47 protein-coding genes and 3 other annotated features are annotated in these 57,671 nt (G+C 30.6%); of the genes, 33 read left to right on the forward strand and 14 right to left on the reverse strand.

The genetic code is table 11. From position 1 onward, the window contains the following. Positions 1-387: 387 nt before the first annotated feature. Positions 388-1,575 (reverse strand): cation diffusion facilitator family transporter, encoded by a 1,188-nt coding sequence (locus tag ACREWB_RS05915; RefSeq protein WP_431546560.1) that lies wholly within the window; start codon positions 1,573-1,575, stop codon positions 388-390. 174 nt (positions 1,576-1,749) lie between these two features. On the opposite strand from ACREWB_RS05915, the gene ACREWB_RS05920 reads away from it, so the two are divergent. After that, positions 1,750-3,051, forward strand: a complete 1,302-nt coding sequence (locus ACREWB_RS05920; RefSeq protein WP_431546561.1) for a M18 family aminopeptidase — start codon at positions 1,750-1,752, stop codon at positions 3,049-3,051. 200 nt (positions 3,052-3,251) lie between these two features. Continuing rightward, on the forward strand, positions 3,252-11,831 hold the full coding sequence (locus ACREWB_RS05925) for a glycoside hydrolase family 94 protein (protein ID WP_431546562.1): 8,580 nt from the start codon (positions 3,252-3,254) through the stop codon (positions 11,829-11,831). Positions 11,832-11,878: 47 nt separating this feature from the next. Here ACREWB_RS05925 and ACREWB_RS05930 read toward each other — a convergent pair whose 3' ends face one another. Next, the gene (locus ACREWB_RS05930; protein WP_431546563.1) at positions 11,879-12,091 is read right to left on the reverse strand and encodes a hypothetical protein; all 213 of its coding nucleotides are present in this window, start codon (positions 12,089-12,091) and stop codon (positions 11,879-11,881) included. Positions 12,092-12,374: 283 nt separating this feature from the next. Between ACREWB_RS05930 and ACREWB_RS05935 the strand changes: the two genes are divergently transcribed. From ACREWB_RS05935 to ACREWB_RS05945, 3 genes are all read left to right on the forward strand, one after another. Then, entirely contained in the window at positions 12,375-12,749 is a 375-nt protein-coding gene (locus tag ACREWB_RS05935) for a desulfoferrodoxin (RefSeq protein ID WP_431546564.1), read from the forward strand. 73 nt (positions 12,750-12,822) lie between these two features. After that, positions 12,823-13,058, forward strand: a binding site (T-box leader). 65 nt (positions 13,059-13,123) lie between these two features. Further along, positions 13,124-14,122: a tryptophan--tRNA ligase gene (gene trpS, locus ACREWB_RS05940; protein WP_431546565.1), complete on the forward strand. Its 999-nt coding sequence runs from the start codon at positions 13,124-13,126 to the stop codon at positions 14,120-14,122. A 565-nt stretch (positions 14,123-14,687) separates the two neighbouring features. Further along, positions 14,688-16,283: a peptide chain release factor 3 gene (locus ACREWB_RS05945; RefSeq protein WP_431547151.1), complete on the forward strand. Its 1,596-nt coding sequence runs from the start codon at positions 14,688-14,690 to the stop codon at positions 16,281-16,283. Between the two features lie 71 nt (positions 16,284-16,354). On the opposite strand, the gene ACREWB_RS05950 is transcribed toward ACREWB_RS05945, so the two are convergent. Beyond that, entirely contained in the window at positions 16,355-16,510 is a 156-nt protein-coding gene (locus tag ACREWB_RS05950; protein ID WP_431546566.1) for a DUF5670 family protein, read from the reverse strand. A 247-nt stretch (positions 16,511-16,757) separates the two neighbouring features. On the opposite strand from ACREWB_RS05950, the gene ACREWB_RS05955 reads away from it, so the two are divergent. After that, positions 16,758-17,300 (forward strand): ECF transporter S component, encoded by a 543-nt coding sequence (locus ACREWB_RS05955; protein WP_431546567.1) that lies wholly within the window; start codon positions 16,758-16,760, stop codon positions 17,298-17,300. Between the two features lie 22 nt (positions 17,301-17,322). Here ACREWB_RS05955 and ACREWB_RS05960 read toward each other — a convergent pair whose 3' ends face one another. Further along, the gene (locus ACREWB_RS05960) at positions 17,323-18,432 is read right to left on the reverse strand and encodes a GerAB/ArcD/ProY family transporter (RefSeq protein ID WP_431546568.1); all 1,110 of its coding nucleotides are present in this window, start codon (positions 18,430-18,432) and stop codon (positions 17,323-17,325) included. Between the two features lie 129 nt (positions 18,433-18,561). Here ACREWB_RS05960 and ACREWB_RS05965 point away from each other — a divergent pair, with 129 nt between their 5' ends. From ACREWB_RS05965 to yjbM, 9 genes are all read left to right on the forward strand, one after another. Beyond that, entirely contained in the window at positions 18,562-19,974 is a 1,413-nt protein-coding gene (locus tag ACREWB_RS05965; protein ID WP_431546569.1) for a spore germination protein, read from the forward strand. Beyond that, the gene (locus ACREWB_RS05970; protein ID WP_431546570.1) at positions 19,961-21,079 is read left to right on the forward strand and encodes a Ger(x)C family spore germination protein; all 1,119 of its coding nucleotides are present in this window, start codon (positions 19,961-19,963) and stop codon (positions 21,077-21,079) included. The genes ACREWB_RS05965 and ACREWB_RS05970 overlap by 14 nt, the downstream gene beginning before the upstream one ends. 123 nt (positions 21,080-21,202) lie before the next feature. Further along, positions 21,203-22,348, forward strand: a complete 1,146-nt coding sequence (locus tag ACREWB_RS05975) for an AlbA family DNA-binding domain-containing protein (RefSeq protein ID WP_431546571.1) — start codon at positions 21,203-21,205, stop codon at positions 22,346-22,348. A 168-nt stretch (positions 22,349-22,516) separates the two neighbouring features. After that, positions 22,517-22,879: a hypothetical protein gene (locus ACREWB_RS05980; protein WP_431546572.1), complete on the forward strand. Its 363-nt coding sequence runs from the start codon at positions 22,517-22,519 to the stop codon at positions 22,877-22,879. A 188-nt stretch (positions 22,880-23,067) separates the two neighbouring features. Then, positions 23,068-23,285 (forward strand) — a binding site (T-box leader). A 96-nt stretch (positions 23,286-23,381) separates the two neighbouring features. Beyond that, positions 23,382-24,602, forward strand: coding sequence for a tyrosine--tRNA ligase (gene tyrS / locus ACREWB_RS05985; protein ID WP_431546573.1), 1,221 nt, complete (start codon positions 23,382-23,384; stop codon positions 24,600-24,602). Positions 24,603-24,775: 173 nt separating this feature from the next. Next, a complete protein-coding gene (locus ACREWB_RS05990; RefSeq protein ID WP_431546574.1) occupies positions 24,776-26,380 on the forward strand; it encodes a hypothetical protein in 1,605 nt (534 codons plus the stop codon). A gap of 54 nt (positions 26,381-26,434) precedes the next feature. Then, entirely contained in the window at positions 26,435-26,701 is a 267-nt protein-coding gene (locus tag ACREWB_RS05995; RefSeq protein WP_431546575.1) for an EscU/YscU/HrcU family type III secretion system export apparatus switch protein, read from the forward strand. Positions 26,702-26,724: 23 nt separating this feature from the next. Continuing rightward, positions 26,725-27,414, forward strand: coding sequence for a metallophosphoesterase (locus ACREWB_RS06000; RefSeq protein ID WP_431546576.1), 690 nt, complete (start codon positions 26,725-26,727; stop codon positions 27,412-27,414). 39 nt (positions 27,415-27,453) lie between these two features. Beyond that, entirely contained in the window at positions 27,454-28,245 is a 792-nt protein-coding gene (yjbM, locus tag ACREWB_RS06005; RefSeq protein WP_431546577.1) for a GTP diphosphokinase, read from the forward strand. A gap of 84 nt (positions 28,246-28,329) precedes the next feature. Here the strand turns inward: yjbM and leuS are convergent, their stop codons facing one another. The 5 genes from leuS to ACREWB_RS06030 form a co-directional block, all read right to left on the reverse strand. Further along, complete coding sequence (gene leuS / locus ACREWB_RS06010) at positions 28,330-30,786, reverse strand: leucine--tRNA ligase (RefSeq protein WP_431546578.1); 2,457 nt, start codon at positions 30,784-30,786, stop codon at positions 28,330-28,332. 53 nt (positions 30,787-30,839) lie between these two features. Continuing rightward, positions 30,840-31,074: a binding site (T-box leader), on the reverse strand. A gap of 83 nt (positions 31,075-31,157) precedes the next feature. Further along, positions 31,158-31,652: a hypothetical protein gene (locus ACREWB_RS06015; protein ID WP_431546579.1), complete on the reverse strand. Its 495-nt coding sequence runs from the start codon at positions 31,650-31,652 to the stop codon at positions 31,158-31,160. Between the two features lie 26 nt (positions 31,653-31,678). Further along, on the reverse strand, positions 31,679-32,311 hold the full coding sequence (locus tag ACREWB_RS06020; RefSeq protein WP_431546580.1) for a J domain-containing protein: 633 nt from the start codon (positions 32,309-32,311) through the stop codon (positions 31,679-31,681). Further along, on the reverse strand, positions 32,295-33,221 hold the full coding sequence (locus ACREWB_RS06025) for a DUF5685 family protein (protein WP_431546581.1): 927 nt from the start codon (positions 33,219-33,221) through the stop codon (positions 32,295-32,297). The genes ACREWB_RS06020 and ACREWB_RS06025 overlap by 17 nt, the downstream gene beginning before the upstream one ends. Further along, positions 33,221-33,769 carry a class IV adenylate cyclase gene (locus ACREWB_RS06030; protein WP_431546582.1) on the reverse strand — a complete coding sequence of 183 codons (549 nt, stop codon included), beginning with the start codon at positions 33,767-33,769 and terminating at the stop codon, positions 33,221-33,223. The genes ACREWB_RS06025 and ACREWB_RS06030 overlap by 1 nt, the downstream gene beginning before the upstream one ends. Positions 33,770-33,976: 207 nt before the next feature. Here ACREWB_RS06030 and ACREWB_RS06035 point away from each other — a divergent pair, with 207 nt between their 5' ends. Further along, on the forward strand, positions 33,977-35,014 hold the full coding sequence (locus ACREWB_RS06035; RefSeq protein WP_431546583.1) for a nucleoid-associated protein: 1,038 nt from the start codon (positions 33,977-33,979) through the stop codon (positions 35,012-35,014). A gap of 72 nt (positions 35,015-35,086) precedes the next feature. Here the strand turns inward: ACREWB_RS06035 and ACREWB_RS06040 are convergent, their stop codons facing one another. From ACREWB_RS06040 to ACREWB_RS06050, 3 genes are all read right to left on the reverse strand, one after another. Next, a complete protein-coding gene (locus tag ACREWB_RS06040; protein ID WP_431546584.1) occupies positions 35,087-36,034 on the reverse strand; it encodes a class II fructose-bisphosphate aldolase in 948 nt (315 codons plus the stop codon). 129 nt (positions 36,035-36,163) lie between these two features. Next, positions 36,164-36,544 carry a DUF4363 family protein gene (locus ACREWB_RS06045; RefSeq protein ID WP_431546585.1) on the reverse strand — a complete coding sequence of 127 codons (381 nt, stop codon included), beginning with the start codon at positions 36,542-36,544 and terminating at the stop codon, positions 36,164-36,166. After that, positions 36,541-37,176, reverse strand: a complete 636-nt coding sequence (locus ACREWB_RS06050) for a DUF421 domain-containing protein (protein WP_431546586.1) — start codon at positions 37,174-37,176, stop codon at positions 36,541-36,543. The genes ACREWB_RS06045 and ACREWB_RS06050 overlap by 4 nt, the downstream gene beginning before the upstream one ends. 181 nt (positions 37,177-37,357) lie before the next feature. Here ACREWB_RS06050 and ACREWB_RS06055 point away from each other — a divergent pair, with 181 nt between their 5' ends. The 7 genes from ACREWB_RS06055 (at position 37,358) to ACREWB_RS06085 (ending at position 43,112) form a co-directional block, all read left to right on the forward strand. Continuing rightward, the gene (locus ACREWB_RS06055; RefSeq protein ID WP_431546587.1) at positions 37,358-39,016 is read left to right on the forward strand and encodes a nucleoside kinase; all 1,659 of its coding nucleotides are present in this window, start codon (positions 37,358-37,360) and stop codon (positions 39,014-39,016) included. Between the two features lie 149 nt (positions 39,017-39,165). After that, positions 39,166-39,843, forward strand: a complete 678-nt coding sequence (gene sdaAB / locus ACREWB_RS06060) for an L-serine ammonia-lyase, iron-sulfur-dependent subunit beta (RefSeq protein ID WP_431546588.1) — start codon at positions 39,166-39,168, stop codon at positions 39,841-39,843. Positions 39,844-39,890: 47 nt separating this feature from the next. Further along, a complete protein-coding gene (gene sdaAA, locus ACREWB_RS06065) occupies positions 39,891-40,766 on the forward strand; it encodes an L-serine ammonia-lyase, iron-sulfur-dependent, subunit alpha (RefSeq protein ID WP_431546589.1) in 876 nt (291 codons plus the stop codon). Positions 40,767-40,900: 134 nt separating this feature from the next. Next, positions 40,901-41,440, forward strand: a complete 540-nt coding sequence (gene rbr, locus ACREWB_RS06070) for a rubrerythrin (RefSeq protein WP_431546590.1) — start codon at positions 40,901-40,903, stop codon at positions 41,438-41,440. A gap of 11 nt (positions 41,441-41,451) precedes the next feature. Next, positions 41,452-41,613, forward strand: a complete 162-nt coding sequence (locus ACREWB_RS06075) for a hypothetical protein (RefSeq protein ID WP_431546591.1) — start codon at positions 41,452-41,454, stop codon at positions 41,611-41,613. Positions 41,614-41,632: 19 nt separating this feature from the next. After that, positions 41,633-42,679 (forward strand): calcium/proton exchanger, encoded by a 1,047-nt coding sequence (gene cax / locus ACREWB_RS06080; RefSeq protein ID WP_431546592.1) that lies wholly within the window; start codon positions 41,633-41,635, stop codon positions 42,677-42,679. Between the two features lie 160 nt (positions 42,680-42,839). Then, entirely contained in the window at positions 42,840-43,112 is a 273-nt protein-coding gene (locus tag ACREWB_RS06085; RefSeq protein ID WP_431546593.1) for a hypothetical protein, read from the forward strand. 23 nt (positions 43,113-43,135) lie between these two features. Here the strand turns inward: ACREWB_RS06085 and pssA are convergent, their stop codons facing one another. Then, positions 43,136-43,648: a CDP-diacylglycerol--serine O-phosphatidyltransferase gene (gene pssA, locus ACREWB_RS06090; RefSeq protein WP_431546594.1), complete on the reverse strand. Its 513-nt coding sequence runs from the start codon at positions 43,646-43,648 to the stop codon at positions 43,136-43,138. 190 nt (positions 43,649-43,838) lie between these two features. On the opposite strand from pssA, the gene ACREWB_RS06095 reads away from it, so the two are divergent. The 3 genes from ACREWB_RS06095 (at position 43,839) to ACREWB_RS06105 (ending at position 46,000) form a co-directional block, all read left to right on the forward strand. Further along, positions 43,839-44,267: a CBS domain-containing protein gene (locus ACREWB_RS06095; protein ID WP_431546595.1), complete on the forward strand. Its 429-nt coding sequence runs from the start codon at positions 43,839-43,841 to the stop codon at positions 44,265-44,267. Positions 44,268-44,387: 120 nt separating this feature from the next. Beyond that, positions 44,388-45,272, forward strand: a complete 885-nt coding sequence (locus ACREWB_RS06100; RefSeq protein ID WP_431546596.1) for a YegS/Rv2252/BmrU family lipid kinase — start codon at positions 44,388-44,390, stop codon at positions 45,270-45,272. 92 nt (positions 45,273-45,364) lie between these two features. Further along, a complete protein-coding gene (locus tag ACREWB_RS06105) occupies positions 45,365-46,000 on the forward strand; it encodes a hypothetical protein (protein WP_431546597.1) in 636 nt (211 codons plus the stop codon). 59 nt (positions 46,001-46,059) lie between these two features. On the opposite strand, the gene ACREWB_RS06110 is transcribed toward ACREWB_RS06105, so the two are convergent. Further along, a complete protein-coding gene (locus ACREWB_RS06110) occupies positions 46,060-47,928 on the reverse strand; it encodes a YgiQ family radical SAM protein (protein WP_431547152.1) in 1,869 nt (622 codons plus the stop codon). A 408-nt stretch (positions 47,929-48,336) separates the two neighbouring features. Between ACREWB_RS06110 and ACREWB_RS06115 the strand changes: the two genes are divergently transcribed. From ACREWB_RS06115 to ACREWB_RS06145, 7 genes are all read left to right on the forward strand, one after another. After that, on the forward strand, positions 48,337-49,599 hold the full coding sequence (locus ACREWB_RS06115; protein ID WP_431546598.1) for a magnesium transporter: 1,263 nt from the start codon (positions 48,337-48,339) through the stop codon (positions 49,597-49,599). Between the two features lie 158 nt (positions 49,600-49,757). Then, positions 49,758-50,429: a spore cortex-lytic enzyme gene (gene sleB / locus ACREWB_RS06120; RefSeq protein WP_431547153.1), complete on the forward strand. Its 672-nt coding sequence runs from the start codon at positions 49,758-49,760 to the stop codon at positions 50,427-50,429. Positions 50,430-50,642: 213 nt separating this feature from the next. After that, complete coding sequence (locus tag ACREWB_RS06125) at positions 50,643-52,067, forward strand: VanW family protein (RefSeq protein WP_431546599.1); 1,425 nt, start codon at positions 50,643-50,645, stop codon at positions 52,065-52,067. A gap of 203 nt (positions 52,068-52,270) precedes the next feature. Beyond that, positions 52,271-53,212: an AAA family ATPase gene (locus ACREWB_RS06130; protein ID WP_431546600.1), complete on the forward strand. Its 942-nt coding sequence runs from the start codon at positions 52,271-52,273 to the stop codon at positions 53,210-53,212. A gap of 76 nt (positions 53,213-53,288) precedes the next feature. After that, a complete protein-coding gene (locus ACREWB_RS06135) occupies positions 53,289-54,395 on the forward strand; it encodes a DUF58 domain-containing protein (RefSeq protein WP_431546601.1) in 1,107 nt (368 codons plus the stop codon). Positions 54,396-54,809: 414 nt separating this feature from the next. Then, positions 54,810-56,759 carry a transglutaminase-like domain-containing protein gene (locus tag ACREWB_RS06140; protein WP_431546602.1) on the forward strand — a complete coding sequence of 650 codons (1,950 nt, stop codon included), beginning with the start codon at positions 54,810-54,812 and terminating at the stop codon, positions 56,757-56,759. A gap of 35 nt (positions 56,760-56,794) precedes the next feature. Next, positions 56,795-57,622 (forward strand): Cof-type HAD-IIB family hydrolase, encoded by an 828-nt coding sequence (locus tag ACREWB_RS06145; RefSeq protein WP_431546603.1) that lies wholly within the window; start codon positions 56,795-56,797, stop codon positions 57,620-57,622. The last annotated feature ends 49 nt before the right edge of the window (positions 57,623-57,671 follow it).

Here is a 57,671-nt window from a genome sequence, read left to right on the forward strand (position 1 = left end):
CATAATATTTTCATCCTTCATATTGGTGCCCCCTTATTAAATAGATAATATTCATGTAGTGATTTGTACAATTATGTAACGTTGAAATCATGATTTAGCACTCTCTTACTTCAAAATTCCGTATAACTAGTGCAATCCCGATACAAATGTCTGGATATCCCTAAAATATGGCCGGATTCCCGACGTTGGTGTCGTGTATTATAACTGTAACTGAGGATTATCACCTCCATTTTTAAATTATTACATTCTTAGCAAATAAAAAAGTATAAGAATATTATACCATTACTTTAAATTTATGTGTATTGATTAATATTAAGTTTTTATTGTAAAAAAGCAACCTATGTTAACATCCGTTAACATAGGTTGTCTCCTCATATATATTTTTTTTCATTGAACCCCTAGATAATCCCTATCTATAGTCATTAAGGCATTATAACTAGGGTAAGATTTTTTGATTTCAATATTTACATCTTCTTTTAATTTTACTTCATCACTTTCTGTAAAAGCCTTATTAAAGTCAATTACAGCATCAAATATTAAATTTTTATAATCGTCCTCGCCTACAATTCTAAAATCATGAATAGATTTTATTATAGGAAAAGATTCTAATACCTTTAAAAGTTTCAATCGTGAAGCATTAACTTCTTTATCATCTATATTCAGCGGATCCATATGAATAACTAGATATAATTCAAACTCTTTGGAAATTTCTTTTTCAGCTTTATCGATGATTTCATGGATTTTAACTATAGAAATATCACAGGGAACTTCTGCGTGGATAGAGGCCATGCATCTACCAGGTCCATAATTATGTATAACTAAATCATGGGAACCTGTAATATAGTCATAGGATAATAATTTTGATTGAAGTCCTTTAACCAGCTCCATATCAGGAGCCTCACCAAGCAACGGATTCATTGTGTCTTTTATAAGCGAATATCCAGCATATATTATGAAAAGGGATACTAATACTCCTATGTACCCATCTATAGGAAAGTCAATCCAAATAGATAAAAGGAGTGATAGCGCAACACAACTTGAACTAACTACATCACTTAAAGCGTCAAAGGAAGAAGCTTCTAGAGCCGATGATTTTATAGCTTTACCTATAGTCTTATTAAATTTACTAATCCATATTTTAAACCCAATAGATACTAAAATTAATATAAAAGGTATAAGGTTAAAAATTACTTTTGATGGATTAACTATTCTACCATAGGAGGTTTTAATAAATTCAAAACCTACTAGTATTACTAAAAAAGAAACTATAAGTCCAGAAATATACTCAAGCCTTCCATGACCAAAAGGATGCTCTTTGTCGGCAGGTTTTTCAGCTAGCTTAAAACCTAGAATTGTAATAACTGATGATGCTACATCTGATAAATTGTTAAAGGCATCGGCAGTAACGGCTATACTATTTACTAGCATACCTATAGTTAGCTTTGTAACAAAAAGAATTAAGTTTACTATAATTCCAACTAAACCGCCTAGGTAACCATAAGCCACTCTTACTTTTTTATTATTAGTATCCTGGGAGTTTTTTATAAATTTTGTGATTAAGAATTTTGATAACATAATTTCACCTCTAAATATATAGTATAATTAAAACAGTTAAATTTAAACATGTATTTAACAATTAATTATATCATTAATTTAGAATTTATAGAAATAATATCTAAAAATTTGTTATACTAATGAAGAAGATAAGAAATACACTTATTTAAATTAAAATGCATTGGAGGAATATATATGAGTAAAGAATTAGAATTTGCCCAAAATCTTATTGATTATATTTATGATAGTCCAACGGCTTTTCATGCTGTAGCAAAGGTTAAAGAAGATTTATCCGAAACAGGCTTTGTTGAAATAAAAGAAGATGAAAAGTGGAATCTTCAAAAGGGTGGAAAGTATTTTGTAACTAAAAATGATTCCGCAATAACTGCATTTGTAGTTGGAAAGGGAGAGATTGAAGAAAACGGTTTTAAAATTATTGGAGCTCATACAGATTCACCTAGCTTTAGAATTAAACCAGCACCAGAAATGGAAGTGGATAATACATATGTTAGGTTAAACACAGAAGTTTATGGTGGAGCCATATTAAATACTTGGATGGATAGACCCCTAGCAGTAGCAGGTAGGGTAACTCTTAGAAGTGAAAATATCCTATATCCAGAAACAAGACTTTTAAATATTAATAAGCCTATAATGATAATTCCTAATTTAGCTATTCATATGAATAGAGATATAAATAAGGGGATTGAATTAAATAAACAAAAGGATACCTTACCACTGCTCTCAATGGTTAACGGAGAATTGGAAAAAAATAATAATCTTATGAGTGCAATTGCAAGTGAACTAGCTGTAGAGGAAAAAGAAATTATAGATTTCGATTTATTCCTTTATGAATATGAAAAGGGATCAATTATAGGTCTTAATAATGAGTTTATTTCCAGCTCAAGATTAGATGATTTAGCTATGGTACATGCAGGAATAAGAGCACTTTGTAGAGTGGAAGCAGTCGAGGCAACAAATGTAATGGTTTGTTTTGATAATGAAGAAGTAGGGAGTTCGACTAAGCAAGGTGCTAATTCGAATATGCTAGTTGACATCTTAGAGCGTATTACAATATCATTAGATAAAAACCGTGAGGATTTTTTAAGGGCTATTGCAAAATCCTTTATAATATCTGCGGATAATGCACATGCAGTTCATCCTAATAGTCCAGAAAAGAATGATCCAACAAATAAACCTTATTTAAATAAGGGACCAGTTATAAAAATAAGTGCCAGTCAAAGTTATACCACCGATAGTAATTCTGATGCAGTTTATGAATTAGTTTGCGCGAGTGCAGGGGTGCCAGTACAAAAATTTGTTAATCGTTCTGATGCTCGTGGAGGTTCAACTATAGGACCAATATCATCTACTCACTTAAATATACGTTCAGTTGATATGGGAAGCCCAACTTTAGCTATGCATTCTATAAGAGAACTAGGGGGAGTGTTAGACCATACTTATGTAACAAAATCCTTTCAAGAATTTTATAAAATTTAACACAAAGAGTAGAAAAGAACTCACAATTTTAAATTGTGAGTTCTTTTTTATATTTTTATTAATAATTAATGGGTTAATTGGTGATAATAATTAAAGTCAGTTCTGAAATCCATAGATATTATTAACAAAACGTTGAAAGGGTGATTTGAGTGCTATATATTACATTTGGGGCAATAGTTGCAATATGTATTTTAATTTACATGGTGATAAGAAAGAATCTAAATTATTATAAAGAAGAGAATTTGCTAAAAGAAATTCCAACCATAAATGTGAATAGAGAAGATTTAGAAAAACATGCCTATGAAATAGCACGTTATTATTCTGATATCAAGAGTACTAATTGTAAGAAAAAGCTTATTAGTAATTTAGATAGAAGTTATGACAAAATTTTAAAAGGCTATGATAAGATAGATAAACAAGAAAAAAATAAAAAAGAGGTATTGCCCGCTGCAGAATGGCTTTTAGATAACTTATACTTAATAGAGAAGGAGTATAAGAACATAAAATATAATATGCCACAAACGTATTATAATGACTTGCCAGTGATATACAAAGGAGTTATGAAGGGTTACCCGAGAGTTTATCATATTGCCATAGAAATAGTATCTCACACCGATGGTAGGGTGGATGAAAGCGTTATTGCAAATTTTGTAAGGGCTTATCAAAAGAGCGCCGCACTTACGTCTGGTGAACTTTGGGCTATTCCTATAATGCTGAGAATAGCTTTAATCCAAAATATAAGTAATATAACTGAGAAAATTGTTAGTGCGGAGAATAATAAAAAAGAAGCAGAACTGGTTGCGGAGAAATTAATTAATGCTTTTAACGAGGATAAAATTGTTGCAGAAATATCATTATTAAACAGTCAAAAGCTAACGTTTAATTCTCATTTTACAGAAAGATTACTAAAACTATTAAGGGATAGTGGTATTGATTCCAAAGAAGTTTATCATTATATAGATGAGAGACTTGAATCACAAGAAACAAGTTTAGAAAAAACCATATCCCTAGAACATCAAATAGAAGCTGGTTTTCAAATATCCATAGGGAATTCTATTAATAGCATAAGAATTATTGAAGGCTTAAATTGGAAAAAATATTTTGAAAAGTTAAGTTCGGTAGAAAGTGTTTTAAGAGAAGATCCCAGTTGTATTTATAGAGAAATGGATTTTATGTCAAGAGATAAGTATAGACATATAATAGAAAAACTATCTAAACATACGAAAATTCCTGAGTCATATATAGCAAAAAAAGCTATTGAATGTTGTAATGAAAGTGAAGTCTCAGAAAAGAATTTCTATAATAAGCATGTTGGTTTTTATTTGATAGATGAAGGAATAAAAGAATTAAAGGATAAAATAGGATATAAGAACACATTCATAGAAGGGGTTAAAGATAGGATAAAGAAGAATAAAGAAAAATTTTATATAGGTACTATTGTTGTATTTACAATGCTAATAATATGTCTATTTATTGTGTTTAGCTTATTAAATGATAAGTCTATATCACTATGGAGATATGTTTTAGCAACAATTGTAATATTAGTGCCATGTAGTGAAATAACAATATCAATTTTTAACTGGAGTGTAAATGTTTTGGGTTCCCCTTCATTTATACCTAAAATGGCTTTTAAAGAAGCGATACCAGAAAAATATAGTACAGTGGTAGTAATTCCAACCATATTAAATAATCCCTCTAGGGTAAGAGATTTGGTACATGATTTAGAAATTTACTATTTAGCTAATGCGCAAAGCAATATGTATTTTGCATTATTAGGAGACTTTGTGGATAGTGCGGTTAAAGAGGAACTTAGAGATAAGGAAATAGTAAGCGAAGGACTTCTTGCAATAGAAGCATTAAATAAAAAGTATTGCAGTGACGAGCAAAAAATATTTTTCTTTTTTAATAGATATAGGCAGTTTAATAAAAAAGAAAATAAATGGATTGGGTGGGAAAGAAAACGTGGAAAACTTATGGAATTTAATGAGTTTTTAAGGGGGAAAGAAAATACTAGTTACAACATAAAAAGCAGTAATGCAGAGTGCCTTCGAGTAATTAAATATGTTATTACATTAGATGCAGACACAAAGCTGCCAAGGGACTCTGCTAAGAAATTAATAGGGGCTATGGCACACCCACTAAATAATGCTATGCTAAATCATAGCAAAAAGAGTGTAGACAGGGGTTATGGGCTTATGCAACCAAGGGTAGGAGTATCTATTGGTGCTGCAAATAAAACACTATTTTCAAAGATTTTTTCTGGCGAAACAGGAATAGATATGTATACTTCTGCGATTTCTGACGTATATCAGGATTTATTTGGTGAGGGTATTTTTACAGGCAAGGGAATTTATGATGTAGATGTTTTTAATTATATGCTAAAGGATGAAATACCAGAAAACACTGTATTAAGTCACGATTTGTTAGAGGGATCATATGTTAGGGCTGCCTTGGTTACAGATGTGGAATTCATAGATGGATACCCAGCTTATTATAATTCAAGTTCTATGAGATTACACAGATGGACTAGAGGTGATTGGCAGCTGCTTCCATGGCTTAGAAATTCTTCACCTTTAAGTAAAATATCTAAATGGAAGATAATAGATAATTTAAGAAGAAGTTTACTCACACCTTCTATTATGATTTTACTTCTACTTACTTTGTGTGGAGTATTGCCTGATGGAACGGATAAATGGTTTGTTACAGCTTTTGTTGCAATTTTAGCACCTATACTTTTTGATGTAACGGAAGCTGTAGTTTCCCCTGCTAAAGGTATAAGTTTAGTGGGTAAAATTCAGAATAGTAAGATGGCTATAGAACAGGTATTTTTAATTTTTTGTTTTATACCTTATCAAGCATATCTTATGCTAGATGCCATAATTAGAACCTTATATAGGTTAACTATCAGCAAGAAAAATTTGCTGGAATGGCAGACTGCAGCAGATGTTGAAGTGAAACTTGGGAAAAAACTTAAAAATTTTATAGCTTCAATGTGGGTAGGTAGTGCCGTTTCAGTTTTAATTTTATTCCTAGCATTCAATTTAGATGTGAGTATTGGGTTCATTAGTATACCTTCATGTACCCTTTGGTTTTTAAGTCCTATAATTGCTTATGTTATAAGTAAAGACAGAGTAATTGAAAGCTTTGAAATGGTGGAAGAAGAAAAGATTTTCCTTAGAAAATTAAGTAGAAAAACTTGGGCGTATTTTCAGGATTTTATCAATGAGGAAAACAATTTCCTTGGACCAGATAATTACCAAGAAGATCCACCTAATGGAGTAGCACATAGAACTTCTCCAACAGACATGGGTATGGGTTTAACTTCAAATTTAGTTGCCTATGATTTAGGATATATAGGTACTATAGATGTTGCAAGTAGAATAGAAAAAATTATTACTTCAATGGAAGACATGGCCACTTACAAAGGTCATTTTTATAATTGGTACGATACTAGAAGCAAGACACCGCTGTATCCTAGATATGTTTCCACAGTTGACAGTGGGAATTTAGTTGGTTATCTTTGGGTAGTCATAGAGACGCTAGAGGAATATTTGGGGAATCCAATATTTAATCCTCAGCAAGTTAAGGGCTTGCAAGATACAATGAGGCTTGCTAGTGAGGAAATAGAAGCAACTCTGGGAATGAAAGAATCATATAAAGTAGCTATAGGGGATATAGACAATAATAAAATTGACTTTAATTCATGGAAAGCATTGCTTATAGATTTAGAAAGTAAGATTACGGGAATAGAAGAAAATAAATTAGAAAAAGAATTATATTGGAATAAAAAACTACAAGGTGATGTGAATAGATTTTTAGAGGAAATAAATGAAATTTTTCCTTGGTCACATTTTATAAGTCAAAAAAACATAGAGTTAGATCTTAGCAATTCTTTACTTAACATAATAGAAAAAACATCTTTAAATAACATTCCAAATAAAATAACTAAAGTCTTAAACATGTTAAGTGATAAGTCAAAAAAAGATGAGTCAATAGCAAAACTAAAAATTATGTTGCAAAGTACAAAAGAGAAATCTAAGGTAATTATTTTGGACATAGAAAAATTAAAAGAAAGAATAAGTGTTATGGCAGAAGATACAGATTTTAAAATGTTATATGATAAGGACAGAGAACTGTTTAGCATTGGATATGATGTTGAGAATGATAGTTTAGGTAAGAGCTATTATGACTTATTAGCATCGGAATCAAGGCAGGCTAGTTTTATCGCTATAGCAAAGGGTGACGTTCCTAAAAAACATTGGTTTGTGCTTGGTAGATCTATGACTCTTATGGGAAAAGGCAAGGGCTTAGTTTCTTGGAGTGGAACAATGTTCGAATACTTAATGCCCCTTCTTATAATGAAAAATTATCCTGGCACAATGCTCGACGAAACTTATAAAGCTGTAATTGAGGCACAAAAGAAATATTGCGCTGAGAGAGGTGTGCCTTTTGGAATTTCTGAATCGGCTTTTTATAATTTTGATGTAAATTTAAATTATCAGTATAAGGCATTTGGGATAGCGGGAGTAGGACTTAAACAAGGTCTGGCAAACGAATTGGTTGTGGCGCCTTATGCAACAATTATGGCGCTTCAAACTGATTTTGTAGGAGCCTATGATAATCTTAAAAAGCTTACTGATGAAGGATTAGAAGGGATTTATGGGCTTTATGAAGCAGTGGATTATACTGAAAATAGAATACCTAAAGAGGAATCAAAGGCTATTATTAAGTGTTTCATGATTCATCATGAAGGGATGAGCTTAATGGCTTTAGATAATGTATTAAAAAATAATGTCTTCCAAAAAAGATTCCATAGGATTCCAAAGGTTAAAGCTACAGAGCTGCTACTTCAAGAAAGAATTTCTAAAAGAGTGGTATACGATAGAGAACATAAATTTAATGTATCAGACAATATTATGGGCAAACAAAAAATTATAGTAAGGAAATATACTACAGCAAAAACTGAGTCACCAGAGACACATTTAATTTCTAATGGAAGTTATTCACTAATGATTTCTAATAGTGGGTCAGGGTATGCGCAAAGAAATAGAACTATGATTTATAGATGGAAGGAAGATGTGACTAAAGACAATACTGGCATGTTCATATACATAAAAGATGTGCATGAAAAAGAGTACTTTAGTGCAACTTATGAACCATGTAAAAAGGCGGGGGATAGTTATGAAGTAACTTTTGCATTGGATAAAGCTGAATTTAAAAGGAGTGACAGTAATATCACAACTAAAACGGAAATTACTGTGTCTACACAAGATGATTCAGAGGTAAGACGATTATCAATAACAAATCATGGCACCGTCAGTAAAATATTAGAAATAACCAGTTATTTTGAAGTAACGCTAGCTCATTATGATGCAGATATAGTTCATCCAGCTTTTGGTAATCTGTTTGTGAAGACACAGTATATTGATAATCCTAGTTGTATATTGGCAACTAGAAGACCTAGAGCTAAGGGTAAAAAACAACCTTGGCTTATGCAAACAGTTGCTACAGACGGAACTACTGTAGGAACTATTCAGTATGAGACTAGTAGAGTAAATTTCATAGGACGTGGTGAAAATACAACACATCCAGTAAGCATGAAGGAAAACTCGATTTTATCTAATACTGTAGGAGCGGTGTTAGATCCTGTAGTGTGCATAAGAAGAAAAGTTAAGATAAAAGCGGGCGAAACCTGTGTTATAGCTTTCACTACATCAATAGCCAGTAGCAAAGCTGAAGTAATAAGTTTAGCTAAAAAGTATAGTGAACTTCACAATGTAAATAGGGTATTTGAACTGGCTTGGAGCCAAACCCAGGTGGATATGAAATATTATGGACTGAAATCTACCCAAGCAAATTTATATCAAGTAATGGCCTCTAAGATCTTGTTTTTAAATTCTACTTATAAAGAAAGAAGTGGATATATAAAAAATGTAAAGAAAGGGCAATTTGCTCTTTGGTCATATGGAATCTCAGGAGATTTGCCTATAATGTTACTTATAGCAAGAGAGAGTGAAGATAAAGATTTAGTTCGCCAACTTTTGAATGCTCACGAGTACCTTAGCCTTAAAGGGTTAAGAATTGATTTGGTTATAATAAATCTTCAAAAAATCTCATATGATCAACCATTACAAACAGATATTAAGGAGTTGGTTGGAAGTAGTCACTTAAGAGGTAAAGAAAATAAACCAGGTGGACTATTTGTACTCAATAAGGCTACTATCTTAGATGAGGATATAGAACTTTTGATAGCTATATCTCGAATAGTTATAGATTCCTCAAAGGGAATGTTAGTATCTCAAATTCACAATAATAGTAAAAAAATAAGAAAACAACCATTATTAGAAAAGATAGAAAGTACACTCACATTTGTTCCACGCATATTTAATATAGAGCACTTAGAATTCTTTAATGACTTAGGAGGCTTTAATGTAGAAAATGAAAACTATACTATTCTGCTTAAAGATTTTAATAATACTCCAGCACCATGGATTAATGTAATTTCAAACGGTGATTTTGGATTTCATGTGTCAGAATCTGGATCAGCGTACACTTGGCATAAAAATAGTCGTGAAAATAAAATAACTACTTGGTCTAATGACTGGATAAGTGACGAATGCTCAGAAGCCATATATCTTAGAGATGATACTTTTGGGAATGTGTGGAGTATTACACCAAAACCTATAAGAGATGGTGGAGAATACTTAATAGAACATGGGTTTGGACATTCAAGTTTTAAACATGAAGCTTTTGGAATTATGGGTGAAGTTACTATGTTCGTGCCTATGAATCATAACCTTAAGCTGTGTAAAATAAAACTTGTAAATAATAGTGATATAGCTAGAGAACTCTCCATAACCTACTATGCAGAGCTTGTTATGGGGGTTGTACCTCAACATACTGCTGAGCATATTGTTACTTATTTGAATGAAGAAAAGGAATATATATATGCTACAAATTCTTATAGTCAGCATTTTGGAAAATTAAATGCTTTCTTAAAATTATTTGGTGGTGCAGATCAAAGCTTTACTGGTGATAAGGGTGAATTTTTAGGAAGGGGAGGAAGCGTAGAGAGCCCAGCAGCGTTAAAAAGAGTAAGACTTTCAAACAATGTAGGAGTTGGACTCGATCCATGTCTAGCGGTTACTACAAAAATTCATTTAGAGCCTAATATGGATATTGAACTCATAGCTATGCTAGGTGAAGATGAAAATTTAGATGATATTTCTACTACTATTATGGAATTTACAGATCTTAAAAAAGTTGATTCTGAATTAGAAGTGGTGAAGAATTATTGGAATAAGTTACTTCATACTATCCAGGTTGTGACTCCAGATAAGAGCATGGACTTAATGCTCAATGGGTGGCTTATGTATCAAACTATAGTATGCAGATTATGGGCAAGAACGGCCTTTTATCAGTCTGGCGGAGCATATGGATTTAGAGATCAGCTTCAAGATGTTATGCCAGTGTGTTTAATAGAGCCTAGTATGACAAAAAAACAAATTTTGTATAGTGCTTCAAGACAATTTGTTGAAGGTGATGTTCAACATTGGTGGCATCCAGTAGTAGATAGTGGGATAAGAACAAGATTTTCAGATGATCTATTATGGCTACCTTTTGTCACTATGGATTATATAAAAAATACTGGGGATTTTGCTATTCTTGACGAACAGGCTGGATACTTAATGGATACGCCACTAGCCGAAGGTGAGGACGAAAGATATAATATTTCAGGAAAGTCAGATTTTACAGGGAGTATATATGAACATTGTATAAAAGCCATAGATAAGAGTCTTAAATTTGGTCCTCATAACATTCCTCTAATGGGAAGTGGAGATTGGAATGATGGAATGAGCACCGTAGGTAACAAGGGAAAAGGTGAAAGTGTATGGCTAGGATGGTTCTTATATAATATACTAGAAAATTTCACTAAGGCCTGTGAGTATAAAGTGGATGATGAAAGAATTAAGAGGTACAGTGATATGCAAGAGTATATAAGGGTAAATCTAGAGGATAATGCATGGGACGGCGATTGGTATAGGAGAGCATATTTTGATGATGGTACACCGCTAGGTTCATCTGAAAATGAAGAGTGCAAAATAGATTCTCTAGCTCAATCCTGGTCAGTTATATCGGGAGCTGCAAAGAAAGAAAGAGCAGGGTCGGCTATGAAGTCGTTAGAACGTAATCTAATAAAAGAAGACAAGAGCATGATTCTCCTTTTAACTCCACCTTTTAGTAAATCTACTTTAGAACCAGGTTATATCAAAGGCTATGTACCTGGAGTTAGGGAAAATGGTGGCCAATATACACATGCTGCAACTTGGGTAATTCTTGCCTTTGCCAAACTTTCGAAAACGGATAAGGCAGCAAAACTATATAATATGATAAATCCTATCAATCATACAAAAACGTTACTTCAGTGTGAAAAGTATAAAACTGAGCCCTATGTAATGGCTGCTGATGTTTATGGGAAAGAACCTCATGTAGGACGAGGCGGATGGAGTTGGTATACTGGAACATCAGGATGGATGTATACAATTGGTATAGGGTCTATTCTAGGTTTTAAGTTAAAAGAAGGAAAAGGGTTTACCGTTGAACCTTGTGTTCCAGATGAGTGGTCACATTATGAGATTATTTATAAAAAAGATAATTTTGAATATGTGATTGAAGTTAAGCGCCAGGGAGAAAAAGGTATCTGGCTTGATGGTAAATTATGTGATGATGGGCTAGTACCATTTATCGATGGAGTTCATAAGGTAGAGGTTATAATTTAAAAAAAAATGGTACGATTTCTAAGTAGAAGTCGTACCATTTAAAAAAGTTAATCTTCTATATCTGGAAATTCTTGACCTCCATTATAGGTGTAGTCAAACTCAACATAAGAAATATTATTAGAAACTATAGGATCAGTTACTGGATCGGGTAGTATTGTATAATCATCTTTGGTTTCAGAATAAGATCTTATTTCTCTGGGTTCTATATCAAAAAAATCCCTTTCATGAGGTGCATAGGTGTGAACTTTCTTTTTAGGCATATTTATACCTCCCTTTAATTATATTAGTTATATTACAACTTTATATTAAATAGTGTTCCACATAATTGAGAAAAAATGAAGGTAATATTAGCTAAAAGATTATAGTTGTATAGAATGTCTTAGTTTAGCTTAGAATATATAGATAAACAATTAATTTTTATTTAAAAAAGAGGAAACATTTAAGATATGTAGAATATATATAATTGTTATCTATAAATAACTGTTACAGATTAAAAAGATTATAATCAGTATTTATAGAGTTAAATTTAAAGGAGGAATATAAATGACACAATTAAGACAAATTTACAAATGTGAAGTATGTGGTAATATAGTTGAAGTGGTTCATAATGCTGGAGGAATTTTAGTTTGTTGTGGAAAGCCAATGACACTAAAATCAGAAAATACTCAAGATGCAGCGGTTGAAAAACATGTTCCTGTAATTGAAAAAATAGAAGGCGGAATTAGAGTTTTGGTTGGAGCAGTAGAACACCCAATGACTGAAGATCATCATATTGAATTCATTGAAGTACATACAGAAAATAAGGTGTACAGAAAATACCTAAAACCAGGTGAAAAACCAGTAGCAGAATTTAAATTAGAAGAAGAAGTTTTATTTGTTCGAGAATACTGTAATTTACATGGTCTTTGGAAAGCATAAAATCAAGATTTTTATTGACAATTTATATGGATAGGAATATCATAATTTAAAGACAGTTTAAATGTTTATAATGTTATAGTCGTTGATGAGAAGTAAGTAGATTTAAAAACAGATTTACAGAGAGTCGTAGAGAGTGGGATTACGATAATTATGTTTAAATTGAATGGGTCTCTAAGACTCGGGATGAAGTTCAGTAGTCCTTGACGTAGGCCTTACGTTATAAAGGTAGGATATCGTAGTTGTATCTGTTTGAGTAGAAGCTCTATAGCTTCTAAGTATTAGGTGGTACCGTGTATATACGCCCTATGGATTTATCCATAGGGCTTTTTTTCATTTTTAAAAAATTATGAATTTTGTTGTAGGAGATGATTATTTTGGAAGGTAATAAAAAAGTAATATTTAGTGGCATTAAGCCTTCGGGTGACTTAACCCTTGGGAATTATTTAGGAGCTATAAAAAACTGGGTTAAATTACAAGAAGAATATGAATGCTATTTTTGTGTGGTTGATTTGCACGCAATTACTGTAAAGCAAGAACCAAAGGATTTAAGGAAACGGACCTTAGAAATATTAGCTATTTATATAGCTTCAGGTATTGATCCTGAAAAAAATACTCTATTTATTCAATCACATGTTCCCGCACATAGTGAAGCTGGTTGGCTTTTAACTTGTTCCACTTACATGGGAGAATTAAGTAGAATGACGCAATATAAAGATAAATCTCGTAATAGTGGCGAAAGTATATCCGCAGGATTATTTAACTATCCAGTGCTTATGGCAGCAGATATTTTGATATATCAAACAGATTTAGTGCCTGTAGGAAAAGACCAACTTCAACATCTTGAAATTGCTAGAGATATAGGGGAAAGATTCAATAAAACTTATAGCGATACCTTTGTAATACCTGATCCTTATATACCTAAAACAGGTGCTAAGATAATGGACTTACAAGATCCATCTAAAAAGATGTCAAAATCAGAAGAAAATGTTAATGGATATATTTTAATAATGGATCCACCAGAAGTAATTAGAAAAAAAGTTAATAGAGCGGTTACAGATAGTATAGGAGTAGTTAAGTATAATGATGAACAATTAGGTGTTAAAAACTTAATGACAATACTTATGACTATAACTGGAGATTCTGAAGAGAAAATAGAAGAAAAATATGAAGGTTTAGGATATGCAGAGTTTAAAAGTGATGTAGCAGAAGCAATCGTTTCAGAGCTTGAACCTATACAGATTAAGATTAAGGAATATATGGCTGATAAAGCTTACTTAGAGGGTATTTATAAAAAAGGTGCTGAAAAGGCTAATTATGTTGCTAGTAAGACACTAAGGAAAATGCAAAAGAAAATAGGATTCATACCAAGGTAGTATTAATTTTCTCCTGTGTGCCTTGCAAAAGGAGCTTGAAACCTGAAATTTCATTAAGAAATTCTAATCTTTTGCTCATATAAAATTCTCTAACACTCACATTCGCCTTCCTGGCTCAGGTTCGCTAGCCTTCCTCTGGGTAGTTCTCTGGGGGACATAACAATTATTAATTGTTATGCCGTCCTGGCAGGCTTACGAGAATTTTACATTCGCAAAAGAAGAATTTCTAAATGAAATTTCAATGTTTCTGCGCTTCTTATTGCAAGCCGCTGCGGAGAAAATTAATACTTGTATGCAATAGGCCCCTACGGGGCAGGGCAAAAGAGATTTGGACTAAAGTAATTCTAATAAACTACAAGAACCTACAAGAACCTTAATAATTGTTAAGATACTTGTGGTTTATTCTTCGTTAAGTACAAGCGTAGTTGACATATATGCTCATAAAAGCTAAAATCAATAGGTAGAGAATTTAGAAAATAAATTTTTAAATTGCTTTAGTTTAGAGAGTAAATTTAGGAATATATACATAGTAAATAAAAATATTAAAAAAAGGAGAATGATAACTTTGCTGGATTACATAAAAGAGATTCAAAAGAGAAGAACGTTTGCTATAATATCTCATCCCGATGCTGGTAAAACTACACTTACAGAAAAATTATTATTATATGGAGGCGCTATAAGGCTTGCAGGTTCAGTTAAAGCTAGAAAGGCTTCTAAACATGCAGTTTCTGACTGGATGGAAATAGAAAAACAAAGAGGTATTTCAGTTACGTCTTCAGTTATGCAATTTAATTATAAGGATTTTTGCATAAATATACTTGATACACCAGGACATCAAGACTTTAGTGAAGATACTTACAGAACTCTTATGGCAGCAGATAGCGCAGTAATGGTTATTGATGGTGCAAAAGGTATAGAGGAACAGACAAGAAAACTGTTCAACGTATGTAGTATTAGAGAAATACCTATTTTCACATTTGTTAACAAGATGGATAGAGAATCTAAAGAAATTTTTTCACTTATGGAAGAGATAGAAAACGAACTTGGTATTAAATCTTACCCAATGAATTGGCCTATAGGTTGTGGGGTAGATTTTAAAGGTGTTTATGATAGAAGAACAAAGGAGATTATTGTTTTTGATGATGGAAAGCATGGTCAAATACAAGCTAAAGAGACTAAAATTAGTATTGACGATGAAAAGGCAATTGAATTTATTGGTGAGGATTTTTATGAAAAACTTTTAAATGATATCGAACTTTTAGATGTAGCAGGAGATGACTTTGATTTAAATAAAGTTGCTGCTGGAGAACTTACACCAGTATTTTTTGGAAGTGCTGTTACTAATTTTGGGGTTGAACCTTTTTTAAATGATTTTTTAAAACTGACCTCGACACCATTACCAAGAAATTCAAGCATAGGAAAAATAGATGTCTTTAGTGATGATTTTTCAGCTTTTGTATTTAAAATACAGGCTAATATGAATAAAGCTCATAGGGATAGAATGGCTTTTATGAGGATTTGTTCTGGGAAATTTGAGAAAGGCATGGATGTGTATCATATGCAAGGTGGTAATAAAATAAAATTAGCACAACCACAGCAATTTTTAGCACAAGATAGAGAGATAGTTGATACGGCTTATGCAGGAGATATTATTGGGGTTTTTGATCCAGGTATATTTAGCATTGGAGACACAATATGTCCTTCTTCAAATAAATTTAAGTTCGAGGGTATACCAATTTTTGCACCAGAATTTTTTGCAAGGGTTAGAGCTGTTGATACTATGAAAAGAAAGCAATTTATAAAGGGAGTAACGCAAATAGCTCAAGAAGGTGCAATTCAAGTATTTAAGGAACTTCATATTGGAGTTGAACAAATTATAGTTGGGGTTGTAGGAGTGCTTCAGTTTGAAGTATTAGAATTCAGACTTAGGGATGAATATAATGTGGAGATTAAGATGGATAGGTTATCATTTACACAGATAAGATGGATTGAAAATAGTAATATAGATAAAGAAAAGCTTAATATGACTAGTGATACTAGGATAGTTAGAGATTTTAAGGACAGAGACCTACTATTGTTTCAAAATGAATGGGGTATTAGATGGGCACTGGATCATAATAAAGGATTAATTCTATCAGATATGGGTAAGAGTGACGACTAAAAAATTACTATAAAAATATAAAATAAAAATCTCTTGAAATTATTTCAAGAGATTTTTTTATTTGAAAGTTTTTACATTATTTTTCTCCTGTTAGAGATAGCATCAATTACAAATACAATAGCAGCAACTATTAGTAGAATATTAATTAAATTGCCACCTATGCTCAGGAGTATTCCAATTAACCAAAATAATACTACAAATCCACCTAACCAACGTAAAAAAGTCACAGGGTCACCTCCATGTATTGAAAAACAATTTAATAGAGACTGAAAAATGTCCTTTATAGCTTTGATTTGTTATTATGTTTGATGATTAAATACTAGATATAGTATGTATTACTTTAGTGATGTATATGCAAAATAAAAATGGTATTATATTTCATAAAAGTGTATGGATACATTTGAAAAAAAGTTAAGATTGTATATAATGATATTAAGAGAAGTTTTAAAACGATTAAATTTTAGGGGGACAAATATGGAAAATAGAGTATCAAAAACTAAAACAATTGACATAGTACAAATCGGAATTATGGCTGGGATTATTTACATTGCAACATATTTAATTAAGATACCAGTGGGAAATAGTGCTGTATTTCATATAGGCGATAGTATGGTATATTTAGCGGCCATACTATTAGGAAAGAAAAAGGGATTTATAGCTGCTGCACTTGGCATGACTATATTTGATTTAACAACTCCTTATTTTTTCTGGGCTCCTTTTACATTGATAGTAAAAGGAGGAATGGCATATATAACAGCTATGATTGCATACAGAAAAGGCTACAGTGGGGATAATTTTTGGAACAATTTATTTGCCTTTGTAGTAGCAGGTGTATGGATGGTCCTTGGGTATTTAATGTCAGGTCTTCTAGTATATAAATTAATTTCTAATAATGCACTATTAGCCTTTGCAGATATACCTGCTAATATAGGTCAAGTTATAGTAGGAGTTGCCCTTGCATTGCCATTATCCATAGCTTTGGCTAAAAACAATAAAAAACATGAATTTATAAAATAGTAAAAAGGATCAGAATATAATATTATTCTGATCCTTTTTTTATTTTTTTTTGAAAATTACGATCTTTACTTTGTTTTTTTAAATAAAATACACTGAAAATTATCGCTGGTATTAATATAAAACTTATAACAGAGAGATAGACATAAAGGTTTAAAAACTTATCTAATAATAGTATTTTAGAAGAAATGAAATATGAAATTATGAAAACAAATAAAGTAATAAAATATATCCAATATTTATTAAGTAAATGAAGGCTTTTCAATAGAATTAGTATAGCGTTTAGCGCTAATACGTATTTTATAAACCATCCACCTACCATTTGAAGCAATACAAAAAACTCGCCAAACTCTAAAAAATCGAAATAACTAACTAACTGAGTTTGTATAAGCTTTGGGTAGTTAATGTTTAAGGCTCTAACAACGCCGAAGGTGCTTATAATACCAATAGTTGAAAAAATTTCCATTTGAATTACAAATAATATTGCAATTATGCAATGCTTAGTAATTTTTGATTTATTAACTACGTTGGATAAAAATGGTATGCAAATCGCTATACTACCATAGCATCCTAGTGCTTTTATTACAGATAAAATAAAAGAGGGGGTGACGCCATTTGCCATTATAGGAAGCAGGTAACTATATTTTTTATATTTAGCTGTAAGAATCGCTAGGTTTGTACCTGCCACCATAATAAGGCATAAACCAATAATAGTAACTATAGTTATTGCCCTAGTGCCCTTCTTTGTAATATAAATCGCAGGTATTAATATAAATAAAAGAAAAAACCAAGGAGGGGTATCTGTAAGCATATTTACATGCAGGGCATTTGCTTCTACTGAAGCACTTTCTATTAAACTGATAATTAGTGTTATAATAAATAGCATCAAAAAAATATTTCCCGTTGTTTTACCTAAAGCTCTATGGTATATTTCACTCATACTATAGCAATTTGTTTTTTTACAAATAAAAAGTATATAAATAAAATAAAATAATACAATAATTGAGGCAATAATAACGGAAATCCACGAATCCCTACCACCATTTACAATGAATACGTTTGGATATGTTTTCATTGCTACAACTGAAGTTCCCCAAATTATGAATATTAAATGTTTTGTATTTAGCTTATCCATTTTGTATCCTTGCCTCCTTCTTGTTTCAATAATATAAATAATAGAAATAAATTAACAATATATTAGTAGTATTTCCCAATTTGTGAATATTAAACTCAAATACTACAAATAATAAACAGGGTGATTAAAATGGAAAACATAAATATAGATTATATTAAAGAAAAATTAAAAAATAGTTACGATGTTAAATACAGAGAGATAGAATGTGCACTAGGAATAATATTTGGTGTATTTATTGACGATTTGTGTGATTCTAAGTTTATTAGTGAATATATATTTAAGCCTATATTGGAAAATAAGACTTGGACTGTAGATTTAGAGTACATAAAAAAGGATGTATTATCAGCTAATGTCATCGGAGATATTAATAGTAATGATGAGGCTATAGCGCACATTTTAGGTGGGGACTTGGTGCTTATATTTCCTTTTGCAAATAAAGCAATTTATTGTGAGGCAAAAGGGTATGTGAGGCGGGGTGTTGGCATTCCACCTACAGAAAATGTTATTAAGGGCCCAAGAGAAGGATTTACGGAAGCGTTTGTAGATAATGTAGCGCTTATACGACGGAAAATAAAAAATCCGAATTTAAAATTTGAAACCATGATTTTAGGCGGTCAATCTAACACAGTAGTTGTTATATGTTATATAGAAGGTGTGGCGCATAAAAAACTTGTGGATTATATAAGAAAAAAGGTATCTAATATAGAATTAGAATTTATATTAGATGCGAATTATATTGAGACAAAATTAAAGAATAAGAATTCAGCTTTTGATACAATTGGTACAACCGAAAAACCAGATGTGGCAGCATCTAAGCTTTTGGAAGGAAGAATAGCAATAATTGTAGATGGAACTCCTTTTGTTATCACTGCACCATATTTTTTCCTGGATAATTTTCAAGCTCCTGATGATTATTATTCTAATAGATATTTTGCTAATTTATCGAGGCTTACGAGAGTGCTTAGTTTTTTCTCAGCTAGTTTATTGTCAGGGTTATATGTGGCTATTGCTTGTTTTCATTTTTCGCTTATTCCAACGGTATTTGCTGTAAAGTTCACTATTTCTAGGGCAGGTGTACCACTCCCTACAGTTATAGAGTTATTATTAATGACTTTTTTCTTTCAACTACTTAGAGAGGCAGGGATAAGATTGCCACAGTCTATAGGTCAGTCAATGAGCATTGTTGGAGCCTTAATCTTAGGTGATGCTGCAGTGGGAGTAGGAATAGCCTCCCAAAGTACTATAGTAATTGTGGCACTTTCGTCGATCTCTTCATTTTTAGTACCTAAGCTTTATGGTGCCCTAGCCATATGGAATATAATTATTATTTTGTTTTCTTCAGTACTAGGGCTTCCAGGATTTTATATTGGATTTTTTATTTTAATCTCTCATTTGGCGGGACTTGAGAGTTGTGGGTATCCATATTTGTTTCCGTTAGGTACATTAGAAACTTTTAAATTTAAGGATTTGTTATATAGAAGAGAGCTTAGCGAGATATCAAATAGTATTTTTGATAAGGATGACTATAATGAAAAAATATAAAAAAATAATAGTTATAAGCTGCATAATAATGAATTGTTTTACTATGACGTCATGTTTTAGTTATAGGGATGTTAATAAAGTTTTATTTGTTACATCTATAATAATAGATGTAGATGATGTCGGTAATCCACTAATATATGTTGAATCTTTTAAGGGAGCAAGAGGAACTACACCTGAAGGAACTGATGAAAGAATCATATTTAAAGGAAAAGGAAAAACAGTATTTGAAGCTGTAAGAGATTTAAATACTTATTCTAGTTATAAAATAAATTATACTCAAAATAAGGCTATAATATTTACTCAAAAGGCAGCAGAATTTGGTGTTGACGATTTTATAGATTTTTTTGATCGTGATCAAGAGTTACTTATAAGACCATATATTACAGTATATAGAGGAGACCCAGAAAAGCTTATTCAGTTACATATTGTTCAACAGAAGTATATAGGATTCTTCATAACACAGCTTATAGAAAATATTGGTGCTTCTTCAAGAGCTGTAAAACTAACTTTAAATGAATTTTATAATCAAAGAAATATGGGCGATAAAGTCAGTGTAGTTAGTATAATTGATATTCCCAAAGATGCTTTAGCGCCAAGATTAGAAGTGAATGGTGGAGCTGTTATAAAAGATGATAAAATGGTTTGCATATTAGAAAGAGAAGAAGGGCAAGGTTTTAATTTTTTAATGAATACTGTTTCAGGTGGTACTTTAGAAATAACGAACCCATGCGATATTAACAAATTTATAACTTTAGAAATTGAAAAATCTAAAACTAAGACTGAAATTAGTTATTATGATAATATTGTTCATTTAAAAAAGAAAATTAAAGTTAAAGTAGATTTTGGAGAAGCCCAAAAGAGTATAATATTCACAGAAGAAAATGTTGCGAAAATATATGAAAAAGCAGAGGATAATATTGTGAAAGCGTGTAATGTTTTATTTGCAAAATACAAGGAAATAGGGATAGATATATTTGATATAACTGAACAATTTTATCAGAAGTATCCAAACATAAAGATCGATGATATTATTAATAAAACAGAGCTAAAAGTGGAAGTAGAAGTAGAAATGATGAATATAGGGTCTTCTAAGAATTTTGATTAAAAAGACGATGGTAATCCATCGTCTTTTGTTGTAAACTAGAATTATAAAAACTAAATGCAATATCATCGAAACATTGTATAACTATAAACATAGTATATTATTATAGCGGGTTGGGGTGAAAGTATGGATGCAAAAAAAATTAGTTTGCTTTTAAAGAGGGATGAGGGTACAAAATTAGACTTTAAGCAAAAAATAGATATAGTAATTGAGAGTGGTAAAAAAGAACTGGCAAAAGATATATGTGCTATAGCTAACTCTCGTGGAGGAAGAGGATATCTTGTTATTGGAGTAGAAGATAAAACAAAAAAAGTTATAGGTATTGATACTTCTGAATTTAAAGAAGAACAGTTACAGCAAATTATTAGCTCAAGATGTGAACCACCTATCCCAATATCTATAGAGTTTGTAGTATACCAAAGTAAAACCTTAGCAATTCTAACTATTTATGATGGTGGTCAGAAGCCTTATCAGTTAAGGGAAAATGGTGCTTTTTATATAAGACGTGGATCAACTACAGACACCATGAGAAAAGAAGAATTAATTTCTGTCTTACAAGAGAATTTAAGTCTTAATATTGAAACCATGCCCATTATAAGGAGTGATGTAAGTAGCCTTAAATTTGATCTAATTGACAAGTACTTTTTAAATAAGGGTATTTTAGTAAATGAAGAAAATAGGTTGGGGTTTATGGACAATACAGGAATAACCTTTATTGAAAGAGATTACAACAAAAGAGTAGTGACACTTGGAGGTTTATTAGTATTTTCTTCAGTTAATAGTATCTATATACCTCATAACATGATAAAAATAATAAACAAAGTAAATAATAAGTTTGATGAGGTTATGATTATTCAAGGGGATTTATTAGAGATGCTAGATAGTGTAGAAGAATTATTTAAAAATATATTCCCAGTAAAGTATCCTATAGCAGCAGTATATGAAGCTGTAAAAAATGCAATACTTTATAGAGATTATACTATATTTTATAAGGAAATTGAAATAATAATAAACTATAATAGTGTAAGCGTAGTAAGCCCAGGAAATCTATTATTTTCTACGAAAATCAATAATCATAACTCTTTAAAAAGAAATATGTGGATATATGATAAGTTAATAACCTTAGATGATAGAAAGAGATTTGCAAAATCAGGCAGGGGCTTTGCGGGAATGAAAAAAGCTTTTACAAAGTATGGTAAAGTAATATTTGTGGATTCTGAAAAGGATAATAGTTTTAAGGTGATTTTTCCAGGGATTAAAATTTTTATTTAACAAACTATAATATTGCAATAATATTCTGAATATTATATACTGTATATAACTATATTGTGTGTTGTGTAGACCTGTTTGATAATTATCTGGTTATGTTAGATAAAATAGGAGGCGGTTAACATTATTCATGTATTTTGCGGTAGAAAAGGTTCAGGTAAAACTAAAGCTTTGATTAAACTTGCCAACGAAAAAGTTGACGAAGTTAAAGGAAATATAGTGTATATTGATGATGACACTAAAGCTTTACTACAACTGAGTAGTAAAATGAGGTTTGTAGCTACAAATGATTTTAATTTAAAAAACAATAATGATTTTTATGGTTTTTTGTGCGGTATGCTCTCTAAAGATTATGATATTGATACCATTTTTGTTGATGGTGTATTTAATATTATAGATGATAAACTAGAGCATATGGCACAATTGTTTTCTAAAATGGACTCTTTAGCCAAAAAATACAGTGTAGATTTTTTTGTAAATGTTAGTTGTGAAAGCACGAACCCACCAGAGTTTTTAAAGGATTATATCGCATAACTTGACTTAATTATTTTCTATATTGAACATGTGCAAGGCTTTAGCCCTGCACATGTTCAATTATAGATGAAATCAGCGAAAATGAGAGTATAGATAAGCTAAGTTCGTTTAATACGGTAAAACGGCAATTATAACACTTGAAATACTTGAAATACATATATATAATTAGTAACATAAAAATTTATATTTAAAAGGCTATGAAAGAAAAAAGTAACTATAAGAATTATTCAGAGAGCTAGTGGAAGGTGTGAACTAGTTAAGGGTTATAGTGAAATACATTCTGGAGCTTTAAGCTGAAATGAAGGTATCTTTAAATTAAGCTGAGACGGACTTACCTTACGTTATAAGGCATGAGTGGATTGTTAAATCAATTTGGGTGGTACCACGGAATTATTTCGTCCCTTTCTTAGGGGGCTTTTTTTATTTTAACGACATTTTAATTATAACCATCATCAATAATGATTTAATTAATAAATAGCACAAAAATAAGGAGGAATTATTCATGGAAAACGTATATGACATACTTTTAGAGCGAGGGTACATAAAACAAGTTACTCATGAAGATGAAATGAGGAAAATATTTGAAACAGAAAAGGTAACATTTTATATAGGGTTTGATCCAACAGCAGATAGTTTACACATTGGTCATTTTATTGCTATGATGTTTATGGCACATATGCAAAGGGCAGGTCATAGACCTATAGCTCTAGTTGGTGGTGGGACTGCAATGATAGGCGATCCATCAGGAAAAACGGATATGAGAAAAATGCTTTCAAAAGAAGAAATTAATTATAATATATCATGCATTAAAAAACAACTTTCAAAACTTATAGATTTTAGTGATGGTAAAGCTATTCTAGAAAACAATGCAGATTGGCTTTTAAATTTAAACTATGTAGATTTTATAAGAGATATAGGAGTACATTTTTCAGTAAACAGGATGTTAACTGCTGAGTGTTTTAAACAAAGATTAGAAAAAGGACTATCATTCTTTGAATTTAATTATATGCTTATGCAAGGATATGATTTTTTAGTGTTAAATCAAAAACATGGATGTACTATGCAGTTAGGTGGAGATGATCAATGGTCTAATATAATTGCTGGTATGGAGCTTATAAGAAGAAAAGAAAGTAAAGCTGCTTATGGTATGACCTGCAGCTTACTTACTAACAGTGAGGGCAAGAAGATGGGTAAAACGGAAAATGGTGCTCTATGGCTTGATGCAAACAAAACATCCCCTTATGATTTTTACCAATACTTTCGAAATGTTGCAGATTCAGATGTAGAAAGATGTTTATGCTTACTCACTTTTGTATCAATGGACGAAGTTAGAAGGTTATGTGCTTTAAAAGATGAAAAAATTAATGAAGCTAAAAGTGTTTTAGCTTTTGAGGTTACGAAACTTATTCATGGGGAAGAAGAAGCTATGAAAGCTCAGGTAGCAGCAGAAGCATTATTTGGTGGTGGAGCTAACATGAGTGACGTGCCTACAATATCTATACCGGTGGGTATGAAGAGTTCACTATTAATGGATATATTGGTGCATACTAAAGTGGTACCTTCAAAGGCGGAAGCTAGAAGGTTAATTGAGCAAGGTGGTTTAACAATCAATGATAAAAAGATAGAGGATAAAAATGCAACACTTTTAGAAGAAGATTTTAAAGGTGGCAGTATACTTATTAAAAGAGGAAAGAAAAAATACTATTCTTTAATAATAGAATAACAATAAATTCAAGAGAAAAAGCTGAAATTTATTTCGGCTTTTTTCTCTAAAGATAAGGGGACGGGTAATAATTATTTGAACTTTTGAGTTGAAAAAAGATATTTACTAAACCTCCTTTAAAAAAAAAGATTTTGTACGATAATTAAGTATGAAAGTCAAGTGGGAGGTGTCTTATGTCAGTAATTAGCAACATTGCGATTTTACAGAAACCACAAGATAAAAAAGCTTTTAGTAAAATATCATTTGAAGAAGGAGAAAAATTCAATGCAAGAATAGTAAGTATTGATAAGCTAAAGGGAGAAGTTAATTTAAAATTATTAGATGGGTGGCAATTTGCAGCTAAGCTGGATAAGTCACTAGAACAAGATAACAGTGGTGGAGTGCTTAAGTTTGTTGTAGAAGGCTTTGAAGATAATAAGCTTAAAATAAGATTATTATCTGAAAATAAACAGGATGAAATGGTAAAAAGTGATAATTTAGATAATTTCACTAATGAAAAATTTTTAGGAAATGACAAGAGTGATATTTTGATTTTTGAAAAAATGATAAAACATGATATGCCATTAACTAAAGATAATATAATAGATATAAAAAATTTAATTGATTTTAAGGAAAAAATATTTTTAGATGTAGATAAAGAGGATATTTTCATTGCAAAGTATCTTGATAGCAGAAATATTGACACTAGTAGCGAAAAAGCAAATGAAATAACAAAAGTATTAAAGGATTTTTTTGGGGCTTTAAAGAATTTAGACATTGATGAGATATTATTATTTAAAGAAAATAATATAGAACTTACTAAAATGAATTTGGATAGTTTTATAAAGCTATTTAAAGGAGATTCATCTATATACAACAATTTAAAAGATATTAATAAATTTGTTTTGAATAGTGATATAACTGAAAATGCCAATAATTTTACAGAAGCAGATAAAAAAGCTGAAATAAAAGTAAACCAGTCTCAGCCTACAAGTGTGGACTTAAAGATTGCAAAGGAAAGCGAAATTATAAAGCAAGAGGAACAATTACCTTTAAATAAGTTACAAAAAGATATGATTAATGAAGTGGAATTAGTAAGTAAAAGTGCAGTAAGCAATAAAGCAAGTGGATATGGTAAGTCTAATTCTCTTAATGATATTATTAATATGATAAAAGGTGAGTTGAATGTTCAAGACATAGACAGGGTAATTATAAACAATATTGAAAGCGATATAGAGAAGATAACAACAGATTTTCTTATTAAAGAGCAAATTAAACTTAAAACGGATGAGATTAAAGATATAGTTAAGGTTCTTATTGAAAGCAAGCAAAATCTAAAATCTGAGTCGTACCAAAAGGTTATGGATATATTTTCTCAAAAGTTTAATGATATAAAAATGTTTAATACTATTTCAGAACAATACTATTACTTGGACTTGCCTATAAATGTTAAAGAAAATGAATATCAGTGTAAACTTATAATTAAAGATGATAGAAAAAAAGGTAAAAAAATTGATAGTAAAAATGTTAAAATTGCTACTAGAGTAAAAACAATAAATATGGGAACTGTGGATGCATATATTAAAATTAACAATAATAATATGAATATTGATATAAATTGCGATGAATTTTGGATTAGTGTCTTTGAACTTGGTAAAGAAAAATTAATAAAAAATTTATCTACTTTAAATTATAGGGTTAACATTGATGTGAGTAAAAAGGATAATGAGTTTACACTGACTAGTTGCGGAGATTTTTTTGATGATAGGAGTTTTAATACATTAGATATAAAGGTATAATAAGATTGTGGTATTTTAAAAATGTAATTTTGAACACTAATGAGGTGCATTAAAATGAAAAAATTAAAAAAAGCTGCTGCAATAAAATATGCAAAAGGATATGATGTGCCTATAGTAACAGCAGCCGGAATAGGGTATATAGCAGATAAAATTTTGCAGAAGGCTGAAGAGAGTAAAGTGGCTATAGTTCAAAACGATGAATTAGCTAATTTACTTTTAAATGTTGATGTGGGATCAGAAATACCTCTAGAGTTATATGATGCAATAGCAAAGGTTATTGCTTATGTAATGGATATAGATTCGTTAATGAAAAAACACTAAAATGTTAAAAAAGGAGATATAATATGGCGTTATGGGCAATATCTGATCTTCATTTAGCTATAAGTTCAGATAAACCAATGGATATATTTGGAGAAAAATGGAATAACCACCAAGATAAAATTAAAAAAAATTGGCATAGTAAAGTTTCTTCAAAGGATACTGTACTAATTGCAGGTGATATTTCTTGGTCTATGAACATTTCTGAGGGTAATGAGGATTTAGAATGGATTCATAATCTCCCAGGCACAAAAATACTTATTAAAGGAAATCATGACTATTGGTGGAATAGTATTACAAAGCTTAATTCTCTTTTTGATGATATGAATTTCATACAAAATAATTTTTTTAGCTATAAAGAGTATGCTATATGTGGAACTCGTGGATGGAACTGTCCTGGAAGTGCAAAATTTTCTACTCATGATGAAAAAATATATGATAGAGAACTAATAAGGCTTCGAATTTCATTAGATGATGCAGTGAAAAATGGGTATAATAAATTTATCGTAATGCTCCATTATCCACCTACTAATGATAGTTTTGAAGAAACTAAACTTATAAGGTTAATAAAAGAGTATAATGTTGAGAAGGTAATATATGGGCACTTGCATGGAGCATCTTTAAATAGATTGTATGAAGGAAATATAGAGGGGGTAGAGTATATAGTAACCTCTTGTGATTATTTGGATTTTGATCCACTGAAAATATTAGATTAATTTTATTGAAAATTAAATTTTATATAAAGGACTGAGGATATGGCAATAAGAGAGTGGAAGAGATTTTTAATCCCTTATGAACAGGCAGTAGAAGAATTAAAAGTGAAATTTAAAAGCATAAGGAGAGAATATAGACATAAAAATGATTATTCACCTATAGAGTTTGTTACCGGAAGGGTTAAAGAAATATCTAGTATTCTTGAAAAAGCTAGTAAATTTTCTATACCTTTGGATAGAATTGAATTTGAGATGGAAGATATTGCAGGTATAAGAATAATGTGTCAGTTTGTAGATGATATTGATAAGGTAGTAAATTTAATTCGTCAAAGACTTGATATGCAGATAGTTTATGAAAAAGATTATGTTGCAAATGTAAAAGGTAGCGGTTATAGAAGCTATCATATGATTATAAAATATCCTGTGAACTTATCTGATGGTCAAAAGGAAATACTAGCAGAGTTCCAAATTAGAACTTTGGCAATGAATTTTTGGGCTACAGTTGAGCATTCTCTAAATTATAAATACAAGCATGATATACCAGAGAATATAAGAGGAAAACTTAAAAGTGCTGCGGATGCTGCTTTTCAGTTAGATCAGCAGATGTTAGAAATTAAAGACGAAATCAAAGATGCGCAAAAACTGTTTGAGGTAAAATCTAATTTGGTATCGGACATAATGAATAATATTATTATGCTTTCTTCTCTAGGAAAATTAACTGATGCAACTAGATATAGAGATCAATTAAATAAGCTAATAGAAGAAGGAGAAGTTTTTGAGCTTAGTAGTCTGCTTAAAGCAACGCAAAAAACATTAGATATGTATGGAGCTTAATTAGATAAAATAGTCTGAATAGCAAAAATGATAGTAGAGTATTTAATATAAAATACTCTACTATCATTTTTGTAATAAAATTTATTAAACTACTATATTAACTAGTCGCCCTTTAATTACAATAATCTTGCGCACAGTTTTGCCGTTTAGGGCAGCAATTACTGTTTCATCTTTAAGAGAAACTTCTTTTATACCTTCTTCATCTAAATCTGAAGGTACTTTTATTTTAGATTTTATTTTTCCATTTACTTGAAGAGCTATTTCTATTTCATCTTTGATTAGAGCGCTTTCATCAAATTCAGGCCAGCTTTGATTAAATATAGAGTAACCCATACCTAAAGTTTCCCAGTTTTCTTCTGCAAAGTGAGGAGCAAAAGGAGCGAGAAGTTTAAGGTAATCCACAAGTACTTCTTTTAAGAACTTTTTATTTTTAATTTCTTCAGTAGCATACTTTGAAAGGGCATTTGTAAGTTCCATAAGTCTTGCAATAGCTGTATTAAACTGTAGTTTTTCTGCATCTTCCGTAACGCCTTTAATTGCAAAATGCCTCCAATAGTTTAATTCTTTATCTGCCTTGTCAAGCGAGGTTCTATTATTGCACTTTTTTGAAATTTCCTCAATTCCAGTCTCTATAGCTCTTTCGATTCTTTCAATGAATCTTCCCATAGCTTTTATACCGTCATCACTCCATGCGCCGCCATCAGTATAACCAAAACCAAACATTAGGTACATTCTAAAGGCATCAGATCCAAACTCTTTTATATATTGGTCCGGAGATATAGTATTACCTTTGGATTTACTCATTTTAAGTCCATCTTCGCCTAAAATTAAACCTTGGTGTGTAAGAGATAAGAAAGGTTCATCAAAGTTTAAATATCCCATATCCCTAAGGGCTTTGGTTATAAATCTTGAATATAGTAGGTGACCACATGCATGTTCAGGTCCTCCTACATATTTGTCTACAGGAAGCATTTTGTTTACTAAATCTTTATCAAAAGCACGTTCACTATTTTTGTTATCTACATATCTAAATTGATAGAAAGAAGAACAAACGAAGGTGTCTAGAGTATCAGCCTCTCTATGAGATGCAGCGCCGCAAATCGGGCAAGGTACATTCATAAATTCCTCACATTTAGCTAAGGGCGATTCTCCGTCTGGTGCAAATTCTACGTTGTAAGGAAGTTCTACAGGAAGTTGATTCTCAGGAACGGGAACTGTACCACATTTTTCGCAGTGAATTATTGGAATAGGAGCTCCCCAATATCTTTGCCTTGAAACTAACCAATCACGAAGCCTAAAGTTTACTTTTTCTGAACCTAAATTCATACTTTCCAATTTTTTAACTATTGCTTCTTTTCCGTCTTCTGTAGATAAACCATCAAACTCTTCACTATTAACCATTTTTCCATGCTCGGTATAAGGAAGGCTTTCAGGACTTTCAATTACACTTTTAAAACCAATAATTACTCTTTCAATAGGTAAATTGTATTTAGTAGCGAAGGCAAAATCTCTATCATCATGAGCAGGAACAGCCATTACTGCTCCAGTTCCATAAGTGTTTAGGACATAATCAGCAATCCAAATAGGAACTTTGCGTCTATTGATAGGATTAACAGCATAGGAACCTGTAAATACACCGGTTTTATCTCGTGATATAGATTGTCTTTCTATATCGGTTTGTTTTCTAGCTTCATATTTATAAGCTTCAACAGCATCTTTATATTCGTCTTTAGTGTATATATCTACAAGATCATTTTCAGGGGCTATAACAACATACGTAACACCATATAGAGTGTCTACTCTTGTAGTGAATACACTAAAGTCTACCTCTGAATCAATTACCTTAAAAATGACATCAGCGCCGGTAGATTTACCTATCCAATGTTTTTGCATTGATTTTGTTTTTTCAGGCCAATCTAAGGTGTCAAGTTTTTCTAATAGTTCATCAGCATAGTCAGTGATTTTTAAAAACCATTGGGTTAATTTCTTTTTAGTAACTTCAGTACCACATCGTTCGCAGGCCCCGTCTAATACTTGTTCATTTGCAAGCACTGTGTTACAGCTAGGGCACCAATTTACAGGTGCTTTTTTCCTGTAAGCAAGACCCTTTTCAAATAGTTTTAAGAATAACCATTGAGTCCATTTATAATAATCTGGGCGACAAGTTACCACTTCATGATCCCAATTAAACATTGCGCCCATAGCTTTTAATTGCTTTTCCATGTTACTAATGTTTTGATCTGTAGAATCCTTTGGGTGTACGCCTGTTTTTATTGCATAGTTTTCCGCAGGTAGACCAAAAGCATCGAAACCCATTGGCTGGAATACATTGTATCCTTGCATTTTCTTCATTCTAGCCCAAGTATCAACAGGACCATAGTTAAACCAATGCCCAGCATGTAATTGGCTTCCAGATGGATAAGAGAACATTTCAAGTACGTATAGTTTTTTAGAAGGTTTATTTTCATCAAATTTATAAAGATTAGTTTCTTCCCATTTCTGTTGCCATTTTTCATCGATAGTTGTATTGTATTTTGCCATTGTTATTCCTCCTTGTAAAATGTAAATCAAAATAAAAAAAACCTCCATCTCAACAAAGAGACGAAAGTAATATTCCGCGGTACCACTCTAATTAGGCATTACACCTCACTTAAAAATATAACGGTTTTAACCGTACTTGTTTTCACAAGTAAGCTTTTGCCTTTAAGCAAGTGTTTACTTGCAAAGTAAGCTCATAGGTAAGTTCGTATTATATCATTACTGCTTCACAGCCACAGCAGCTCTCTTTGAAATGCTAAAAATACTACTACTCCTAATCAAAGCAATTTATAATAGTTTGTTTCTTTTATACTTTATTATTACCAATTATAATTTAAATAGAATTTTCTGTCAAGACCTCTTATGTAAGTAGCTTATTTGATTTTTTTTATGAGTTTTTTGTTTGCATAGGATATAAAGGCAGTAAGTGTATAGTCATAGACTATAAAGCAAAACTGCAGTGAGAGTATTAATAAATACATATTTATATTAGGAATTTTTAATACTGAATTATATATAGATATAATTATTGCGGAGTTTATATTAAAATATAATAATTTAAGTGTAATTTCTAAAATTATACTGCGTAGTCTTTCTATATAATATTTCATAAAGCCATATGAACCAAAAATCAATATATAGGATATGATAATAAATTTTGATGGTATAATAAATAATCCAAGTAGAGAAACAGCAGAGTATACTACAATGGTATTTTTTATTCCAGTCATTATAATAGAAAGAGGGATAATTGCGGAAGCTATTCCTAATGCAAATAATCTATTTGTAGGGAAAATAGAAGAAAAATATAGTAATATCAAACTAAGGGCTGCCAGAATACCACCCTTAGCAATATTGTTAGATTTCATAAAAATCATCTCCTAAATAAATAAGCTTAACAACAGGAAAATAGATCTCCGCCTAAACATTCGCAAAGACTGTCTGCACACCACAAGTTAATGCATAAATTACCCATATCAGGGTTCTTATTACGCCTGCCATAATAGTTGTCTCTATAATTAGAGTTCCTTTTATTTAGTGAATTAAAACTACTTCTATATTCAACATTATTAGGTTCTTGATTGCAAGCTATGCTAATAAAATTATAAGCACTATCATGCCAGCCTTTTTTTAGGTGAATCATTCCCATTAAATAATTCCATTCACCATTTTTTGTGCTCATAGTACTTAATTTTTGCTCAGCTGAAGGTATATTCCCGCTATTTAAATCCATTCTTACAGATTGGTATATGTTATTACTTGTATAATCACTATTTGAAGAAGAATTATAGTTGGTGGAGGAATTATAGTTATTTGAGGAGTCGTAACTATTAGATGAACCAGAATTCTTCATAAGTGAGTCATAGGCTTCATTTAGTTCCTGCATTTTTTCTTCTGCTAAATCTTTCAGTGGATTATCACCGTATTGATCAGGGTGATATTTTTTTGCTTGTTCTCTATAGGCTTTTTTAATATCTTCTTTAGAGGTTCCTTCTCTTACACCTAGTACTTCATAGGGATTTGCCATCTTTATATTCCACTCCTTTTAAATAATTAATATCTAATTTGTTAACAAGTACCTTATCCATTTTCTCCATGAGTCCAAGTTCAAGTATATTATATAATATATCCTCATTTTTATGTGTTGGCAATTTATTTAAATAGGCTAAACATTGCTCCGCACAGGTAGTTAATATAAAATCAATTCTTGGTGCTATAGATTTAGAAAAATTTTCAAATTCTAATTTATCTGTATTTAATAATGAATTTATACCATTAAAAGAATTACTTTTTATGTCCTTTTCTAAATCATCATAAGCATCTATAATGTATATCCATTTACCTAAATTATAACCAAGCCAATATAAATCATCTTTGAAGGGAGCATTCACATAATAAAATGATATTATAGTGCCTGTTAAATCAGCAAAAACATGAGACAATTCATCTATGGATAGCTGTTCATCTATACTTATATCTTCTGAGTCTAATTCTAAGGTGTTTAGTAATAAAAGCTTTTCCTGCATATAGTTCAATATATACTTATATTCTACTTTAGAGTTTGACAAATAGTGCTTTAGAAACAAAGAAAAAATCTTGCTTTTAATTGTTTTATTATCTTGAACATCATCCATTAATTTATAATAGGCTAAAGTAACATTACAAAAGGCTGCATAATCTAAAGATTCATTATTATTAATCATAATCCTTTTTTTTAGTGGATGAATTGCACATTTAAATTGGTTGAAATTGCAATCGCACTCTGACAATGAATCTAATAGTATAGCCAAAAAAGTCATATCAAAATTCAATGTAAGTCTAGGCAGATTACCAAAATTATTTTTAATAGAATGGCATAGACCACAATAATAAGCTTTGAATTTTTCATAGTCCTTTATTTTCATTTCCATTTTACAGGGTGTTACATATCCAAACATTATAGCTTATTCTCCAGTTTTTTTGATTCTATTAATTCATAAATAGATTTGGAGGTAGTATCTGACAGGCTGTAACCGAGTAAGGCTACAACTTCCTCTATTTCAATTTCGTCACTACCTTCAATTTCTATATAGGGAAAAGGACAGAATGCCTTCTCATTTATGTCTATTTCTATAAGGGTATTTTTATACTTATAGCTTTCTCTATATTTTTTGATGGATTGTACAAGATTAAGACCTAAGGATTCGAATATACCTTTAGCGGCAAATTCATCTTTGATTTCTGACTCATGCTCTTCCATGATTTTGTACTTTTCCTGGCTAATAAGTTTTTTTGTGGTAATATAGTGAATGGTAGAATTTGTTAGCTCATCTTTCACTGTGCGTATTCTTGCATAGCCTTTGCTTTTAAGTAATCTTCTATCTGAGAAATCATAAATATTATTTATTTGATTTTCCTCTTTTACTTTTGGGGCATTTATGTTTAATAGTTTTCTGCGAATTTCTTCTACATTAATATCTATAATTCTAACTTCCATTTCTTTCAATGTGATCCTCCCTATGTTCCTATAATTCTATCTGTATTTATTAATTTTTAAGTATATCATTAATTGTGATTATATCATAATTTAAATAAAGTATCATTAATATTACATTAAAATTGTAGAGTTGTATATAAAAATATATTGCTTTGTTATAAGCAGATTTCCATAGTATAATGAATAGGCATATTAAATATTAGGGTGGTGTTTTTTTTGGAGTACATAAAAGAAATTAATATAAATGAGGCAATTATTCATGTTTTAGATAATAATGCGGATGAACCTATCTTGAATGAATACGCCTTAGAACTAGATGAAGAAAAATATAATTTTCTACTTAAACATATTCAAAAATGTTTAAAAGATGAAGAAATAAAATATGGAGTTTTTAATGAAGAGACAAACATAGTAAAAGATTTCTCCCAGGAATACTTAAACGGTGAGAATAACTTACTTTCAGTATCTAAGGAACTGGCAAAACAGATGTTTATTTTAATGAGGACAAAAGGCAGCATACCTTCCTGTGATTTAATAATGGTATCTTTTACTACTGAGTTTGGACCAATCCTTGGTATATTTAAGATGGATTATATTAAAAATTACGTTCATACTATTGAGTTTGTAGATAATAAATTAGGAATTGATATAGTGCCACAGTTCACAGGTCTTCCTGGTTCGGCTCAAAGAATACAAAAATGTGCTTTTATAAAACCGATTAGAGATGAGAATAATTTTGACCTTATGATTATTGATAAAAAAAGTAAAAGTAAAGAAAATGAAGAATATGGATCTAATTATTTTACAGAAAATTACTTAGGCTGCACAACATTTGATAACAAAAGAGACGTTACTAAAAATTTTGTGAAGTCAGCTGAAAAATGGACCCAGAATACTTTCCCTGAAAATGCTGATAAAGCAGAGACTGTTAGAAGTACTATTAAAAGAAAGCTGAGAGAAGAGGACAATATAGATGTTAGAGAATTATCAGAGGAAATGTTTCCCGAAAATAAGGATACTGGGGAAAGGTTTGTTGAGTTTATAGCACAACAAGGAATTTCGGAAAATATTAATCTTGATAAACAGTGGATAGATAAAAGACTTAAAAGGGTAAGACTAAAAATTGATAAGGACATAGATTTATATGTAAATGAAGAAACCTACAATGATAACAGTCGTTTTGAAATACAAAGAAATGGTGATGGGACAATTAATATGGTTATCAAACACGTAACTAATTACGTGGAAAAGTGAATTAAAACATTGTAATAAAAGATAAAGCAAAAGCCGCACAGTATTTTATACTGTGCGGCTTTTAGACTTTAATTATTTTGATGAATTAGCAGAACCTAAAACATTAGTGATTTTACCTTCAACTAATTTAGTAATGTTCTTTCTTGCTTCTCCAAGATATTTTCTTGGATCTATTTCGCCAACATTTTCAGTAAGAACTTTTCTTATTGAACCTGTCATAGCAAGTCTTAAATCGGTATCCATGTTTATTTTGCAAACAGCCATAGAAGATGCTTTTCTAAGCATTTCTAGTGGAATTCCTTTTGCACCGTTCATTTGTCCACCAAATTCATTAATCATAGTAACAAAACTTTGCTCTACTGCAGATGCTCCGTGAAGAACTATTGGAAAGTTATGCATTCCAGCTGCTTCTAATTTTTCAGTGATTAAGGCTAATCTTTCAAAATCAAGTTTAGCTTCACCTTTAAATTTATATGCACCATGGCTTGTTCCTATAGCTACAGCTAGAGAGTCAATACCAGTTCTTGTTACATAATCTACTGCTTGATTTGGATCAGTATATGTTGCATCTGCTGCTGAAACATTAACAGCATCTTCAACACCAGCAAGCTTTCCAAGTTCAGCTTCAACTACAACGCCTTTAGAATGAGCATATTCAACTACTTCTTTAGTAGTTTTTACATTTTCTTCGTAATCAAGATGAGAACCATCATACATTACTGAAGTAAATCCAGAAGCTATTGCAAGTTTACATTGTGCTAAATCTGAACCGTGATCTAAGTGAAGTGCTATATCAAGACCTGTGTCCTCTACAGCTGCCTCCACCATTTTTCTAAGGTAAGTAGGTCTAGCATATTTCATAGCGCCACCTGATACTTGAAGTATAACAGCTGACTTGTGAGCCTCACAAGCATCTATAACTCCTTGAATTATTTCCATATTATTGATGTTGAATGCACCAATTGCGTAATTTCCTTCTAGAGCTTTTTTAAACATATTAGTAGTAGTAACTAATGCCATGTTAATTCCACCTTTCAAATTTTGTGTCAGGGACATGCACTGTCCCTGTGGGACATTTTATGATATAGTATAATTATAAGCTATAAATCAAGTAATTTCTACCCTTTTATTATAAATCATAAATATAAATCAAAAAATGTTGCTTAAAGATATTTTTTCATGGTACATTATCTTATCTATAAGATATTTCATAACATGTACAGTGGCCAGGCCCTCTGGTTTATCTTTAATTTTTGTATATTGAGTTAACTTTAAAATCTCACTGTCTAAATAATTTAAGTCTTCATGATGCATATAAACAGTTAAAAATTTAGATGCACTTTTCCATTCATCAATATAAATTAGTGATAAATCGTAGGCATCTTCATAATTCTCTTTAATTATATAGTTTTCTAGCTGGGAATTCAAGTCTTGCAAATGGTTGCACCTACGATTTATAGCATTTGTAGATATAAATATTCCTATAAGCATTATAACAAAAAGACATAGAGCTATTATAGCATTTTTCATTTATTACTTTTCACTCCTTCTTTAAGTTGATAATAGAACTTATTTTTAGAATCTAACGTGCCTATAAAAACATCTTTTGAACAGGATATGTTATTTTGTTTAAGTATGGATTTTAACCAAGTTTCGTCTTTACTTAAAAGTTTTAAATTTTTATAATTTATATTTCCATCCATAATGAGTGGTATGGGCAATGACTCTTGAGCTGTCTTTATTTTTAAATCAGCTTTAGTGACAACATTTTGTTGTGTTACTGGCATTATGGATAACTCTCCACTAGTCTCTAAAATAGCATATTGAATATCTGATATATTAAAATACCCCTTTAATCTAAGTTCTTCTAGTAAGTCATTAATATTAAATCTTTGAGACCTAAGCTCACTGATATCAATTTTGCCATTTCTAATTAGAATACTTGGAGTGCCTGTGAGTATTTTTCTAGCCTTTTCACTTTTTAGTTCAATATAGGAAGTACCTACTTGTAGAAATAGTAAAGTAATTATCGGGACAATAGAATGTAGTAATGGTATTCTTGTGTCAGTCATTGGAAAGGTTGCAAGCTCAGAAATCATTAGTGCAATTACTAGCTCAAAAGGCTCAAGTTCACCTATTTGTTTTTTGCCCATAAGTCTCATAATAAATATTACTGTAAAATATAAGAAAAAAGTTCTGATTATTATAATAAACGTAAGATCACCCCATTAGTATATTAAGTATATTTTCCTTCTAAATGCAAAAATTATAAGGGGTATATGATACATTTTTTGAAAATTAAAGTATAATAGTAGTAAACACTGAAAAATAGGGGATGATGGTATGAATAACTTCAATATAGAACTTAAAGATGGAAGAACGGTTTTAGTTAAAGAGGGGACTACATTAAATGATATTATTAAAAATAATAGTTTATTAAGTGATATACCAATAGTTTTAGGTAGGGTTAATAATAGACTTTATGAGCTAGGAAATAGTATATCAGAGGATGGAACATTTGACACTGTGGATATTAAAACTAGAATTGGAATGATGACGTACATTAGAACGCTTCAGTTCGTGTTAATAAAAGCAGTTACGGATTTGTTTCCGAGTGCTAAAATTACTATTGAGCATTCTTTAAGTAAAGGTTTATTTGGAGAGATTCATAAGACTCCTATACTAGATATTGATGATATTTATGAAATAAAAAATAGAATGAACGAAATAATAAAAGCTGATATTACCATAAAGAAAATAGGCCTTTCAAAAGAAAAGGCAGTAGAAATTTATGACAAATATGATATGCAAGATAAAGTCGCGCTGTTAAAATATGTTAACGCAGAAGACGTAAAGCTTTATGAATTAGATGGTAGATATGATTATTTTTATGGACCAATGGCCTATTCAACAGGGATATTAAAAACATTCGATTTAATATATTATGAGCCAGGATTTATATTAAGATATCCTACTAGTACCTTCCCAAATAAGATTCCTAAGTTTTACAAGCACGAAAAACTAGCTAAAGTATTTCATGAGGCAGAGCAATGTGGTAAAATACTAGGAGTTGGCAATGTTGGTGCACTAAATGATGAAGTAGTAAAGGGTGACATTATTAATGTAATTAGAGTAGCAGAAGCACTTCATGAAAAGAAAATTGCTTACATTGCAGATATGATTTTTAAACGTGGCAAGGTAAAGTTAGTTCTAATAGCAGGTCCATCTTCTTCAGGAAAAACTACTTTTTCAAAGAGATTAGGGATTCAATTAAGAGTCAATGGCTTAATGCCTGTATTTATTTCCTTAGATGATTATTTTGTTGATAGGGAACTAACTCCAAGGGATGAGAACGGTGAATATGATTTTGAATCTATATATGCACTGGATTTAGACCTTTTTAACAAGGATTTAGAATTATTACTAAAAGGTGAAGAAGTTGAAGTTCCAAGTTTTAATTTTAGAACAGGAAAAAGGGAGTGGCACGGAAATAAAATAGTGATTCCACAAAATGGTGTTATGATTGTAGAAGGAATACATGGATTGAATGAAACATTAACTTCTTCCATAGATATGGATAGTAAATTTAAAATTTATATAAGCCCATTAACACAGCTTAATTTAGATGATCACAATAGGATTTCTACAACAGATGTAAGAATTGTAAGAAGAATAGTTAGAGATTATTTATCTAGAGGATATGGAGTTGAAGATACACTTAAAATGTGGCCTTCTGTAAAGCGTGGCGAGGAAAAAAATATTTTTGTGTTTCAAGAAGAGGCTGATGTAATGTTTAACTCTAGTGTAGTTTATGAGCTTTGTGTGCTTAAGAAGTTTGCACTAGCGGAAATTAATAAAATTGGACCAGAAAGCCCAGTATATTATGAAGCACTTAGATTAAAAAGTTTTTTGAATTTCTTTAAAGAGGTAGATAAAGATTTGGTACCAGATAATTCAATAATAAGAGAATTTACCGGGGGAAGCTGTTTTTATCAATACTAATATCGTGAAGGTTCTTCCTATTGAAAGGCACGCAGGAGAACTTTCATACTTATTATTTAGTTGCAAAAGAATAACATTTGTCATTGCGTGGCAAAACAATTAATAATTGTTTTGTATTGTGCAGAGATGGATTAGGAGGAATTATTCAGATGAAAAACTATAGTGCTTTTGACATATTAGGTCCTATTATGATAGGGCCATCAAGTTCTCATACAGCAGGCGCTGCTAGACTTGCAAAGGTTGCGTCTATAATTGCGGGGGAAAATATTGTAGCGGTACAATTTATTCTACATGGGTCTTTTGCTAAAACTTATAAGGGTCATGGGTCGGATAAGGCTCTTGTGGCAGGAATTTTAGGAATGGATCCTTGGGACGATAAGTTAAAAGATTCGCTAGAAATAGCAGAAAAACTGGGGCTATTTGTAGAATTTATACCTGGAGATTTGGGAGATGTTCATCCTAATACAGTAAAATTAATTATAACAAAAAAAAGTGGGAGAATAGTTGAAATTATAGGGTCCTCAGTTGGGGGAGGGAATATTTTAATATTTGAAGTTGATGGGCAACCAGTTGCATTTAGGGGTAACTTTCCAACAATTATAATTAGTCATAAAGATATTCCAGGTATGATTTCAAAAGTCAGTACAGTATTGTTTGATGAAAATATAAATATAGCAACTATGAATGTGTATCGAAACAGTAGAGGGTTAAAAGCGGCTATGGTATTTGAAACAGATACTATAGTACCTAAAGATGTATTAGATAAAATAAAATCTATGGGTAATATTTATAATATAAAAGAAATATCACCAGTGCTACAGTCCTAACCCCCCCATCAAACTGTACTATAATGAAAATTTAAGGAGGAAAAATTGTGTTTGCGAACAAAGGAATAGAATTATTAAGTATATGTGAAGAAAAAAATATACCAATTTACGAATATACAATCATGTGTGAACAAGAAGAAAGTGGGCTTACAAGAGCTGAAATTATCGAAAAGATGAGGGCAAATCTTAATATAATGAAGGAAGCTGCGGAATATGGACTTATAAATGAAACTAGATCAATAAGTGGTTTAATAGGTGGAGATGCTGTTAAACTGAATAGGTATTCCAGTTCTAAGAATACACTTACTGGTGAATTTATGATAAAAGCAATGGCTAGAGCTGTTTCTTGCTCAGAGGTGAACGCAACTATGGGTAAAATAGTTGCAGCACCAACAGCTGGGTCCTGTGGAATAATTCCAGCAGTAGTTATTACAGCAGGAGAGAAGCTGAATAAAACTGACGAGGATTTAATTAATGCGTTATTTACAGCTTCTGGTATAGGGATTATAATAGCTAAAAATGCTACATTAGCAGGCTCTGAAGGTGGATGCCAAGCTGAATGTGGATCAGCTGCTGCTATGGGAGCTGCAGCTGTAGTAGAAATGATGGGTGGTACACCTGCTATGGCCTTAAATGCAGCCGCTATTGTGCTGAAAAATATACTAGGATTAGTATGTGATCCTGTAGCTGGCTTAGTTGAGGTGCCTTGTGCTAAAAGAAATATAGCTGGAGCAGTAAGTGCTTTAACTACTGCAGATCTAGCTATGTGTGGTGTAACTAGTAGAATCCCTTTCGATGATATGGTGATAGCTATGTATAAGGTAGGCAGGCAAATGCCATGTGAATTAAGAGAGACTGCTATGGGGGGGTGTGCAACTACTACAACTGGTCGTAAGCTTGCAAGGGAAATTCTAGGAGAATAAAATAATAAAGTATATATTATTATAAATTAAGAGAGGTATATTCCAAAGGGATATACCTCTCTTTTAAAAAGTAACCTTTAAAAGCATAATGAATAGAATAATAAAGAAGATAAACAATTTATTGGAGGAACAAAATGCAATTAAAAGATAGTAAAACAGAAGGAAATCTTCTAAAAACATTTGCTGGAGAATCAAGAGCAAGAAATAAATATAATTTATATGCTGAAAAAGCCAAACAGGAGGGGTACGAATATGTAGCTTCTATTTTTGATGCTACAGCAAACAACGAGAAAGCTCATGCAAGAGAAGTTTTTAACAGGTTCCTGAAAATGAACAAAAGTACAGCAGATAATTTGAAAGCAGCTGCAGAAGGAGAGGCTTTTGAAACTGACATGTTATATAAGCAATTTGAAAAAGAGGCTAGAGAAGAAGGTTTTATAGAAATTGCAGATTTTTATAAAGAATTACAAGAAGTAGAAGAAAGTCATGAGATGAGGTTTATGAAAATATATGAAAATCTTGTGGCAGGAATGATGTTTAAGAGAAATAATGAAGTGAAATGGCAATGTATGAATTGTGGGTACATTCATATTGGAACGGAAGCACCAGCTATTTGCCCACTATGTAAGTTTCCAAGGTCTTACTTTAAAATATATTGCGAAGACTACAAATAGGAGGAGTGAACATGATAATTTATTATCCTACCAACTATTTAGTACCAGTTGTGCCTGTAATATCTTTAGATGATGAGGATTATAAGGATAGATATAGCGATATAAATACAAATATTTTTGTGGATATTTTTGCAGATATTGATGAAGAATATGTGAATGAAAGTACAAAATAATGATAGTTTGGTGTTTTAAATGAAAAAAACCTATATCTTCATGATCCTTGTAATTTTCCTGATATTTATAAAGACTTCTTCAAGTTTACTAAATACAATGATATATTCTATAGCTATAGTGCCACTTGCTATTCTGCTTGGAGATCAAACCACTAAAATATCAGATTTTATAGGGCAGAAAAAGGGGGGGCTTTTAGCAGCTACAGTAGGTAATATTCCAGAACTTATGATGGGAATATGGTCAATAAAGTATGGAATGATACCGCTTGTTCAAGCTTCTTTAATTGGGTCAATTATAAATAATATGCTTTTAGGCCTTGGAATTGCAGTGGTATTTGGAGGATTTAAGTTTAAAGAGCAGAACTTTAGTAGCATAATAGCACGTACTAACTTTAATATGTTATTACTAGCAATGTCATCAATGATAGTTATAGCAACGTTAAATAGGTATTCTGTAGTGTTAGATTCAGTAATTATATCAATAAGTGTGAAAGTTGCATTTCTACTCATAGGTATTTATATCTTAGGATTAATATTTTCATTATATACTCATAACAATTTATTTGTTATTAGTGAGTATACAGAAGATAAAAAAAGCACTGTAAATAAGAATGTTATTGAAAGTGCAATAATTTTAATCTGTATATCTGTATTACTTTACTTTACAAGTGAAAAGTTGATATACAATATTAGAGATTTTACAAAAGACTATAATATATCACAAGAGTTCATTGGTATAATTTTAATTCCTCTTCTTGGCAATATAGGCGAGAATGTTTCTACTATAATGTGTGCAATGCAAAACAAAGTAGACATGAGTTTAGAAATAGCTATAGGGTCAAGTATTCAAATTTCACTGTTTGTTACCCCTGTGCTTGTAGTGTTTTCGTCGCTTATGGGACTTAATATGACACTGTTATTTCCTGTATTCCATATAATAATGTGCGGTATAGCGGTAGGAATGTCATTTTTAGTGTTTCAGGATGGAAAAACTTATTGGCTAGAAGGTAGCATTTTAATTACTTCTTATATGATAATTACTTTAGCCTATTATTATATTGTCTAAGCACATAAAAGTAATTTACTTAATATTATATTTTTATGTACTTAGCATAATTTTATCTTTAGAATAATATACTTAATGGATATCAAGACTATAGGGTGATTATTTGTCACACAGAAGGGTTATACAAAATTATTACAACGATATAAATAATCTGGCGGATATGTTGACTAAATTAGTTAGTTCTTATAGGCTACTCATAGGTGGAGCAGATGAATTAAATAAGATTGCACTTTCTAAAAAGAGTGATGTTAAGGATGCGCTTAAAAGAGCGGATAATTTGGGCGATATTATAGATGAGGCAATAAAAGTATTAGATGGAGCAAGTTATAGTTACATGTCTTACTGCACAATGAAAACTGAGATTATGAAGTGCAAGCTTCAAATAGATTATATAGAAACAGAAATAGATGAAGAGTTAGTGTTAAGAGATTAAAAAAAGTGTGAGAAATATTATTCTCACACTTTTTTTAGCTTGAATTTACTTATCATAAGATAGGATAGTAAAAACATTATAATAATAGTAAGTGGAAAATTAGTGGATGAATTTAAAGGCATTAAAGCGTATAGTGCTAATAGTATTCCTGCTAGGGTAATAGGAATGCCTGTATAAATATTATCGAATTTAGAACAATTATATCTGGCTAGTCTGTATGCACCAGCTAAAGGAAAAATTAAAAAGCAAATATATCCCAAATAGCCTAAAGATATAAAATTATATAGATTAAATATGAGAATAGAAGGGGCAACGCCGAAAGATATTAAGTCTGCTAATGAATCTAATTCTTTTCCAAAATCACTAGATACTTGTAAAAAACGTGCTACTTGACCATCGTATCTATCCATAAGGCTAGCTAATAATATAAACATTACAGAAAATCTATAATTAGCTTCAAAAGTCATTATTAAGGACAATAAACCAAAAGTTAAGTTTCCGAAGGTAAGAATATTTGGTATGTAAGATTTCTTCAATATACAATCACTCCTAAAGTAATAAAATTGTCATCTTAATTATACATCATCATTAAGCAAAATTCGAAAAAATATTAATATTATTTTAAATTTGTGGTTAAAATAATATTAATATTATTTTAATTTATCTTTAAAATAATAGATGAATAATTGTTACCTACATCAAATAAATAAAAAGGAGAATTGTAAAATGAAAATCTCTGAAATAATGACGAGAGACGTTATAAGTTTATCTGTAGAGGATACAGTTGAACACGCAGCTATGCTTATGAGAGAACATAATATAGGGTCAATTCCAGTGAAAACACAAGAAAAAGTAGTTGGAATTGTAACGGATAGGGATATAATTATGAGATGCGTAGCAGAAGGTTCAGATTTAAAACTTAAAAAGGTGAGAGAGATTATGACTTCAAACCCAGTCCTTTTAGATCAAAATATAGATGTGAATGATGCTGCTAGGATTATGAGTGAAAGACAAATAAGAAGACTTCCTATAGTTTCAAAGAATGAATTAGTTGGAATGGTTTCACTGGGAGATTTAGCGGTGGATCCAAATCTTCATAAAGAAGCTAGTGAAGCATTAAGTGAAATTTCTATCCCTTCCATCCACAATATTTAAAGGATAATAACCCTGATTAAGATATTAAATCCACAGGAAAAGTGAATCTTGTGGATTTGTTTTTAAAAAGGTATAATGATTATAGATAAAATAAACACAATAAGCAAATAGGAGAAAATTATGTATAAGGTGAAATTTATTTATAATCCATACTCTGGAGAGAATACTATAGCATCTGATTTAGATAGAATAATAAGAATTCATCAAAAACACGATTATATAATAGTCCCACATAGAATATGCCATGAGAATCCGCTATCGGATGCTTTTTTTGATATAGATAAAAGCTACAAATATGTATTAATAGCAGGTGGAGATGGAACAATAGATAGTGTAGTAAATGTGATGAAAGAAAAACATGTTAATTTACCCATTGCAATTATTCCCACAGGTACAGCAAATGATTTTGCTAGGTATATAGGCATGCCTTTAGATGTAGAGGAGGCTTGTAATCAAATATTAAAAAGTAAGGTAAAAAAAGTGGATCTGGGAAAAATAAATCATAAATATTTTATGAATGTAGCTAGTACTGGTTTATTTACAGATGTATCACAAAAGACAGATATGAATCTAAAAAACACTATAGGTAAACTAGCGTATTATGTAAAAGGCTTTGAACAATTACCTAATTTTAGAAGACTTAAAATAAAAGTTACCACTGATAAAGAATGTTTTGATGGAGATATGTATCTAATGTTAGTGTTTAATGGACAAACAGCAGGAAATTTGAAATTTGCTTACAAGGCAAAAATAGACGATGGACTTTTAGATGTAATTATAATTAAGGCTGGAATTATGAAGAATATAATAAATATTTTTATCAAAATGGTAAGAAATGAGTATTTAGAGAATGTAGAGGGAATTGTTTATTTTAAGACTAATAGATTAGAAGTGGAATGCTTTGAAAATATCGTTACAGATATAGACGGAGAAAGAGGACCAGATTTTCCACTGATTATAGAATGTGAAAAAGGCGGCATATCTGTACTTGGAGCTAAAATATAGTGAATTATTAAAATTTAAAAATATAAATTGTGCATATTTTTAAATTTAAATTAATAAATATTAACAGTAGCAATTTTAGGGAGAGTATATTAGTGAGTATATATTTTTTAATGCTGTTAATGATGCTTTTTTTATTATATAAAGGTATAATTTCTAGTTTATTTTATTCGCCTAAAAGAATCAAGATGATAAGTTCTATGATTTTAATTTTAATGACACTTAGATATATAACACTCATAATTCTTTTTGTTGTAAAAAACCAAAGTTATTTATATTTATTAAAACCTATAATACATGCAAATATATTATGCATCCCTATAATCGGTATTATTTCATTATTTATTTTTGCAAGAAATGATAAAGTTAAAATTAGAAAAGTTTTTATTTTGTGTATTGCGTTAAGTTTAGCCTATTGCACTCTTATGTATAAATCTTCTGTAAAGATTAATATATCAAATATAACCGGATATACTATGCAGTTACAACTAGAAATTTATTATTTTATTGCGCTTTTAATAATAAATTCAGTTTTTGTGGTTTTGGGTATAGAACTATTTTATAAAACATATTCTAACAAACTAGGAGTTGTATTAATAATAGTTTCTTCTAGTATTACGTTAACAACATTACTTATATCCTCAATAAACACAAATTTTGCATGGCTAATTCTTGCAGATATATCTTGGATTATAACTCTAGATTATGGCTTAACAAAGTTCAAGAGATAGTTTTAAAAATAAAAAAACCACATATAGCTACGAATTAATTTGTAGCTATATGTGGTTTTTTATTTTTTAGCATTATTTTTTGTAATAGTTCGTTTAAAATTTTTACCTTTAAATTTAGCATTTGTCTTCATAGGTCTTGGTGGAATTAGACTTCTTTTATCAAAACCAATTAAATCTTCTCTATGAGCTATTTGTAGAGCTTCTTTTACTATATTATAGTTTTCAGGGTTTTTAAATTGTAAAAGTGCTCTTTGCATATTTTTTTCCTTTTGAATTGTTGGGACATAAACAGTTTCTTTGGTGAAAGGGTTAATTCCTGTGTAGTATATTGTGGTAGATAAACTACCTGGTGTTGGGTAAAAATCTTGGACCTGTTCGGGAGTATATCCCATTTCTTTTATATATTCTGACAATTTAATAGATTCCGTAAGGTCCGAGCCTGGGTGGCTTGACATAAGATAAGGAACTAAAAATTGATTCATATTAAATTTTTTATCTATTTCAAAAAACTTTTTTACAAAACTATCATAGACTTCTTTTTTGGACTTGCCCATTTGGTCTAGTACCTTGTCGCTAATGTGCTCTGGGGCTACTTTCAATTGCCCGCTAATATGATACTGACACAATTCTTCGAAAAACGTAGTGTTTTTATCGAACATCAAATAATCATATCTTATTCCAGAACGAATAAAAACTTTTTTGATGTTTGGCAAAACTCTAACTTTTCTTAATAAATCTAAGTATTCAGTGTGATCGATAATAAGATTTTTACAAGGGGTGGGGAACATGCACTGTTTATCTTTGCAGACACCTACCTTTTCTTGAATTTTACAGGCTCTATGTCTGAAATTAGCTGTAGGACCGCCAATATCGTGAATATAACCTTTGAAATTCTTTAAGGTTGTTAATAGTTTTGCTTCATCTATTATTGATTTTTGACTTCTATTTTGAATAACTCTACCTTGATGAAAAGTTAGTGCACAAAATGAACAACTTCCAAAGCAGCCTCTATGACTTGTTATAGAAAACTCAACTTCTGTTATTGCAGGAATACCACCTTCAGATTCATATATAGGGTGATAAGTTCTGGTGTAAGGCAGTCCATAAGTTATGTCCATTTCATTTTGGGTTAGGGAAGTTTGAGGAGGATTTTGAACTATGTATCTATCATTATGTTTTTGAACTACAATTTTTCCTCTTATATCGTCTTGTTCCAAAGACTGTAATTTATAGCTTTCAGCATAGTCTTTTTTATTAGTACTAACAGCTTCAAAAGAAGGTACTTCAATAAAATCTTCTAATTTATCAATCTCTTTTGAAATGTAGACTGTTCCTCTTATAGAAGTCATTTTATCTATAGTCATGCCATACTTAAAAAGATTAGCCATTTCAACTACAGGTCTTTCACCCATACCATAAATTAACAAATCTGCCTTGGCATCGATTATTAAACTACGGCGCACCTTATCGTCCCAATAATCATAATGAGCAAATCTTCTAAGACTTGCTTCTATACCACCTATTATAATTGGAACATTTTTAAAAGCTTCGCGAGCCCTATTACAATATACAATTACACATCTATCAGGTCTATGACCAGACTTGCCACCGGGCGAATAAAGATCCGTATGTCTTTTCTTCTTTGCAGTAGTATAGTGATTAACCATGGAATCTATATTACCAGAATTTATAAGGAATCCATATTTAGGTTTTCCAAGCTTTCTAAAATCATCTACTGTGTCCCAATTGGGCTGGGCTATAATACCTACAGTAAAGCCTTCACGTTCTAGGGTTCTTCCAATTATGGCAGTACCAAAGGAGGGATGGTCAATGTATGCATCCCCTGTAATTATTATAAAATCCAATTGGGATATATTTCTTTCTTTTAAATCATCTATGCTAATGGGTAAAAATTGATTATTTATTATCATATGTACCTCCAAATAAATCAGTTGTTTTATGATTTCTATACCTAATAATATTAACATAATTATTAAAAAATATGAACTATAAAAATTTTAAATATAAAGTCTGCTCCTAAAATGTCGAATTTCTTATTTTTAGTTGCATTTTGAAGTGTTTATAATATAATTATATAGAGAGAATATTATTTCGAATTAAAATATCATAGAGTTCAGTTAATACTTAAGCATATACTTTATAGGTGGTGAAAAAAATGGAAAATGGCCCTCCGAGTAGAAGGTCAAAACTAATTTTAAAATTTAATGTGCAGAGAGATTCTAATATTAAGAATTGATATAGTTTGAATTGTGGTTAAAAATCAATTAACTGTGGATTATATTTTGATATTTCTCTGTATAATGGGAGGAATATCTATGGAAAGAATTGCAGTGTTTTATCTAAGTAAAATACTAAATCAAAAGGTGTATGATGAGCTTGATGACAGCATTGGTAAGTTGTATGATATTTACGTTACAACTGATCAAGGATATCCAAGAGTTATAGGGTATAAAATTAAAAAGGGTGGAGAGATTTTCAATTGTGAATTTAGGAATATTGAAATATTTAAAGAAGATAAAGGTCTAACTATAAGAGTAAGAGGAGTAAAAGATATAATTCCTAGAAAATTTTCTTACCTTTTATCTAAAAATCTATTAAACAAACAAATAGTTGATGTTAACGGTAAAAAAGTGGTTAAAGTTAATGACTTAACTATGAATAAAGTTGCCGGGGAAATAAGAGTGGTAACTGTAGAATCTGGTATCATAGCTGTTGCCAGAAAATATAAATTAGATGGAATAGTCAGAGCTTTTTATGATATATTGGGGAGAAAACCTAGAGAGAATAGTATAACTTGGGAAAGTGTTCAATCCTTAGAGATGGTAGAGAATAGTTTAAAATTAACAGAACCTTATGGGAAATTAACTAAGCTCCATCCAGCAGATCTTGCAGATATTTTAGAGGGGCTAGATACTGAGGCCCGAAACAAAATTTTTGAGAGCTTAGATAAAGATTTAGCTGCTGATACCTTAGAAGCATTACAACCAGAGATTCAAGCGGATATTTTAAGTACTATAAATAATATGAGAGCACAAGAAATTTTAGAGGAAATGCCCAACGACGAAATTGCTGATATTTTAGATGAAATGAAGGAAGTTGATGCAGAAAAAATCCTTTTAAGCTTTAACAAAGAGGATGAAGAGGAAATCAGAAATCTTATGAATTATGAAGATGAAGTTGTTGGAAGCATAATGAATAAAGATTTTATATCTTTTAATGTTAATATTACAGCTTTTGAGACTATTGAAATTCTAAGGGAACTTAAGCCAGAAGATGAGGTAATACATTATATTTATATTATAGATGAAGATGAAAAACTTCAAGGATTTATATCACTAAGAAATTTAGTGTTGTCAGATCCACAACAGAAATTAGAAGACATTATGGATGATACAGTTATCAAAATAAAAGATTGTCAAGATATTGAGGATGCTGTGGAATTAGCGCTTAAATATGATTTAATATCTTTGCCTGTAGTTGACGAAGATGAAAAATTATGCGGAATAGTAATTATGAATGATATAATTGAAGAATTACTGTCACCTAGATGGAAGAGAAAACTTAAAAAAATTATATAAAAATACACTATGTTACTAAATTAAATTATAGTAACATAGTGTATTTTTTTTGTAAACTAGAACAAACTAATACTGTTAGTGAAAGATATATATTTTTTTGAGGAGGAATACATTTGAAGAATAAAAAGCATTTACTCAAAAGATGCAGCGCTGTAGTTATGATAATTTTAATTGCATACTTTTCAAGTGAAATATATTTTAATATTTCTAGTATGAAAGCTATGGCTCAGGTCTATAAATATGGTGCGCGTGGTGAACAGGTTAAAGAAATCCAGACTAAATTAAAAGAATGGGGATATCATAAGGATGCTGTGGATGGAATATATGGATATAATACTTATCTTTCCGTTAAGTATTTTCAAAGAAATAATGGATTAAAGGTAGATGGAATTGCAGGAAAACAAACACTTTCAGCTTTGGGTATTTCAGCGGTAACATCAACTTCTACTGGAACGGCTTCTAGCCAAAACGTAACGAATAGTAAAGATGTGAATTTATTGGCACTCCTCATAAATGGTGAGGCTAGAGGAGAACCCTATGAAGGTCAAGTTGCCGTTGGAGCAGTAATTTTAAATAGAACAAGGGATGCAAGATTTCCATCTACAATAGCTGGAGTAATCTACCAACCAGGCGCATTCACAGCTATAGTAGATGGGCAAATAAATTCGGAAATGCAACCTAACTCATTAAAGGCTGCTAGAGATGCGATAAATGGATGGGACCCTTCTTCAGGTGCTGTATTTTATTTTAATCCTGCAACAGCTACTAATAAGTGGATATGGTCAAAGACACTTATAAAAGTAATTGGTAAGCATAGATTTTGTAGCTGATTTATATTAACAGTTAGAGCTACTCAGTTATTTTTATTGAATAATATAAATAACTGAGTAGTTATTTTATTTAACAATAAATTCATATAAGTTATTCCTAATAATGATAAACTGTGATAAAATAGTATCAATGTTCAAAATGATAAAGTAAAAGTATATAGGAAAAAAAGTTTGTTTATAGTATAATATTTAAAAGTGGAAAAGGAGATTTATATGAGAAAAAAAGCAATTATAATATTAGGAGTTTTATTTTTATTAAGTACAGCAATATTTACTACTTATTCTTATGCTAAAGTTAAAAAATGGGATTCTTTAATTTTACCTACAGTTAAAATAGAAAATGAAAATTTAACAGGTAAAACTAAGATTGAGGCCCAAAAGATAATTGAGGACAAGTACTCTAGCCAAATGATTAAGAAAAAAATAGACATAGTAACCCATGGAAAAAAATATACCTTGGACTATTCAATGCTAGATGCAAAGTACAATATTGATGAAGCTATAGAACAAGCTGTTACTTATGGAAGTGATATGAATATGTATCAAAGATATAAAGCTATAAAAAATCCAGTTGAAACGAAAATAAAACTAAAATTTGAATATAATGATAAAATTGTTGGTGAAATGTTAGCAGAAATGGCTAAAGATACAAATAAAGAGGCTGTAAGTGCAACTATAACTAGGTCTAGTGGGGAATTTAATGTTACAAAGGATGTTATTGGGAAGAAGTTAGATGTAGATAAATTAAAAAGTGAAATCAAAAGCAAAATTAATGGAGTTCTTTCAGAAGACATTATAAGCATTGATGCTCCTGTAGATGAAATTGCGCCTAAAGTTTCAACTGCTACTTTAAAAACAATAGATAAAAAAATATCAAGCTATACTACAAGCTTTTCAACATCAGCAGCAGGTAGATCAACAAATATAAATTTATCAACTAAAAGTATAAATGGGACTTTATTAATGCCTGGAGATGTATTTAGTTTTAATGGGGTTGTGGGACAAAGAACAGCAAAAAGTGGATACCAAGCTGCAGGAATCATTATAGGAGATAAACTAGAACAAGGACTTGGTGGTGGAATATGCCAGACTTCTTCTACTCTATACAATGCAATTCTTGAAACTGAACTTATGTCTGTAGAAAGAGTTCATCATACATTTCCTTCACATTATGTCCCAAAAGGACAAGATGCTACAGTTGATTATGGCAATCTTGATTATAAATTTAAGAATACGTTAAAGTATCCAATATTTATTGAAGGTTACACATCAAACAAAAAGGTTTCATTTAATATTTATTCTAATTCTAAATTAACTGAAAGAACATATAGTATTTCAACTGATACTTTGCAAACAACTCAACCAAAAACAGAAACAGTAAAAGATCCAACTAAGTATGAGGGTGAAAAAGAAATTATTAAACAGGGTTATCCTGGATACAAAGTTAGGGTCACAAGAAAAGTTTATGAAAATGGTAAATTAATTGATACACAGGTTATAAATAATGATACCTACAGAGTTATTAATGGAGTCATAAAGGTGGGCACTAAGAAGAAACCAGTTGTAACACCGCCAGTGGTAGTGCCTCCTGTGACTGAACCACCAGTTGTAGTACCGCCAGTAACACCAGCACCTTAATTTTTAACAATATAATAAAAAACATAACGTTTTAATTAACGTTATGTTTTTTATTATATTCGCTTATTTTATCTTGGTTATCATAGAATATAATATGCAAGCTAATAATTGAATTAATGGATAAAAAATCAAAAATATGATATTATGTAAATACCAGAAAATAGAGTGTTTATGCTCTGAGGCATTGTAAAGGAGTGGATATTATGACAAAAGAAGTGGAATTAATAGATAAAATTGCAATTAACATAGAAAAAGTAATATTAGGAAAGAAGTCTCAAATATATAATATATTAAAAGGAATCCTAGCTAATGGTCATATATTAATTGAAGATGTCCCAGGTGTAGGAAAGACCACACTTATAAAAGCACTATCAAAGTCATTAAATTTATCCAATAATAGAATTCAATTTACGCCCGACCTTCTGCCCTCAGATATTTTAGGTGTTTCTATATACAGTCAAAAAACATCTGAATTTGAATTTAAAAAAGGACCGATTTTTTCTAACATAGTACTTGCGGATGAGATAAATAGAACATCACCTAAAACACAGTCTGCATTACTTGAGGCAATGGAAGAAAAACAAATTACAGAAGGTGGAATTACATATAAACTAAAAGAACCTTTTTTAGTTTTAGCAACGGAAAATCCTATAGAATATGAAGGTACTTTTTCATTACCTGAGGCACAATTAGATAGATTTATGATTAAAGTTAGAATAGGGTATCCAAGAGCAGAGGCTGAAGTGGATATATTAGATTTATATAGGGAAAATAATCCTATTGAAGAATTAGAGGCAGTGGCTACAGGTGAAGATATTATATATTTACAGAAGAAAGTTAGATTGGTACATGTGGAAAAAGAATTAAATCAGTATATAGTTAAAATAGTTAATGCAACGAGAGATAATACTTTTATACTCCTAGGTGGAAGCATAAGAGCATCTCTAGCATTGCAACGCGTTGCTCAAGCAACGGCGCTTATAAATGGAAGGGACTATATTATACCTGAGGATGTACGGGAGAATGTAATTATTGTGTTAAGTCATAGAATTACCTTAACCTCATCTGCTAGGGCTAATAATTATACTGAGCAGCAAATTATTTTGGATATATTAAAAACAATTCAAGTTCCCAAGGTGAGATAGTATGGTTGTGATAAATAAAAAGATGCTTTTTTTATGTATAGTTGCTTTCGTTTTTGCTTATATTTCAGGAGGTAATTTGCCATATTCAATATTTTATGTGTTCTCTGTTACCATAGCCCTTGCAATAATTTACATAATTATAGTTAAGAAGAGTTTGCATGCTAGGTTCGAATATGACAGAGTGGTTTTTAATGTTTTTGATAGGACTAATATTAAGATAGTAGTAGCGAATTCAATGATATTACCCGCGCCTTATGTTTATGTAGAAAGTAAAATATTAGGGGAATTTATAGAGGGGTACCATGGTGACTTATTTTTTTTAGGTGGGAAGGGTAGAAAATGGATTAATAATGAGATTACTTTTACCAAAAGGGGGATTTATAATTTTGAGAATATATCTATTAATACAAATGACTTATTTTGTATTTTAAGATTGGTGAAAAATATACGTAATAAACACAATATCATTGTATATCCTAAGGTATATTCTTTGTGTAATTCTGACTTAAGAAGAGGGCAAGATGATTATGGAAATATTGTTAGTAGCAAAAGTGGAATTGATGATTTCACATTTATTAAAAGCATTAGAAAATATAATACAGGAGATAATCTTAAGAGTGTACACTGGAAATTAAGTGCAAAGCATGGGGAACTGTATGTTAAAAATTTTGATATGGTTTCAGGGGAAAAATGCAAAATATTTATAAATATGCATAGAGATAATTTGCACAATGATTCTAGCGGCGTTATTGAGGAAAATATGGTTGACTTCTCCGCATCACTAGCAAAATATATGACGATTAATAGAATTAAAACTAAGATTTTAATACATTCAAAGCATCAAAAAAATATAAAAATGGAGTCTGAAGAAGATTTTCTAGGATTCATGGAGTACTTATTAAAATGTAAAAGTGATGGAACATTCGAGTTTGCTAGCTTTATAAAATCCAGTTTACAACATGTACCTAGTGGGAATTCAATAATAATAGTAAGTATAGCTATTGATGATAACCTAAGAAATTTGATTGTGAATTTAAAAGAGACAGGGTACAAAATTAATATATTTTATTACGGTAATATCTTGAATGGATTTAGAAACGCAAATTTCGTTAGAAATATAGATATTCTTAAAAACATGGGGATTGTATGTATTAATTTTAAGGAAATCATAGAGAAAAGGTGAAAAATGATGTGGATGAAGGAAAAACTCATATACCTAATTATTATTTTTATAAACTTTAACCTTATTCTAAGGCTTTTACAAAAGGGTATTCATATTAATGATTTCAATTATGAAATTACAAGCTTATTATTTATAATAGGAATTTTAATTTACTTTTTTATCAATGGCTTGACTAAAAAAACAATGTATAAATTTTTATTTGCACTGCTTATTATTAGTATGGGTACTGCCTATTATCTTAAACACATTGAGATTTTAGAGAAATTATTAAGTATAAATTTTTTTGATAATATCCTAATTTTAAATGACCTTATATACGAGGGAGCCACTACATATTTTTATCAGTATAGGATCCTACTAATCTTAGGAATTCCTATAATTACTGCTTTGATTTTATGGATAACTTTTAAATTTATGAAGAATTTTATTTTGATAGTATCTCTTGCAGTAGTTATTGGATTATGGTTTTCAAGGTCATATGTTGTTGTTAAAGAGTATTTGTTCATATATATTTTTATATCTTCGCTTACTTATATTATTATAAGCTACATTAAAAGTATACAGAAGTATAAGGATGCTGGAGTAAATGTCTCCCATGATAAAAAATACAGTTACATTATAATTTACGGGGTTCTAATAGCAATAGTAATCTCTAAAATAGCTACTATGTTACCACAAGAATATAAAGGTAAGGAATTCAATAACTTTGATAACTATTTTAAAAACGAATTTGCTTCTAAAACATCCGAAACCTATGGATCAAATAAAGATAGATTTAGTTTATCTACATCTGGGTATAGTGGCAATGATAAAAGATTAGGGGGACCTATCTTATTAAACTACCAAGAAGTTTTTAAGGTTAAAAGTGATAAACCATATTATTTAAAAGGTAATGTTGTGGATTTCTATGATGGAAATAAGTGGACGAAAACTAATGAGAATTTTTATGAAATAACAAGTGGTGTGAATATGAAATATGTATATAGAGACGGATTCACCATTGGGATGACGGAAATGATTAATTCGTTAACTATATATCCAGATAAAAAGTTTAAAACAAATACAGTGTTTGTACCTAACTATGCAGTTAATGTAAGTGGTGTGGAGGGAATCTTGCTTTATGATAAATCACCTATAGTTCTAAGCAAAAAAGTAATTCAAGAGGAGTACAATGTAGGATTTTATAAAGATAATGGATTAATGGATACTATTGAACATGTAGGAGACACCATAAAACGAATTTCAGAGAGAAATGATTTATCAGGCAATCAAAATGGTTCACTTATGGGATATTTTTTGAAACCAATACAGAAGGATATAAATACAGTTATTATTAAAAAATCATCACTTGAAGATAGATTTTCATATAGAAACAGTGATGATTTTAAAGTAGTACAAAACTATGGTAAATATCTTCAGGTGCCAGAAAATATTTCTAAAAGGACTTATAATCTAGTCTATGACATCACAAAAGATTGTAATACTAGTATAGAAAAAGTACTTGAAATTAAAAAATATTTAACAGAAAACTATTCTTATGATTTACAAGTTTCAGTGATACCAGAGGGTAGTGAGTTTATTGATTATTTTTTATTCGTGGAGAAAAAAGGATACTGTACTTATTTTAATACAGCAATGACTGTGATGTGTAGGATTTCTGGGGTTCCTGCAAGATATGTAGAGGGATTTAAAACTCCTAGTAAAAAGGATGATAGTGGATTATATAATGTTTCAAGTTCGGATGCTCATGCTTGGGGTGAAGTATTACTTGGAGAAGTAGGAAATTCAAGTTCAAATATATGGACAATAGCAGATGCATCACCTACGGCCTCAGAAGATATACAAATAAAAGAAAAAGAACTTAAGGAGAAGCAGATAAGTGATGCAGATAGCGAAGAGGATATAACATCTATTCGTAACAGGCAAAATAAAATAGGTGGTATGGATTCAGGAAAAGGAGAAAACAAGTCGATAGTTATATCGGACAATCAATTTAGGATATTATTTGTATTAACTACAATTATATTATTTATTCTAATGAAAATTATAAAAGTATGGAAAAGACGAAATAATTTATTTAAGTACAAACTAGTGACACCACTATATAATTATTATTTGGATAGGTTAGCTGTAATACTAATTGTTAAGCCAGAATTTCAAGGTGATTTAGAGTTTGCGGAAGGGATAGTAGATTCGCAGCTTAAAGAAAAGATGTTAGTTTTAGTTAGGGGTTCTTACGGTGAATTCTATGGTAAACATTCAGCGACGAGACTAAATAATAAAGAATACTATGACTTTTTGGAGGAATACTTAAAAGACTATGAGGGTAAAATTAAATATTTATTAAATAAGTACTTAGGATAAATCTATGAAAAAACTAAAGAAGGAAGGGAAAAACTATGGATTATAAATTGATATGTATAGATATGGATGGTACGCTACTTAACGATAAAAAAAATATTAGCGAAAGGAATCTTAGAGCTATAAGATTAGCTTATGAAAAGGGAGTACGAATTGCAGTATGTACAGGGAGAATTTTTACATCAGCAGATTTTTTTTCAGAGCTTTTGGGAGTTAAGTCACCAGTAATAGCATCAAACGGTGCCTATATTAGGGAAAAAGATAGAGATGAAGTGGTTTATAAGGCAATACTAGGGGCTGAAAAGTGTAAAAAACTCCTAGCTGTATTTAGACGATATGATATATATCCACATTATTATACCAAAGATACAGTTTTTACTGAAAAGTTAATATATTCTTCGAAGTTTTATGAGGAAGTTAATAAAACACTTCCAATGGATAAACAAGTAAAAATAGAATTAGTGAAAGACTGGAATGTAGTATTCCAGAAATATGAAAAAGAGATTTTCAAGGGTATAGCAGTAAATTCTGATGTAGATAAAATACAAAAAGCAAAAAGTATTTTAAGAGATATGGGGGACTTTGAGGTTGTAAGTTCTCGTTTTGATAATTTTGAAGTGATGAATAAAGGGGTATCAAAGGGTAGTGCTGTTAAAATTCTAGCAGATTATTATGGAATAACAAGAGAACAGGTTATTTGCATAGGAGACAGTGAAAATGATTTATCGATGATTAAATTTGCAGGACTGGGAGTGGCTATGGCAAATGGTGACGATGATGTGAAAGCGGCTGCAAGTTATATTACTGATGATAATAACTGTGATGGAGTAGCAAAAGCTATAGAGAAATTCGTGGTGGGGGTATAAAATTTCTCCTATGTGCTTTGCAATGCGAGCTCGGGACTAGAAATTCCAT

The organism is Clostridium sp., from assembly GCF_050717635.1.
Classification (GTDB): domain Bacteria; phylum Bacillota; class Clostridia; order Clostridiales; family Clostridiaceae; genus Clostridium_AD.

What these genes read in the sequence shown, in the direction of transcription:
- ACREWB_RS06085 (WP_431546593.1), top strand. Translation starts at nt 42,840, where the DNA reads ATGTTGACTAAATTAGTTAGTTCTTATAGGCTACTCATAGGTGGAGCA.
- sdaAB (WP_431546588.1), top strand. Translation starts at nt 39,166, where the DNA reads ATGAAAAACTATAGTGCTTTTGACATATTAGGTCCTATTATGATAGGG.
- ACREWB_RS06140 (WP_431546602.1), top strand. Translation starts at nt 54,810, where the DNA reads ATGAAGAATTTTATTTTGATAGTATCTCTTGCAGTAGTTATTGGATTA.
- ACREWB_RS05915 (WP_431546560.1), bottom strand. Translation starts at nt 1,575, where the DNA reads ATGTTATCAAAATTCTTAATCACAAAATTTATAAAAAACTCCCAGGAT.
- ACREWB_RS06040 (WP_431546584.1), bottom strand. Translation starts at nt 36,034, where the DNA reads ATGGCATTAGTTACTACTACTAATATGTTTAAAAAAGCTCTAGAAGGA.
- ACREWB_RS06125 (WP_431546599.1), top strand. Translation starts at nt 50,643, where the DNA reads ATGAGAAAAAAAGCAATTATAATATTAGGAGTTTTATTTTTATTAAGT.
- sleB (WP_431547153.1), top strand. Translation starts at nt 49,758, where the DNA reads ATGATAATTTTAATTGCATACTTTTCAAGTGAAATATATTTTAATATT.
- rbr (WP_431546590.1), top strand. Translation starts at nt 40,901, where the DNA reads ATGCAATTAAAAGATAGTAAAACAGAAGGAAATCTTCTAAAAACATTT.
- ACREWB_RS05970 (WP_431546570.1), top strand. Translation starts at nt 19,961, where the DNA reads ATGAAAAAATATAAAAAAATAATAGTTATAAGCTGCATAATAATGAAT.
- ACREWB_RS05975 (WP_431546571.1), top strand. Translation starts at nt 21,203, where the DNA reads ATGGATGCAAAAAAAATTAGTTTGCTTTTAAAGAGGGATGAGGGTACA.
- ACREWB_RS06100 (WP_431546596.1), top strand. Translation starts at nt 44,388, where the DNA reads ATGTATAAGGTGAAATTTATTTATAATCCATACTCTGGAGAGAATACT.
- ACREWB_RS06055 (WP_431546587.1), top strand. Translation starts at nt 37,358, where the DNA reads ATGAATAACTTCAATATAGAACTTAAAGATGGAAGAACGGTTTTAGTT.
- ACREWB_RS05990 (WP_431546574.1), top strand. Translation starts at nt 24,776, where the DNA reads ATGTCAGTAATTAGCAACATTGCGATTTTACAGAAACCACAAGATAAA.
- ACREWB_RS05955 (WP_431546567.1), top strand. Translation starts at nt 16,758, where the DNA reads ATGGAAAATAGAGTATCAAAAACTAAAACAATTGACATAGTACAAATC.
- ACREWB_RS05960 (WP_431546568.1), bottom strand. Translation starts at nt 18,432, where the DNA reads ATGGATAAGCTAAATACAAAACATTTAATATTCATAATTTGGGGAACT.
- ACREWB_RS06130 (WP_431546600.1), top strand. Translation starts at nt 52,271, where the DNA reads ATGACAAAAGAAGTGGAATTAATAGATAAAATTGCAATTAACATAGAA.
- ACREWB_RS05930 (WP_431546563.1), bottom strand. Translation starts at nt 12,091, where the DNA reads ATGCCTAAAAAGAAAGTTCACACCTATGCACCTCATGAAAGGGATTTT.
- ACREWB_RS06020 (WP_431546580.1), bottom strand. Translation starts at nt 32,311, where the DNA reads ATGGCAAATCCCTATGAAGTACTAGGTGTAAGAGAAGGAACCTCTAAA.
- ACREWB_RS05965 (WP_431546569.1), top strand. Translation starts at nt 18,562, where the DNA reads ATGGAAAACATAAATATAGATTATATTAAAGAAAAATTAAAAAATAGT.
- ACREWB_RS06000 (WP_431546576.1), top strand. Translation starts at nt 26,725, where the DNA reads ATGGCGTTATGGGCAATATCTGATCTTCATTTAGCTATAAGTTCAGAT.
- ACREWB_RS06145 (WP_431546603.1), top strand. Translation starts at nt 56,795, where the DNA reads ATGGATTATAAATTGATATGTATAGATATGGATGGTACGCTACTTAAC.
- ACREWB_RS06045 (WP_431546585.1), bottom strand. Translation starts at nt 36,544, where the DNA reads ATGAAAAATGCTATAATAGCTCTATGTCTTTTTGTTATAATGCTTATA.
- ACREWB_RS06095 (WP_431546595.1), top strand. Translation starts at nt 43,839, where the DNA reads ATGAAAATCTCTGAAATAATGACGAGAGACGTTATAAGTTTATCTGTA.
- ACREWB_RS05925 (WP_431546562.1), top strand. Translation starts at nt 3,252, where the DNA reads ATGGTGATAAGAAAGAATCTAAATTATTATAAAGAAGAGAATTTGCTA.
- yjbM (WP_431546577.1), top strand. Translation starts at nt 27,454, where the DNA reads ATGGCAATAAGAGAGTGGAAGAGATTTTTAATCCCTTATGAACAGGCA.
- ACREWB_RS06025 (WP_431546581.1), bottom strand. Translation starts at nt 33,221, where the DNA reads ATGTTTGGATATGTAACACCCTGTAAAATGGAAATGAAAATAAAGGAC.
- ACREWB_RS06015 (WP_431546579.1), bottom strand. Translation starts at nt 31,652, where the DNA reads ATGAAATCTAACAATATTGCTAAGGGTGGTATTCTGGCAGCCCTTAGT.
- ACREWB_RS05995 (WP_431546575.1), top strand. Translation starts at nt 26,435, where the DNA reads ATGAAAAAATTAAAAAAAGCTGCTGCAATAAAATATGCAAAAGGATAT.
- ACREWB_RS06115 (WP_431546598.1), top strand. Translation starts at nt 48,337, where the DNA reads ATGGAAAGAATTGCAGTGTTTTATCTAAGTAAAATACTAAATCAAAAG.
- cax (WP_431546592.1), top strand. Translation starts at nt 41,633, where the DNA reads ATGAAAAAAACCTATATCTTCATGATCCTTGTAATTTTCCTGATATTT.
- leuS (WP_431546578.1), bottom strand. Translation starts at nt 30,786, where the DNA reads ATGGCAAAATACAATACAACTATCGATGAAAAATGGCAACAGAAATGG.
- tyrS (WP_431546573.1), top strand. Translation starts at nt 23,382, where the DNA reads ATGGAAAACGTATATGACATACTTTTAGAGCGAGGGTACATAAAACAA.
- ACREWB_RS06075 (WP_431546591.1), top strand. Translation starts at nt 41,452, where the DNA reads ATGATAATTTATTATCCTACCAACTATTTAGTACCAGTTGTGCCTGTA.
- ACREWB_RS05935 (WP_431546564.1), top strand. Translation starts at nt 12,375, where the DNA reads ATGACACAATTAAGACAAATTTACAAATGTGAAGTATGTGGTAATATA.
- ACREWB_RS05920 (WP_431546561.1), top strand. Translation starts at nt 1,750, where the DNA reads ATGAGTAAAGAATTAGAATTTGCCCAAAATCTTATTGATTATATTTAT.
- ACREWB_RS06050 (WP_431546586.1), bottom strand. Translation starts at nt 37,176, where the DNA reads ATGAGACTTATGGGCAAAAAACAAATAGGTGAACTTGAGCCTTTTGAG.